General features: G+C 60.5%; 43 protein-coding genes (2 of these 43 cut by a window edge). 23 read left to right on the plus strand and 20 right to left on the minus strand.

The annotated features are described in order from the left end of the window. Positions 1-1,246 carry the 3' portion of a glycoside hydrolase family 2 gene (locus tag QSJ36_RS04660; RefSeq protein ID WP_022397586.1) on the plus strand. 1,493 nt of this gene lie to the left of the window's left edge, so only the last 1,246 of its 2,739 coding nucleotides appear in the window; the start codon falls outside the window, past its left edge; its stop codon occupies positions 1,244-1,246. Between the two features lie 14 nt (positions 1,247-1,260). Further along, the gene (locus QSJ36_RS04665) at positions 1,261-1,731 is read left to right on the plus strand and encodes a MauE/DoxX family redox-associated membrane protein (protein WP_022397585.1); all 471 of its coding nucleotides are present in this window, start codon (positions 1,261-1,263) and stop codon (positions 1,729-1,731) included. A gap of 537 nt (positions 1,732-2,268) precedes the next feature. Here the strand turns inward: QSJ36_RS04665 and QSJ36_RS04670 are convergent. The 6 genes from QSJ36_RS04670 to purC all read right to left on the minus strand — a co-directional run bounded on the left by QSJ36_RS04670 (position 2,269) and on the right by purC (position 8,718). Then, positions 2,269-3,348: a M42 family metallopeptidase gene (locus tag QSJ36_RS04670; RefSeq protein WP_022397584.1), complete on the minus strand. Its 1,080-nt coding sequence runs from the start codon at positions 3,346-3,348 to the stop codon at positions 2,269-2,271. A 137-nt stretch (positions 3,349-3,485) separates the two neighbouring features. Further along, positions 3,486-4,265, minus strand: coding sequence for a hypothetical protein (locus tag QSJ36_RS04675; RefSeq protein WP_022397583.1), 780 nt, complete (start codon positions 4,263-4,265; stop codon positions 3,486-3,488). A gap of 41 nt (positions 4,266-4,306) precedes the next feature. Further along, positions 4,307-5,014 (minus strand): phosphoribosylformylglycinamidine synthase subunit PurQ, encoded by a 708-nt coding sequence (locus QSJ36_RS04680; protein ID WP_022397582.1) that lies wholly within the window; start codon positions 5,012-5,014, stop codon positions 4,307-4,309. Between the two features lie 48 nt (positions 5,015-5,062). Further along, entirely contained in the window at positions 5,063-7,465 is a 2,403-nt protein-coding gene (gene purL / locus QSJ36_RS04685; RefSeq protein ID WP_102722859.1) for a phosphoribosylformylglycinamidine synthase subunit PurL, read from the minus strand. A gap of 21 nt (positions 7,466-7,486) precedes the next feature. After that, complete coding sequence (locus tag QSJ36_RS04690) at positions 7,487-7,933, minus strand: hypothetical protein (RefSeq protein WP_022397580.1); 447 nt, start codon at positions 7,931-7,933, stop codon at positions 7,487-7,489. A gap of 74 nt (positions 7,934-8,007) precedes the next feature. Beyond that, positions 8,008-8,718, minus strand: coding sequence for a phosphoribosylaminoimidazolesuccinocarboxamide synthase (purC, locus tag QSJ36_RS04695; RefSeq protein ID WP_022397579.1), 711 nt, complete (start codon positions 8,716-8,718; stop codon positions 8,008-8,010). Positions 8,719-9,152: 434 nt separating this feature from the next. Between purC and QSJ36_RS04700 the strand changes: the two genes are divergently transcribed. From QSJ36_RS04700 to QSJ36_RS04725, 6 genes are all read left to right on the plus strand, one after another. Continuing rightward, positions 9,153-10,751, plus strand: a complete 1,599-nt coding sequence (locus QSJ36_RS04700; protein ID WP_285467313.1) for a hypothetical protein — start codon at positions 9,153-9,155, stop codon at positions 10,749-10,751. 215 nt (positions 10,752-10,966) lie between these two features. Further along, positions 10,967-11,659 (plus strand): hypothetical protein, encoded by a 693-nt coding sequence (locus QSJ36_RS04705; protein WP_146018260.1) that lies wholly within the window; start codon positions 10,967-10,969, stop codon positions 11,657-11,659. A gap of 110 nt (positions 11,660-11,769) precedes the next feature. Then, the gene (locus QSJ36_RS04710) at positions 11,770-13,605 is read left to right on the plus strand and encodes a GreA/GreB family elongation factor (protein ID WP_180971099.1); all 1,836 of its coding nucleotides are present in this window, start codon (positions 11,770-11,772) and stop codon (positions 13,603-13,605) included. Positions 13,606-13,997: 392 nt separating this feature from the next. After that, complete coding sequence (locus QSJ36_RS04715) at positions 13,998-14,792, plus strand: PEP-CTERM sorting domain-containing protein (RefSeq protein WP_102722677.1); 795 nt, start codon at positions 13,998-14,000, stop codon at positions 14,790-14,792. Positions 14,793-14,871: 79 nt separating this feature from the next. Next, positions 14,872-17,739 carry a sulfatase-like hydrolase/transferase gene (locus tag QSJ36_RS04720; protein ID WP_102722678.1) on the plus strand — a complete coding sequence of 956 codons (2,868 nt, stop codon included), beginning with the start codon at positions 14,872-14,874 and terminating at the stop codon, positions 17,737-17,739. A 25-nt stretch (positions 17,740-17,764) separates the two neighbouring features. Continuing rightward, positions 17,765-19,342: a hypothetical protein gene (locus tag QSJ36_RS04725; protein ID WP_180971098.1), complete on the plus strand. Its 1,578-nt coding sequence runs from the start codon at positions 17,765-17,767 to the stop codon at positions 19,340-19,342. 302 nt (positions 19,343-19,644) lie between these two features. On the opposite strand, the gene tkt is transcribed toward QSJ36_RS04725, so the two are convergent. Together tkt and QSJ36_RS04735 are read right to left on the minus strand one after the other, a co-directional pair. Then, positions 19,645-21,648, minus strand: a complete 2,004-nt coding sequence (gene tkt / locus QSJ36_RS04730) for a transketolase (RefSeq protein ID WP_240454352.1) — start codon at positions 21,646-21,648, stop codon at positions 19,645-19,647. Positions 21,649-21,849: 201 nt separating this feature from the next. Next, a complete protein-coding gene (locus tag QSJ36_RS04735; protein ID WP_215832640.1) occupies positions 21,850-22,593 on the minus strand; it encodes an acyltransferase in 744 nt (247 codons plus the stop codon). A 264-nt stretch (positions 22,594-22,857) separates the two neighbouring features. On the opposite strand from QSJ36_RS04735, the gene QSJ36_RS04740 reads away from it, so the two are divergent. The 4 genes from QSJ36_RS04740 (at position 22,858) to QSJ36_RS04755 (ending at position 27,231) form a co-directional block, all read left to right on the plus strand. Further along, entirely contained in the window at positions 22,858-24,306 is a 1,449-nt protein-coding gene (locus QSJ36_RS04740; RefSeq protein ID WP_285467320.1) for a catalase, read from the plus strand. 168 nt (positions 24,307-24,474) lie between these two features. Beyond that, entirely contained in the window at positions 24,475-25,062 is a 588-nt protein-coding gene (locus tag QSJ36_RS04745; RefSeq protein ID WP_022397568.1) for a DJ-1/PfpI family protein, read from the plus strand. 116 nt (positions 25,063-25,178) lie between these two features. After that, positions 25,179-25,937 (plus strand): glutamate 5-kinase, encoded by a 759-nt coding sequence (proB, locus tag QSJ36_RS04750; RefSeq protein ID WP_022397567.1) that lies wholly within the window; start codon positions 25,179-25,181, stop codon positions 25,935-25,937. Between the two features lie 4 nt (positions 25,938-25,941). Further along, a complete protein-coding gene (locus QSJ36_RS04755; protein WP_215443542.1) occupies positions 25,942-27,231 on the plus strand; it encodes a glutamate-5-semialdehyde dehydrogenase in 1,290 nt (429 codons plus the stop codon). Positions 27,232-27,314: 83 nt separating this feature from the next. Here QSJ36_RS04755 and QSJ36_RS04760 read toward each other — a convergent pair whose 3' ends face one another. The 9 genes from QSJ36_RS04760 to QSJ36_RS04800 all read right to left on the minus strand — a co-directional run bounded on the left by QSJ36_RS04760 (position 27,315) and on the right by QSJ36_RS04800 (position 40,311). Next, on the minus strand, positions 27,315-33,140 hold the full coding sequence (locus QSJ36_RS04760; RefSeq protein WP_285467325.1) for an autotransporter domain-containing protein: 5,826 nt from the start codon (positions 33,138-33,140) through the stop codon (positions 27,315-27,317). Positions 33,141-33,342: 202 nt separating this feature from the next. Beyond that, a complete protein-coding gene (gene cysE / locus QSJ36_RS04765; RefSeq protein ID WP_022397562.1) occupies positions 33,343-34,170 on the minus strand; it encodes a serine O-acetyltransferase in 828 nt (275 codons plus the stop codon). 135 nt (positions 34,171-34,305) lie between these two features. Continuing rightward, the gene (locus QSJ36_RS04770; RefSeq protein WP_022397561.1) at positions 34,306-34,770 is read right to left on the minus strand and encodes a DoxX family protein; all 465 of its coding nucleotides are present in this window, start codon (positions 34,768-34,770) and stop codon (positions 34,306-34,308) included. A gap of 126 nt (positions 34,771-34,896) precedes the next feature. Further along, entirely contained in the window at positions 34,897-36,075 is a 1,179-nt protein-coding gene (locus tag QSJ36_RS04775) for a prenyltransferase/squalene oxidase repeat-containing protein (protein ID WP_102736844.1), read from the minus strand. 6 nt (positions 36,076-36,081) lie between these two features. Then, positions 36,082-36,867 (minus strand): YdjY domain-containing protein, encoded by a 786-nt coding sequence (locus QSJ36_RS04780; protein ID WP_285467330.1) that lies wholly within the window; start codon positions 36,865-36,867, stop codon positions 36,082-36,084. A 112-nt stretch (positions 36,868-36,979) separates the two neighbouring features. Beyond that, on the minus strand, positions 36,980-37,951 hold the full coding sequence (locus tag QSJ36_RS04785) for a KpsF/GutQ family sugar-phosphate isomerase (protein WP_022397558.1): 972 nt from the start codon (positions 37,949-37,951) through the stop codon (positions 36,980-36,982). Positions 37,952-37,987: 36 nt separating this feature from the next. After that, positions 37,988-38,767 carry a HesA/MoeB/ThiF family protein gene (locus tag QSJ36_RS04790; RefSeq protein ID WP_022397557.1) on the minus strand — a complete coding sequence of 260 codons (780 nt, stop codon included), beginning with the start codon at positions 38,765-38,767 and terminating at the stop codon, positions 37,988-37,990. 14 nt (positions 38,768-38,781) lie between these two features. Continuing rightward, entirely contained in the window at positions 38,782-39,330 is a 549-nt protein-coding gene (locus QSJ36_RS04795; RefSeq protein WP_102722689.1) for a DUF308 domain-containing protein, read from the minus strand. A gap of 48 nt (positions 39,331-39,378) precedes the next feature. Beyond that, on the minus strand, positions 39,379-40,311 hold the full coding sequence (locus QSJ36_RS04800; protein WP_022397555.1) for a hypothetical protein: 933 nt from the start codon (positions 40,309-40,311) through the stop codon (positions 39,379-39,381). A gap of 65 nt (positions 40,312-40,376) precedes the next feature. Here QSJ36_RS04800 and QSJ36_RS04805 point away from each other — a divergent pair, with 65 nt between their 5' ends. Continuing rightward, the gene (locus QSJ36_RS04805) at positions 40,377-41,252 is read left to right on the plus strand and encodes an alpha/beta hydrolase (RefSeq protein ID WP_022397554.1); all 876 of its coding nucleotides are present in this window, start codon (positions 40,377-40,379) and stop codon (positions 41,250-41,252) included. A gap of 51 nt (positions 41,253-41,303) precedes the next feature. On the opposite strand, the gene QSJ36_RS04810 is transcribed toward QSJ36_RS04805, so the two are convergent. After that, on the minus strand, positions 41,304-42,224 hold the full coding sequence (locus QSJ36_RS04810; RefSeq protein ID WP_285467335.1) for a hypothetical protein: 921 nt from the start codon (positions 42,222-42,224) through the stop codon (positions 41,304-41,306). A gap of 38 nt (positions 42,225-42,262) precedes the next feature. Continuing rightward, positions 42,263-44,290 carry a Sip1-related alpha-galactosidase gene (locus QSJ36_RS04815; RefSeq protein WP_285467337.1) on the minus strand — a complete coding sequence of 676 codons (2,028 nt, stop codon included), beginning with the start codon at positions 44,288-44,290 and terminating at the stop codon, positions 42,263-42,265. Positions 44,291-44,874: 584 nt separating this feature from the next. Between QSJ36_RS04815 and QSJ36_RS04820 the strand changes: the two genes are divergently transcribed. Then, positions 44,875-45,708 carry a PEP-CTERM sorting domain-containing protein gene (locus tag QSJ36_RS04820; RefSeq protein WP_022397551.1) on the plus strand — a complete coding sequence of 278 codons (834 nt, stop codon included), beginning with the start codon at positions 44,875-44,877 and terminating at the stop codon, positions 45,706-45,708. 183 nt (positions 45,709-45,891) lie between these two features. Here QSJ36_RS04820 and QSJ36_RS04825 read toward each other — a convergent pair whose 3' ends face one another. Further along, the gene (locus tag QSJ36_RS04825; protein ID WP_285467338.1) at positions 45,892-47,142 is read right to left on the minus strand and encodes a DUF5009 domain-containing protein; all 1,251 of its coding nucleotides are present in this window, start codon (positions 47,140-47,142) and stop codon (positions 45,892-45,894) included. On the opposite strand from QSJ36_RS04825, the gene QSJ36_RS04830 reads away from it, so the two are divergent. The 9 genes from QSJ36_RS04830 to atpG all read left to right on the plus strand — a co-directional run. After that, positions 47,141-47,770, plus strand: a complete 630-nt coding sequence (locus QSJ36_RS04830) for a L,D-transpeptidase (RefSeq protein ID WP_022397549.1) — start codon at positions 47,141-47,143, stop codon at positions 47,768-47,770. The two genes, QSJ36_RS04825 and QSJ36_RS04830, sit on opposite strands and share 2 nt — an antisense overlap. Before the next feature lie 32 nt (positions 47,771-47,802). Beyond that, positions 47,803-50,298 carry a penicillin-binding transpeptidase domain-containing protein gene (locus tag QSJ36_RS04835; RefSeq protein WP_285467339.1) on the plus strand — a complete coding sequence of 832 codons (2,496 nt, stop codon included), beginning with the start codon at positions 47,803-47,805 and terminating at the stop codon, positions 50,296-50,298. Positions 50,299-50,516: 218 nt separating this feature from the next. Then, positions 50,517-52,718: a hypothetical protein gene (locus tag QSJ36_RS04840; RefSeq protein ID WP_285467340.1), complete on the plus strand. Its 2,202-nt coding sequence runs from the start codon at positions 50,517-50,519 to the stop codon at positions 52,716-52,718. A gap of 326 nt (positions 52,719-53,044) precedes the next feature. After that, positions 53,045-53,983, plus strand: coding sequence for a F0F1 ATP synthase subunit A (locus QSJ36_RS04845; protein WP_285467341.1), 939 nt, complete (start codon positions 53,045-53,047; stop codon positions 53,981-53,983). Between the two features lie 82 nt (positions 53,984-54,065). Beyond that, on the plus strand, positions 54,066-54,287 hold the full coding sequence (locus QSJ36_RS04850) for a h+transporting two-sector ATPase C subunit (protein WP_022397545.1): 222 nt from the start codon (positions 54,066-54,068) through the stop codon (positions 54,285-54,287). A 102-nt stretch (positions 54,288-54,389) separates the two neighbouring features. Next, positions 54,390-54,917 carry an ATP synthase F0 subunit B gene (locus QSJ36_RS04855; RefSeq protein ID WP_022397544.1) on the plus strand — a complete coding sequence of 176 codons (528 nt, stop codon included), beginning with the start codon at positions 54,390-54,392 and terminating at the stop codon, positions 54,915-54,917. 8 nt (positions 54,918-54,925) lie between these two features. Further along, on the plus strand, positions 54,926-55,333 hold the full coding sequence (locus QSJ36_RS04860; protein ID WP_102728746.1) for a F0F1 ATP synthase subunit delta: 408 nt from the start codon (positions 54,926-54,928) through the stop codon (positions 55,331-55,333). Between the two features lie 18 nt (positions 55,334-55,351). Next, positions 55,352-56,884, plus strand: coding sequence for a F0F1 ATP synthase subunit alpha (gene atpA / locus QSJ36_RS04865; protein WP_215443565.1), 1,533 nt, complete (start codon positions 55,352-55,354; stop codon positions 56,882-56,884). A gap of 21 nt (positions 56,885-56,905) precedes the next feature. After that, positions 56,906-57,671, plus strand: the 5' portion of a protein-coding gene (atpG, locus tag QSJ36_RS04870; RefSeq protein WP_253231954.1) for an ATP synthase F1 subunit gamma. 107 nt of this gene lie beyond the right edge of the window; only the first 766 of its 873 coding nucleotides appear in the window; the start codon lies at positions 56,906-56,908; the stop codon falls past the right edge of the window.

A 57,671-nucleotide genomic window follows, 5' to 3' on the forward strand; every position in this document is an offset into this window, starting at 1 on the left:
GGCCCAGGGCAATCAGCATTATGAGGTGCTGTACGCCCACCCGGCCACGGGGGACAAGCACTGGTCCATCAAGGAACGGAAGGACAACAAGCCGTATTTTACCCGTGAATTCGGGGATAACGTGGATACCTGGTCCGCCCATAACTCCACCTCCCGCGCGGCGCGCCACTGGGGTGAAGTCCCCATGATGGTGCAGGCCCTCCATTACCTCAAGACCTCGTTCCCGTACACTACGTATGATACCCTGAACGCCGCTTCGGCCTACCACTTCGGCGGTTGCCTGTGGCACCCCTTCGACCACCAGCGCGGCTATCATCCGGACCCTTTCTACGGCGGCATTCTGGATGCCTTCCGCCAGCCCAAGACCTCCTATTACGCCTTCATGTCCCAGCGGCCCCAGAAGACGCGCAATGAGCTCGGCTCCGGTCCCGTGGTGTACATAGCCAACGAATGCACGCCTTTTTCTCCGGAAGACGTGACGGTGTTTTCCAACTGTGATTCCGTTCGCCTGAGCGTCAACGGAGGCGCGCCGGTGGAAAAGAAGGTGGCTTCCTACCCCAACGGCCTCAAGCGCGTTCCCGTCGTGTTCCCGAAGGCCTGGGATTTCATGGAAAACAAGAAGCTCGCCCGCGCCGGCAAGGAAGGGGCGGTGAAGCTGGTGGCGGAAGGCCTGATTGGCGGCAAGGTGGTGACCAGGCATGAAGTGCGGCCCTCCCGGAGGGCGGAAAAAATCCGCCTGAGCCTGGACCGTGAGGAAGGCGTGGAGCTGTGCGCCAACGGTTCCGACGTGTTTGCGGTGGTGGCGGAAGTCACGGACAGCCGTGGAACGGTGAAGCGCCTGAATGATGAAGAGCTTGTCTTTTCTGTGGAAGGTCCTGCCGAATTGCTGACGGATTCACCGGACGGCACCCTGACCCAGCCCGTCAAGTGGGGCTCCGCTCCGGCGCTGGTGCGCCTGGGCGCCAAGCCCGGAACAGTGACGGTGAGGGCCTCCGTGAAGCATCCCGGCTCTCAGAAACCCGTTTCCGGCGTCTTGAAGTTTGACACGAAGGCTCCCGGGCTGAACATGCTCTTCACGGAAGATGCCGTAGGCAAGGCGAAGAAGGGGGCGGCTGCGCCGTCTTCCGCAGAGGCGCCTGCTTCCGAACGGGAAAAATCCCTCCAGACGGAGCTGGAAAAGGTGCGCCATGAGCTTAACAAGCTGCGCAACGACAAGGTGAGCGCCCAGCAAAGCCACTTTGAATAACCGGACTCCCCGCCATGCTGAGAGAAAAGATCATCCGTTTCTGCCTGCTCCTGCTCCGGCTGGGGATGGGGGGCTTTTTTCTCTTTGTGGCGGGGCGCAAGCTGTTCCACCTGGACCAGCTCCAGGCGACTATTGACCGGTTCGCCATTTTCCCGGAGGCCTGGGGGCATCCCCTGGCCTGCCTGGGCGTGGCGTGCGAGATCGTGGTGGGTCTGGGACTCCTCTTCCGCCGGACCTGCGCCGGCGCCGCGCTGCTGGGCAGTGCGCTGACGTTCACGTTTGTAGCCCTCTTTGTGCAGGGCTGGATCAGGGGGCTTGCCCTTTCCTGCAATTGCATCGGCGTGGAAAGGGAAGTGACCAGCTATCCCTTTGAAGTGGCGTGGAGGCTGGGCCTGTTCCTGCTGATGCTGGTCATCCTGTGGAATTCCTGCCGCAAGGGGAAGACATACTTCAATGTGACCCGGCTGGATTTCAGCGAAATGTGACCGATGGGAAAGGGCGTGCGGCCGTTTTCAGGCCTGGAACGTTTCTCTGGGAATACATTCCGGGGAGAAGGATTTCCAGGGACCGGAAGACCCTTGCTCCCTGGAGGCAGTTTCGCGTGCACGCCGCCGCATTCATATATGCTTGGAGAACAGGCTCCCTTTCCCGGAATGAAGGTTTGATCCGTTCATTCTTCAGATTTACTCACCCTGCGGGCTTCAAGCTGCGCTTTCCGACCTGCCGGTTTGTCCGGTTTCCCGGCCTTCATAGCCTCGTTTTACCAATGAACGCCGCCTTCCGTCCAATCGGGTTTTCACCGTTTCTTGAGACCGGTGTTCGTCGTGGAGAATTTCCTTGCAGGGGCAGGGAGGCAGGGTATCGTCCGGAGGGATGGAGAAGCCTGAAGCCCGCAGGAAGGAGGAACCCGCAGGCCGGCGCATCACCCTCCGCTTGTTCTCCGGCGCGAACCCTGTGCACATGCCCTGGCTGCCGCCAAAAGAAGGCGCACCTTTCCCGGGCGCCTTTGCCGCCGTACTGTCTTACAGCTTGTGGCCGAAGGTATCTTCCGGCTTCAGGGATTTGATCAGTTCCAGCAGGAGCTTGATCGTGTTTTCCACGTCCGTAAGGGCGGCCGTTTCCACCGGGGAATGCATGTAGCGCAGGGGCAGGGATACCAGAGCGGAGGCCACGCCGTTGCGGGAAACGTAAATGCTGTCCGTGTCCGTTCCGGTGCGGCGTCCGGCGGCTTCGTGCTGGAGCGGGATTTTGTTCTTGTCAGCCACGATTTCTAGGCGCGCCACCAGGTTGGGGTGGTTGGCCGTGCCGTGGATGACCGCGGGACCGCCGCCCAGCTTGATGTCTCCGAATTTGCCCTTGTCCAGTCCGGGGGAGTCCGTGGCATGCGTCACGTCAATGCAGATGGCCGCGTCCGGACGCAGGCGGTGGGTGATCATTCCCGCGCCGATGCAGCCCACTTCTTCCTGGACGGCGTTGACGAGCATCACGTTCCAGGCGAGGGGCTTTTTCAGCTTGCACAGTTTCCTTGCTATTTCCGACAGGACGAAACCGCTCAGGCGGTTGTCCAGGGCGCGGCATACCAGCTTGCTTTCATTCATCAGCATGGGGCCGTCGCAATAGACGCCCACATGGCCCACGCGCAACCCGAGTTCCGCCACCTCCTTGTCGGAGGATGCACCTACGTCAACGTAGATTTCCCAGATTTTAGGTTCCTTTTCCCCGGGTTCCCGCAGGTGGATGGCCGTGTTTCCGGTTACGCCCGTCACTTCCCCCTGGGAGCCCAGGAAGCGCACGCGGCGTCCGCGGGCGATGGCCGTATCCGTGCCGCCCACGCGCTCCACGTAAAGGAAGCCGTCCTTGGTGATATGGCGGATCATGAAGCCGATTTCATCCGCATGGGCTTCAATCATGAGCGTGGGAGCGTTTTCCGCTTCCGCGTGGAAGGTGGCCCAGGTGTTGCCGTAGGTGTCGCACTGGACGTCTTCCGTGTACTTGCGCAGCTCGTCCGCCCAGATTCGCTGGGCGTCTATTTCAAAGCCGGAGGGGCTGGGAGTTTCCAGAAGTTCCGTTAAAAATTCAAGACTGTCGTCGCTGATCTTCATGGCTTTTGTATAGCACCGTTCCCGTATCCGCTCAACAGGAAAGCATGGCTGCCGGCGGGGAGATGTTCCGGGAGGGGGATGAAAAAGCCCCGCCTGCACGGGATGCGGGCGGAGCCGGGAAATGGTTTCAGCCGGGGCTAGGCCTGCTTGACCGGAGAAAGCCCTTCCAGGACGTTCTGCTTGTCCATGATATAGCCGGTGTCCGGATCATGGTACTGCGTGGAGTAAACGGATGTTCTGGCGCTCCCGTACGGGTCCGTTTCCTTCGCGACGGGAAGACGGTTGCTCAGGGAGGGGAAGCACTGCTCCACCAGTTCAAAGGTGGTGACGGGCTCCGGCACCAGGTTGACGGAGAAGATTCCGCATTCCCATGCCTTTTCCACATCCCTGACCAGGCGGTTCATGGGATAGAGCTGGTGGCGTTCCAGCAGGGCCGCTTCCAGTTCTTCCGTTCCTTCCGGGGCGGCGGCCAGCAGATCCGCCACGCTCATGTCCGCTCCCGTTCCGGTGACTTCCGGAAGGTAGACGTTCAGCACGCGTCCGAACCGGAGGTTGATGAAGGCTTTCATTTCCACCAGCGCGGCAAGCCATTCATCTTCCGGTTCGCGGAGCAGGGGGGAATGTTCATTGCCCGTTTCCGGCTGGGTGTCAATGCAGGTAACGTAGGTTACCCGTTCCGCCTTCACCTCATGCAGGAGGTCGATCAGGGTTTTAACCTGCGCCAGAAAAGGGGCCATGTTCTGCCGGATGGCCCTGCGCCCTTCCCGGAGGGAGGGGCAGATGATCACGGCCTGCCCGAATTCCTTGCCGCGCAGCAGGGACAGATTGGTTTCATCAATCAGGTAGTCGAAGTACCGTTTTGAGGACCAGAAGGCGCCGAGGGCGCAGGAGGAACCGATGAGTGCCGTGTCTGTCATGGGGAGGTGCGGAGGTTGGGCGGTTGAGTGGGATGGTGCCGTTATTTCAGGGCGTCAAAGGCGGATTTGAAGAGGAAGTATCCCCAGCCCCAGTCTTCATTGCCGGCCCAGTCCTTGTCATAGTGGTGGCGGGGCAGCAGGAAGCGTTCCGGGTGGGGCATCAGGCCCATGGCGCGGCCGGTGGAATCCTGGAGGCCCGCGATGCTGCATTCACAGCCGTCGCGGTTGTCCACGTACTGGAGAGCCACATTTCCGGCAGCCAGGTATTTTTCCGCATCTCCGGGGCGGGTGACCAGGCGGCCTTCCGCGTGGGCGGAGGGCAGCTCGAATTCATCCGGAAGGCCCTGGAGGAAGGGTGAGTTTTTAGCTACCTTCACCAGCTTGGCCCAGACGCATTCAAAACGTTCCTTCTTGTTGTCAATCAGGCTGGAATCCGGCAGAATCCCCAGCTTGGTGAGTATCTGGAAGCCGTTGCAGATGCCCAGGAGCAGGCCGCCTCCGGCATGGTGCCGGTGCAGGGCGTCTCCCAGGAAGCGTTCCGTTTCCAGCTGGGCCAGGCGGCCGCTGGTGACGTAGTCCCCGTAGCTGAAGCCGCCGCCGAGGACGACGAGCTGGGATTTGGCGACGTGTTCCGGCGTGGCCGTGGCGATGGGCTGGATCTGGGTGGAGAAGCCGGCCGCTCGCAGGGCGCGTTCCGTTTCCGCGTCACAGTTGGTGCCGGGGTATTTCAGTAAAAGTGCGTGAGGCATATTGGTAGAAATGAATCGTTGGTATGGTTAGGTCCCGGTTTTTGGAAATCAATAATAGGGGGTGAGCCCGTCTTTCCAGAGCTTCTTGAGTTTGGCTACGTCGCAGTCCAGCACCTTTTCCCCGCCGCAGCAGGTGGCGGTGAGGCGCTTTTCCTTCGTGACGCTACCGATGCAGGCGCAGGGGAAGCCGGCCATGGCCGCTTCAAAGTCCGCGGCGAATTCCGGGTCCACTTCCACCAGGATGCGGCCCGTGCTTTCACTGAACAGGGGGACTGCCGGGGATTTCCATCCGTTGACGGTCGGCGCCTTCGTGAGGTCCAGCCGTACGCCGCCCTTGCCGGAGAAGGCCATTTCCGCCGCCGTGACGGCCAGGCCGCCTTCGGAGACGTCGTGGGCGGAGAGCACCAGGCCGGAAGTCAGGGCGTTGTAATAGGCCTTGTACAGTTCCATGTTTGCTGCACAGTCCGTTTGGGGGACCTTGCCGTCTTCCACGCCGTGGGTGCGTGCGAAAACGGAGCCGCCCATCTCGTCTTCCGTGTGGCCGATGAGGTACAGCAGGCTGTCGTTCCGCCGCAGGGAGGAGCCGATAACATGGTCCGGACTTTCCACCACGCCGAAGCCGGAGCAGAGGAAGGTGACGGGCACGTTGATGGGGCCGTCTTCCGTTTCAAAGTAGTTGTAGAAGGAGTCCTTGCCGGAGATGAAGGGGGCGTTGTACGCGTCCGCCGCTCTGGCGATGGCCTTCACGCATTCCACCAGGCGGCCGAGTTCCGCCGGGTCTTCCGGGTTGCCCATGCAGAAGTTGTCCAGCAGGCCGATCTTGTCCGGGTTGGAGCCTACCAGGATGAGCTGGCGCACGCATTCGTCCACGGTGCCGGTGCCCATGGCGTAGGGGTCCGTCTTGCCCCATTCCGGAAGAATGGCGCAGGCCATGGCCATGCACTTGTCCGAGCCGTCGATGTCCACCACGGAGCCGTCCTGCGGGGCGTCCGCCTGTGCGCCCGCCAGGGGCTTCAGAATGGTGTTGCCCTGCACTTCATGGTCGTATTCCCGGATGATGGGTTCGCGGGAGACGATGGCGAAGTCTCCCATGACGGTTTCCAGGGATTTGTTCAGGTCCTTGTCCGGGAGGGGCAGGCCCGTGAGGCCCTTGCCGGGGGTGAAGACGGATTCCAGCTTCTTGATGGGGGCGTCATGCAGCTTGGAGTTGTCCAGGCAGCAGACGAGTTCCCCCTTGTGCCAGACTTTCAGGATGCCCGTATCGTCGGAATGGCCCAGGACGGTCAGCTCCGTCTGGAAGGTGTCCGCCAGCTTCTGGAGCTCCGGCAGGTCTTTTTCCTCCACGGCCAGGACCATGCGTTCCTGGGATTCCGACAGGAAGATTTCCCAGGAGATGAGGCCCGGTTCCTTAAGGGGTGCGTTGTCCAGGAAGATTTCCCCGCCCGTGACGGAGAGCATTTCACCGGCGGCGGAAGAGAAGCCGCCCGCGCCGCAGTCCGTGATGAAGACGATGAGGCCGCGTTCGCGCGCTTCCAGAATAAAGTCCAGCGTTTTCTTTTCCTCAATCGGGTTGCCGATCTGCACGGCGGTGAAGTCCTCTTCGTGGGAGGCTTCGTCCAGCGCGGCGGAGGAGAAAGTGGCCCCCTTGAGGCCATCGCGTCCCGTGCGTCCGCCGATGACGATCACCTTGAGGCCGGGGCGCATTTCCTTCAGGATGTCCCCGCGGGGAATCACGCCGGCGGTTCCGCAGAAGACGAGGGGGTTGTAAATGTACGTGGGGTCAAACTGGATGGCGCCGTTCACGGTGGGAATGCCCATGCGGTTGCCGTAGTCGCGCACGCCGCGCACCACGCCGCGCATGATGCCCAGGGGGTGGATGACGTCCGGAGCGGTGATGTCCGCCGGGTCCGTATCCGGAGCGCCGAAGCAGAAGACGTCCAGGGAGGCAATGGGCTTGGCGCCCTTGCCTGCGCCCAGAATGTCGCGGATGACGCCGCCCAGCCCGGTGTTGGCCCCGGCATAGGGTTCAATGGCGGAGGGGTGGTTGTGCGTTTCCGCCTTCAGGCAGACGGCCAGCTTGTCGTCCAGGGCGATGAAGCCGGCGTTGTCGTCAAACGCGCTGAGCACGAAGCCCGGCTTGCGTTCCATGATCTTTTCGGAAGGCTTCTTGATGTAGGTCTTGAAGAGGCTGTCCACGGTTTCCGGCGCGCCTCCGTTGACGCTGTGGCTGATGGAGGCGGAGAAGATGCGGTGCTTGCAGTGTTCCGACCAGGTCTGGGCGATCACTTCCAGCTCCACGTCAGTGGGGTCGCGGTCGATTTCGCGGAAAATCTGCTGGACGACTTCCATGTCCTCGCGGGACAGGGAAAGCTTCTGCTTTTTGCTGAGTTCAAGCAGTTCGTCGCTGCTCAGGTCCCTCACGGGAACGGTGCGGTAGGTTTTGGCGGACATGTGGATGGGGAAGGAGAGGGGTTAGGCGATGGTCCAGTTGTGAATGGCGGGGTTGCAGACGTCCTTGGCAAAGCGCGCCGCCAGGGCTTCCTTGTCCCCCTGGCCGAAGACGTACACGCGCTGGGTGATTTTCAGGCCGTCCAGGGTAAAGCCCATGTTCTGGCGGCCGCGGTAGTTTTGCAGGATGGCTTCCTTTTCCAGGTCCAGGGCGCCGGCCTTCATGCCGTAGTCAATCGTGAACAGGGAGTCTTTCAGGATGGGGGCGGCCTGTTCCGTGCATTCCTGGGAGATGGGGTCCACCAGTACACTCAGGAGATATTCGCGGGCTTTTTGTTCGTCCCCGCTGATTTCTACGGTGTAAACGCGGCTGCGGCGGAAGGTGAGGCCGGCATTCAGGGGAGTGTAGAGCAGGGCGTCCGCGTTGGCGGCGGCCTGGAACCGGCTGATAACTTCAAAGTGGAGGGTCATATCGCTCAAGAATGTTGGTAAAATGAAAAATGGGGGCCGGTCGGACAACCGGCTCCCATGAAAGGGGAAAGGGCTCAGGCCTTGTTCTGGAGCCGGGAGAGGACTTCCTCGTAGGCTTCCATCACGTTGCCCAGGTCCTGGCGGAAGCGGTCCTTGTCCATCTTCTCGCCGGTCTTGATGTCCCACAGGCGGCAGGTGTCCGGGGAAATCTCGTCAGCCAGCACGATCTGGGAGGGATCTTCCGCCAGACGGCCGAATTCAATCTTGAAGTCCACCAGCGTCAGTCCGACCTGCTTGAAGAAGTCGATCAGCACGTCGTTTACGATGCGGGCCTGGTCCTTCAGGAAGGCGCATTCCTCTTCCGTGGCGGCGTTCAGTTCACGGGCGTAGTCGTCATTGATGAAGGGGTCGCCCAGGTCGTCGTCCTTGTAGGAGAACTCCACGATGGGCTTCTTGAAGGGGGTGCCTTCCTTGACGCCCATGCGGCGGCTGAAGGAGCCGGCGGCGATGTTGCGCACGATCACTTCCAGGGGAAGGATGGAAACCTTTTTCACGTCGATGTTGATGTCGTCCACGTCGGCGACCAGGTGGGTCTTCACACCCTTGCTTTCCAGCATGCGGTAAATGACCAGGGTGATGGCCTTGTTCATCCTGCCCTTGTTTTCAAACTGGGCCTTCTTGGCTCCGTTTCCGGCGGTGGCGTCGTCCTTGTATTCCATGCGGAGGACGTTGGGATTGTCAGTCGTATAAAGGCGTTTGGCCTTCCCTTCGTAAATAGGTTCCATGATACGTGTTGCGCAGGGTTGAATGCGTGCGGAGATGTTACGCCAGACGTTCCGCACGGTCAAGCCGCAACTGGACGAAGGAAGGGGGTGCCTCCGCACGCCCTTGCGGCTATCCCATGGGGAAGGAATTGACAAGGGCCATCCAACCGGGCAAACCCGGTTTTCCGGTCTCTGGACTCGGGTCTTTTCCGGAGAGCCACGGAGGTGAATGTCTGAAATCCGGCACAAACCGGCGGCCATTATTCTCCTGAATGAAAAAAGCATAATCAACTTGCCACCTGTTTCCGCGGATGTTAGGAAGATGATTGATGTTCAAACTGGCTGCATGTTTCTGGACGGCTCTCGCTCTCACACTTCCGTCCCGGGCGGAGGACACCTGCCATTCCGATGTTGAAAGTTGGAGTACTCTAAGATGCCCGGTTCAGTATTTTGCCGTGGAATCCCAGAACAGCCGCTATTGGACGACCCTTTTTCCGGACAATCCGCCCTTTGCCTATGCGTGCCTGTACCTTCCTTCGTTTGACCGTGAATTCGGCTTTTATCTGGACGGGAACGAACTGTGCTGGGCCAGAGCCATCGGGCCATGCAGCATGCAGATGCTGTCCCAGTTTCCGGTGGCGGATTTCCGGAGTTCCGGGATGAAACAGGCTGCCGTGCTGCTGACCTGCTTGCACTTTCCCGTTTTAGGGAATCTTTTGGAGGGATGGGACTGTGTTGCCGATACCGTAACGGAAGAAGACCCTTTTGCCGGGCGTAAAAGAAATATGGTTCTGAATTTCCTCCAATTCCGGGAATATCGTGAGCTCTCTGCCGCCTGGGTGGAGGCCGTGGTCAATCCTGTTCTTTACAGTCGCTTATTTGTTAAAAGAGGCCGGACGGCATTAAACCCTGCCGTAGCGGCTGAACTTCGCAAAACGTGGGATGAAGCGGTCACTCGCAGAACTTTCCCCATGGACCTGTACCGCCAGTACGTGACCGGGTGCGACGGGAATTACTGCTACTTCCGCGGGGAGTCCGGCGCTATGGCGGAAGACCTGTGCCGGGGAGAAGGCAGGATGAGGCCGGCCATGAGGTTTCTGGCCTGGGGATTGGCAGACATGGCCATGATGGATGATTTGACCCCGGCAGGGGAGCAATGGGTGATGAAGCAGTGCGCCGCCGTCCGGAAGTATGCCGCAGAAGCGGGTGACGAGCCGCCTCCCATGGTGTCCAGTGAATGGGTGGAGGGATTCAGTAAACGGGTTTGGAAACGAATGGAGCAGGAGGAGGCCGCCCGGGAACGGGAAAAAAGCATGCGCGGGGAGTTTGCAGCTGCGGAAGAGGAGCCGGAAGAAAAAGCGCCCTCCCCGTATTCGGGAGAAAAATATGTCCGTGGGTTCCGGGAGCGTTTTCTGAAGCCTTTGGGAACAAATCCCCTTTGGAAGGATTTGTTCCCGGCGGGGACGGAGGGGAAGCCCGCCGTGTGCTGTTTGCTTCCCGGGCGCGGCATCTGCGGTTTTTATCTGGATGGCCCCCTCATGGGGCGTGCGGAATCCCAGTCACATCATCCCTGGGAGGTTTATGACAGCTGGTTTTTTCACCGGGTACCGGAAAGGGTGCTATTCCCTTATGAGGGCATTCCGGATGCGGAGGGGGATTGTGAAGCCAGGGTGAAGAGGGAGTGGCTCATCGTCGGGAGGGAGATAGGCGGCATGATGGAAGGGCTGCTCACCGGGATTGCCAGGGGGGAGCTGGTGTCCGGAAAAGGGAGAACGGCTCATCACGTGGACGATACCGGCTTTTGCATCGTGCGCGGGGCTGACGGAACGGAGAGGATCATGTCTGCCGCTGATGCTGATTTGGGAACCGTGGTGGAGCTGATGGATTTATTGTATACCATGGACCTGCTGTTTACTTGCGATGAGGATTATTTGAAGGGAATTGTTGAGAAGCGGGCCGTGCTCCAGGGAAGAACGCCGGAGGAAGGGGCGCGGGAATATCGCCGTGAAAGCGGCCTGTGGAGCAGCAGGGGAGGCCGGGCCTGGTGGTTTTAGTCCGGGACCGGGGTGGCTGTTCCCTGCGCCTTCTCCGGAAACGTCCGGGCTATGGCCCCGCCGCGGAAGGCCCGGAGATGAATTGCCTTTATTAACTTGCCCATGGTATTCTACTGGTTTAAAAAATACTGATGTTCAAACTGCTGCTCTGCTTCTGGATGACTTTTTCGCTGGTTCCTTTTCCATCGGCGGCAGATGAGGAGGTAGAAGAAGGAATGACTCTCATTTACCCGGCCCAATATTTCGCATGCGCCTGGGAAGAGGCCTATTGGGGTGACGCCGGCGTTTATTGGGAAATGCTTTTCCCGGAAAATCCCCCCTTTACGTATGCCTGCATTTACCTGGGGTCCTTTGACCAGGAGTTCGGTTTTTATCTGGACGGAACGCTGATGGTCCGGGCTTCTTCCCTGAATTTGAATCCTGCCCAGATGTATTGCAATTGGTTTTTTGAAGGAACCCCTGAAAGGCGCCTTATTCCTTATGAAGGCGAACCATTCTGGATGGATGCCGGGGGCGTGGGCCGGGATTATTCACCCAGGGTGAAACGGGAGTGGATGGATATGGGGAAGGGTTTGTCCCGGCTGATCATCCGGGTCCTGGACCATGCCGCTTCCGGGGAGATTGCCGCCGGGAAGGCGGCGGGGGATTCAGACCCGGATTCCCTGGACATGGTGATCATCCGCGGGACGGACGGAAAAAACAGGATACTGATGCCGCAGGACGAGGGGTTTGAAACCGTGGAGAAGCTGCTGGAGTGTGCGTACAGCGCATACCAGGACGAAAGCGTGAAGGACAGTGCGGGGTATATCATGAAGCATTACGATGTGTTGCGGGGGAAGACTCCGCCGGCGGGAGGGTGCCCCCGCAAAGAGTGCTTTGGAATCAATGGGAGCCGTTTTGACTGGTAGGCGGAAGGGGTTCAGGCAGCCCTTGATGCACTGGCCGTGTGCCTCTACGGGAATTTAGTCTTGATACCGGTAGGGGTGCGCGTATCATGCGCTTTAGTATGCACGCCGACTTGGAGAAATTATTGTCTCTGGGGAAAATCACCCCCTCTCTCGCTGAAAAACTTGATCGCATCGCACCTGGCCGTTACTGCTTCCATACTACCTGGGGCGCCGGCAAAGTCATTTCCTGGAACCTGGCCGCCAAAAAGCTGGTTATTGATTTTGAGGAAAATCCGGAACACGAAGTTGCCTTGGAATTTGCTCCAAAAATTTTGGAGTTCCTCCATGATGACCATTTCCTGGCCAGGCGTTATGAAGATACCGAATCCCTGATCAACCTGTCCGTGGACGATCCGGTGGAACTGGTGCGCGTCACCTTGCAGGGCTACGGCAATTCCCTTACCCCGGAAAAGCTGGAAGCCGCGCTGAAAGGCACCGTGATTGCCGCGGACAAATGGAAGAACTGGTGGGACAAGGTGCGCGCCATGCTCCGTTCCAACGTCCAGTTCATGATGCCTACCCGCAAGGGAGAGCGCATCACGCTCCGCACGAATATTCTTTCCCGCGCCCAGGCCGCCCTGGAGGATTACAACAAGGCCGCGGACCTGAAAGCCAAGGTGCGCGTGCTGGACGGCATCAAGATGGAAACGGTCATGACGGAGCCGGACGCCGTCAACGCCCTGGTTCAGGCGGTGGACGCCGACGTGCGCAACGGCGGAAGCCTGGCTCTTCAGCAGGTGCTGGAGCTGGCCGTGCTCCGGGACGACCTGATCGCCGCCGTGAAGAACACGGAAGCGGCCCAGGCCGCCTACCCCCTCCGCTCCATCGTGGAAGCCAATATCGGCGATGTGGAACGCTTCGCGGAAGTGCTCAATTCCATGCCCGCCGTGCGCCAGAAGCGCGTGTACGTTACGCTGCCCGCCGTCTTTGGAGAAGAGTGGACGCAGAAGGCGCTGGAGCTGTTTGACGCGAGCGGTGCCCGCGCCGTGGGAGAGATTGCCAAGTTCCTGATAGAGGAAGGGCATGACAAGGCCCTGGTCAAGCATTTGAAGCATGAACTGCTGCGCCAGACTCTTCCGGCTGAATCCCTCATCTGGATATGCCGCCAGCGGCATGACGCCTCCAAGCCCCTCTTCGGCCTTCCCGTCGGCATTGCGATGCTTTCCCTGATTGAACAGGACCACATGGACGGCGGCCCCAACCGCATGCTGCGCTTGAAAAACCTGTTTATGGAGGACAAGAACATCATCCAGGAAATGATCAAGGGGCAGGACGTGGCGGAAGTGCGCCAGTTCGCCAAGATGCTGTACAATACCTCCGCCTTCTCCGAACAGGACCGCGGTGCGCTGATGGCCCGCGTGATCAGCGTGTTCCCTGACCTGCACGCCATCGTGCTGGACGCCCTGGTGGATACCTCCGACAAGCCGGAACCGATTTTCGTTTCCTGGGACAGCCTGGAAGCCCGCAAGAAGGAGCTGGAAGAACTGGTGAATGTGAAGATTCCGGAAAACCTGCACAACAAGAAGATTTCCCGTGCGGAGGGAGACCTCCGTGAAAACGGCGGCTACCAGGATGCCAAGGAAGTGGAAAAGGTGCTCAACCGCCGCCGTTCCGAACTGGAGCATGCGCTGGCGCTGGCCCGCGGCACGGACTTTGCCGTGACGGATACCTCCAAGGCCGCCATGGGGATGAAGGTGACTCTCCAGCCCCTGACCGGAGGGGATGCCGTGGTGTACACCATTCTGGGCGCGTGGGATACGAATCCGGAAAAGCACATTGTCTCCTATCTTTCCCAGGTCGGCAAGGAGCTGACGGGCAGGAGCGTGGGAGACCAGGTGAAGATCGTGCCGATGGACGGCGACAAGAAGAAAGTGTTCACCATTACGAAGATTGAAGCCGCTTTTTAATTTTTAAGAGAGTTGCTTTCCCTTTTGACTAAGGCCTTTAAAAAGGCTCCCCATCCTGAAAGGAGGGGAGCCTTTTTGTTGTTCATGGAAAAACTTTCCATTGTTTCACGGATTTAGAATCCGTTATGAATGTTAGAAGAAAATCTGAAAAAATATACTGCGCATCTCATTGAAAATAAGCCGTTTTATTTTTTGTGCCTTGAAAAATGAATCTTTGCCGGAGAGATTGTCCAGCCCATTCAAACAATAGTCTGTTTGATTAAGGTATTCATACTAATGAAATAATAATCCGAACTCTGGTCTTTTTTGTTGACCACGGATTCTAAATTCGTTATTTGTCAAGAAATGGAAGCGGTGTTTCATCATTTCCAATCACATATCCCATTGACACCATGAAGAAAACATTATTCATTCTGGCAACTATGGTTGCGGCGGCGGTGGCGGCCGAAGCCTCCACCGTTCTGATCTCGTTCGGGATCAATTCAGGCAATGGCACCGCCGTTGTGGACGGCACGTATCTGGGAGAACCCGGACAGAAAGTGAACAAGATTTCCACGGGACAGAGTAATTCCTATACTTCCGGAACCTTGGTCACTACGGGGGGAGGAAGCACCGGAATCACCCTGACGACGGGAGGACTCTGCTGCGGAGGTCCCGGCGCCATGACCGATGCCGCTGCCAAAGGGTCCGCCCTGGGCCAGGACAACAAGTTTTACGATGTTTTCGGCCAGGATATGACTATCGGCAATCCGATGGGGGGCGCGATCAATCCGATAGGCTCCGCGAACGGCAATTTCACGATGTCCCTGAACAACCTGTCCGCCGGCACCTACACGCTGACCATGCTGGTGGGACGCGGAAACAACTATGGTGCGGGCAACACTTCTTCCTTCAGCCTTGACGGCGCCGGAATCTCCAACATTTCCGCCAGCCTGGACGATTACTCCACCGGGTCCGGCGCTACGCTGAACGGCGCCACCGTCACGGGCAACACGCATACCGGAGACTGGATGCTGATTACTTACACGTTTGACGTGGCGGCGGATGGCACCCGGCTTGATATCCAGTCCCAGGGAGGTACCGGCAACATCAATGCCCTGGCGCTGACCTCCGTTCCTGAACCGGCCACGGCCAGCCTCGGACTGCTGGGCCTGGGCGTTCTGCTGATGCGCCGCAGGCGCGCGTAACGTTTGTTCTTCATGCAGGCGCCGGCCGTTCGCGAAAGGAACAGTCGGCGCCTTCCTGTTTACGGAAGAGGAAATCACCATGAGAAAGCTGAATTGGTGCGGATGGGTTCCGGCTGTGCTGGCCGCCTGCTCCCTGGCGCATGCGGAAGAAATAGGGATAGGAGTGCTGAACGGAACTGCGGCCACGGAGGCGGCGTTCCGGCAGGCGGAGCCCGGAACCCTGGCGGAGGAAGGAAAAACATGGAATTTCATCAAGCCCGCGGCGAATGCCGCCACGACCGTTTCCACCTTGAAAACTGCGGCGGGAGTGTCCACGGAAGCCTCCTGCGCCATCAATCCGGGTTATTGCGCCAGCAACGGCATTTTTGCGTCGGGCAGGAACCGTGATTATTTGCTCATGGATTCCTGGGCCGGTATCCGGGGAACGGAAAACGTCGTGATTTCCCGGCTTCCCGATTCCATGGCGGAATACTGCCATGTGGAAATTTACGGGGATTGCAATGACTCGGACCGGGACATGCTTTATACGGTTAACGGCCTCACCGGCACCATCCAGGACCGCGGCACGTTTTCCGGCGCGTTTCAGGAAGGAGTCAACAGGCTGACGCTGAAGTATGTGCCGGTCACTGGAGGAACGATTACCATTACGGGCAACGGGGCCTCCCAGACGCGTTCCGCCATCAATGCGGTCCGCCTGACGGCTCCTTCTCCCGGCATCGTGACTTTTACGGCGACTCCTTCAGAGATCATGGAAGATTCAACCTCCGGAGCCGTCCTGAGCTGGAAAACCTGGAAGTGCGGAGCAGTCACGCTGAGCACCAGGGACGGCCGGGATATTCCGGCCACTACGGAAGACGGCACGGGTTCCGTCACGGTAAAGCCTGACGCCACCACGACCTACATTCTCAGCGCCGCCTGTGAGGACGGAACCGTTTCCAAGGAAGAAGTGACGGTGACCGTCAGGAAGCAGGAACCGGAAATCCTTCTCTTTGAATCCGACAAAAAGAGGGTTGCTCCCGGCAGTGATGAGAAGGCCACTCTGACATGGAGCACGGTGAAAGCGGAAAGCCTTGCCCTGACCGCCAATGGCGCGGAGATTCCCATCACCAGCACGGCGGGGGCCGGCAGCGTTCAGGTGTCTCCCGCGGAGACGACCCAGTACACGCTGACGCTGACCGCGGCGGACGGCACGGAGAAGAGCAAGTCCCTGATTATTTCCGTGCTGGCGGAGAACACGCCCAACGTCCTGGTGTTTCTGGTGGACGACATGGGCTGGCAGGATACGTCCGTGCCATTTTATTACAAGGACGGCCAGCCCGTCGTTACGGAGCTGAACGCCTTTTATAAAACGCCCTCCATGGAAAGGCTGGCGGCGCAGGGGATGAAGTTCACGAATGCCTATTCGTGCCCTTTGTGTTCTCCGGGCCGCACGTCCCTGATGACGGGCAAGACCTCCGCCCGTCACCGGGTCACCAACTGGACGGCCGTGAATGCCCCCACGCTGAATGAATACAGCGGCGGTCTTCCCCACATCCGTGCTCCCCAGTGGAACATGGCAGGGATGAGCCAGCAGGAAATTCCTCTCCCCCGCGTGCTGAAGGATGCCGGCTACCGGACCATCACGGTGGGAAAGGCCCACTTCGCCCCGTCCAACCAGCTTTATTCCAATCCAGCCAACCTGGGATTTGACGTCAACATAGCCGGCTGCTCCGCCGGACAGCCCGCCTCCTACCGGGGAGAGGATCAGTTCGGCTCCGGGAACACCCATGTTCCTGACCTGGAGGAATATTACGGAACCACTGCGGCGGAAGACAGGAAGAGGAATTTCCTGACAAATGCCCTGACGCTGGAGATGAAGAAGCAGATCAAGGCCGCCGTGGATGAGAATGCGCCTTTCTTCGCGTACATGACCCATTACGCCGTCCACCAGCGGCACGACCAGCCGGACCCCAACGGGGACTACGATACTTATCCCTCGGGCACGTCCTTTGAACCGGGAGTTTCCATCGGCGGCAATCTCCGCAATTTCGGCACCCTGATCGGCGGCATGGACAAATCCCTGGGGGATCTGATGGATTACCTCAAGGAACTGGGCGTGGCCAACAGGACGCTGGTCATTTTCATGTCCGACAACGGCGGAGACGCTCCCATCCAGCAGAGCTATAGCGGAGATATTCCATGGCTTGAGAAAATCAGCGCCGTAGCTCCTCTGAGAGGGCGCAAAGGCAGCCGTTACGAAGGGGGAACGCGCATCCCGATGATCGTGGGCTGGGCGGAGGTCGATTCCTCCAGCCCCATCCAGCAGGAATATCCCATTCCGCAGAATTCCGTGAACCATGACATCGTGGCGATTTGGGACATTTATCCCACCATTCTGAATATGCTGAAGCTGAAGGTTCCGGTGGGCCATCAGGTGGACGGGGAGGACATCAGTCCCTATTTCCGGGGGGATTCTTCCTTCCACCGCACCCAGAAGATATTCCAGCATTTCCCGCACCACCATTCCTACGCCAATTTCTATTCCACCTGCCGGAAAGGAGACTGGAAGGTCATTTACAATTACATGGACCAGTACGCCCATACGGATTTGTATTCCGGCAACGGCTACAGGACCGCGGGCCGCTTCCCGTGGCAGCTTTTCAATCTGAAAGACGACATCGGAGAGAGCAATGACCTGGCCCAGGACCCGGCGCAGCAGGAACGCCTGATGCGCATGGCGCGCTCCCTGATCCGGGAACTCCGTCAGGCGGATGCGCAATATCCCGTCCTCACCAGGAACGGCCAGGCGGTGGGGACGGCCTACATCCGCATGCCTGATTTCCCGGACGTGGATTCCGACGGCGACGGCGTTCCCGACCTTGTGGAGGACGCCAACGGCAACGGCGTCATCGATCCCGGTGAAACGGACCCGGATGATGCTTCCTCCTTCGTTCCCATCCGGCAATAAACTTTTCACCAACTGGACAAGACTCATGAAGAAAACACGTTGTTTTTCCGTTCTTCCCGGTCGTCTGCGTCTTCTCAGGATTGGCCTTGGGTCCGCCGCCTTCCTCTCCGGGGCCCTTCTGCTGGCGGATGTGCTGGTCAATGCCGGCGGCGGCTCCAGCAATGCGGACAAGACGGGCAACGGCGGCGGCATATTGGATTACGGGCAGGTCACTTTTTCCGGCTCCGCCTCCTATGAAAATAACACGGTGCGCGGCTTCTCCCAGGGCGGAGCGGTTTACGCAGGTTCCGTAGTCCAGCAGGCCGCCGTTTCCTTTACCGGCAACAGGGCGGAGGGCGGCAGCGGCGGCGCGCTCTACAGCCGCGGGAACGTGCAGGTAGCGGCGGGTTCCTCCTTTTCCGGCAACGCGGCGGCCCACAACGGGGGCGCCCTGTGCCTGGATGCCAATGACGGGGAGGAGGAGCGCACCGTGAACGTGGAAGGCGGCTGTTCCTTTACCGGAAACAGCGCCGGAAACCTGGGGGGCGCCGTTTACGTTTCCGGCGGCAGCGCGGAGGCTCCCACCGTGCTCAACCTCCGGTCCACGGATTCCACCCGCCCCGTTTCCTTCAGCGGCAATTTCCGGGGGCGTTCCGCGGGAGCCTCCACGGGCGGCGTGCCCAATTCCATCACGGTCATGGGCCATGTGCGCCTGGTGATGCATGCGGACCCGGATTGCCTGGTCAGCATGGAAGACCCTCTTTATTCCTTCGCCGGGTATTCCTCCACCTCCAGCTTGAGAAAGACGGGGGAAGGAACGCTGGGCTTAGGCGGCATTTCCTTGTGCCATTTTCCGGTGAGCGTGGAAGGCGGAACGGTGCGGCTCGGCACGAACGCCGGCGTGCGCGGAATGACGCGGCTGGACGTGGCCGCAGGGGCATGCCTGTCCTTCTCTCTCCCCCGGAACCCTAGCCAGGAGGCCAAGTGGAGCGCGGAGGGGCCAGTGTCTCTGGATAGCACGGCGGAAATCCGCGTGGCTCTCCCTGTCATGGCCGGGAAGGAACAGGAACAGAGCTGGAAGCTGGTGGAAGGGACCACTCTTTCCATGGCGGCTCTTCCCTCCGTTTCCTATGACGCCGCCAGTGCGGAAGCCTGGAAGAGTGAGGGTTCTTTTTCCCTGAAACAGGAGAATACGGCGGGAAAAAGCGCCCTGGTGCTCGCTTGGACGCGTACGCCTTCCCCGTATGACCAATGGAAGAAGGACCATTTTGCCGACGGAACGCCGGAGGACCAGACTGTCCCGGACGCCTGTCCCGCGGGCGACGGCATCACCAACCTGATGAAGTATGCCGCGGGGCTGGACCCGAACAAGCCCTGCGGAAGCGTCACGAGGCTGGCGGTCAGGGAGGAAAACGGGGAATGCCGCCTGGTGCTGGAATGGCCGGTGAATACGGCGGCCACGGACGTGACGTTCAGCGTGGAAAGCACGGAAGACCTGGTTACCTGGAGGGAGGAAGCGACGGTCGAGCCATCCGGAGACCGTGCCGAATACCTTGATTCCATAGTGATTGACGGCAACGCGCCGACGCGGCGGTTCCTGAGGCTGAAGGTGTCGCGGGAATAAGGTGAAGGCTGTCCATTTTTTATCCTGAACCGCCTGGTGAGTGGATCCAGAGGATGAATGATGCCGGCCTTCCTTTCCGGGATGCCGGAGGCACAATCCCCGCGGCATGTGGAAATAGCCGGGTTTAATGGGTTGGCCAGTTCATATTCATACGGAGAAAGACGGAGCTTGCGGACAGAGGGGGTGTTGGGTGGGGTTTCATCAACCCTTTTCCGGGGGATGTTCTGGCGGGTCATGAAAAAGGGCTGTTCCGCCGGATGCGGGACAGCCCCTGAAAAGGAATGGCGGTTAAACGCCGCAGATTATTTGGAGAGCACCTTTTGGACGGCGGCAACGACGTTGTCCACGTTCATGCCGAGCTCGTCCAGAACTTGCGCTCCGGGTGCGGAGAAGCCGAAGCGGTTGATGCCCACGGCTTCGCCCTGGCAGCCCAGGTATTTCCACCAGAGGTCCGTGACGCCGGCTTCCACGGAAACCCTCTTCGCGCAGGAGGGGGGAAGCACGCTTTCCCGGTATTCGGCAGATTGCTTGTCAAAGCGGAAGAAGCTGGGCATGGAAACCACGCGGATTCCTTCTCCGGTTTTTTCCGCCGCCTTCAGGGCCAGTTCCAGTTCGGAACCGCTGGCAAGGATAATGGCCTTCAAGGTTCCCTGTTCCTTCCGGGCTACGTAGCCGCCTTTCAGCACGCCTTCCCGGCGCGTTTCCACGGGAATATTGTTCAGGGTCGCTACCTTCTGGCGGGTCAGGATGAGGGCGGTGGGGCCGTCGGCGCGCTGCATGGCGGCCATCCAGGCTCCTGCGGTTTCTTCTGGGTCCGCCGGGCGGATGACGTCCAGGTTCGGGATGACGCGGAGGCCGGAGACGGTTTCCACCGGCTGGTGGGTGGGGCCGTCTTCGCCCACGGCCACGGAATCGTGCGTCAGGATGTAGGTGACGGGCAGGCCGCTGAGGGCGGCCACGCGGATGGCGGCGCGCATGTAGTCCACAAAGACGCAGAACGTGGCGGCGCTCACGCGGAACAGGCCGTCATAGGCGATGCCGTTGCAGATGGCGGCCATGGCATGTTCACGGATGCCGAACCAGAAGTTGCGCCCTTCCGGGGTTTCCGCGGAGAAGTCCCCCGCGCCGGAAAGGTAGTTTTTATTGGAGCTGTACAGGTCCGCGCTGGTGGTCAGGAACCAGGGGTCCGCCTTGGCGATGGCGTTGATGGCGACGGCTCCGGCGGAACGCGTGGCGTCGCTGTAGTCCTGCGGGAAGGCGGGGATGGCCTTGTCCGAGTCCGCGGGATTGACGCCCCTGGCGCAGGCGCAGATGCCGGAGTCCAGTTCCGCGGCCAGTTCCGGATAAGCCCGGCGCCATTGTTCGTAGGTGGCGTTCCAGGCGTTGAAAGCTTCTTCCCGTCTGGCCTTGAGGTCCGTGAAGGCGCTGCGGACGTCTTCGGAGACGTAATAGCGTTCCCCGGCAGGAATGCCCCAGTTGGCGTGGGCTTCTTCCTGGAGCTTGGCTCCGCCTTCCCCGTGGCCCTTCGTGGTGCCTTCAATGCCGGGGATGCCTTTGCCGATTATCGTTTTGGCGATGATGAGCTGGGGCTTGCCGTTCCTGGCGTTTTTGGCGGCTTCCACCGCTTCCGCGATGGCCTTGAGGTCGTGCCCGTCGATCTGGCGCACGTCCCAGCCCAGGGCTTCATACACGGCGCGCGGGTCGGCAAGCTGGGTGCGTTCCGCGGGGGCGTCCAGCGTGATGTCGTTGGAATCGTAAATGAGAATGAGGTTGTCCAGCTTCAGGACGGCGGCCAGGGCGAGGGATTCGCGGGCCACGCCTTCCTGGAGGCAGCCGTCCCCCGTGAGGCAGAAGATGTGCTGGGTGAAGATGTCCATGCCGGGCTTGTTGAACCGAGCAGCGGCGCGCCTGGCGGAGAGAGCGAAGCCTACGGCGTTCGCAATGCCCTGTCCTAGCGGCCCCGTGGTGCATTCCACGCCTTCCGTATCCCGGAATTCCGGGTGGCCGGGCGTGATGGAGCCCTTGTGGCGGAAGCCCTTGAGGTCTTCAATGCCGATGTTGAATCCCGACAGGTGCAGCCAGCCGTAAAGGAACATGGAGCCGTGGCCGGCGGAGAGAATGAAGCGGTCACGGTTGAGCCAGCGGGGCTGCGCGGGGCAGATGTTGAGCAGATCGCCGAACAGGACGGCCCCGATTTCGGCGCACCCCAGCGGCAGGCCCAAGTGGCCGGATGCGCAGTCGTGAACGGCATCCATGGCAAGTCCCCGCGCCTGGTTGGCGGCTTTTTGGAGAAGGTCAAGATTCATGCCCGGGCAATATGAGCAGATCAGCCCCATATTGGAAGCCTAAAATGCGTCTCCGGCAACAGGGCGGAGCGGGGGAAAAGCATTGAAGATGGAAGCGCCGGGCATCTCCGGTCCGCATGCCGCGGCGCCCCCTGCGGCACATGGCCCGGCATGCGCAGGCGGTTCAGGCCATGAAGCTGCGGAGGAACGTGTTGGGCGTCCTTAGCCCATTTCTCTTTCACGGCTCCATTTGACCCCGTTTTTGATGACCTTGGCCGGGTTTCCCGCCAGAGCGGTGAATTCCTCCCGGAAGGATTTGGTGACGACCGATTGCAGGCCGACAACCGTATTTGCCGGGATGATGGCATTTTTGGTGAAGGTTGCCCCCTGCCCGATCCAGCAGTGGTCGCCGATGAGGACGCCCTGCGGCTGGTCGTTGAGCAGTTCCCCCGTGTCGGCGTCCATCAGGCGATGGGAGTCGTTTGCCCAGATGGTGATTCCGGAAGACAGCATGCAATCGTTGCCAATGTGGCATTTGCCGCCCACAAGCATGACCGCTAATCCTTCGATGCTCGTCGAATGGCCGATGGACAGGGCGCTTCCGGATGCAGCTGCCAGAATGCTGACATTGTTCCAGTGGCTGTGCCCGGACGACGAGGAGCCGAATTCGATTTTCGCGCCGCGGACATGTTTCCAGATGTGGATGGAGATATTGTTTAAGGAGAGCGGAGCATGGAAGATGAGCGTGTTGTGCTCTCCCTCAATGTTCAGCCGGACGGACCCCGGTATCTGGTACGGCTCGACAAGCTGTTTTTCGCCGGAAGGAAGAATGAGAAAAATGCGGTTTCCTACCGGGTTTACATAACCTTCCCCTCCCGTCTTCAAACCCAGGCGGACGCGGCGCTTCTTTCTCGTTTGCGGAGAAAGAGATAGGTTGCAATAGATTGTTGCAAGAAAACGGTTCATGAGGAAAGCCCCGATTCTTCATCGAGAAAGGCACTCTCCCGGATTCTCCATTCAGGGTCAAGCGGAAAATGGCGCAATGGCCTTGGCCCCGTTGCCTGGAGGCAGCCGCCGGGAGGGCTTGGCTTCATGGGGTACGCCATGCGCCGTTTTCCCGTCCCGCGGAGGAAGGTCGCAAGCAAGTTGTTTGCCTTTCCGGGATTTGAAAGAAACTTTGTTGACACCCTTGAAAAAATTAGTTTATAATAATTCTAACTAAAAGACACCATGAGTGACCAAAAGAATTTAACGACCTCCGTCGGAGCGCCCGTTCCGGATAACGAAAACGTGCTCACGGCCGGCCCCCGCGGCCCCATGCTGCTCCAGGACGTCTGGTTCCTGGAAAAGCTGGCCCATTTCGACCGGGAAGTGATCCCGGAACGGCGCATGCATGCCAAGGGCTCCGGCGCCTTCGGCACGTTTACCGTGACGGGGGACATCACCCGTTACACGAAGGCTGCCATGTTTTTCGGAATTGGCAAGAAGACCGACCTGCTGGTGCGGTTTTCCACCGTGGCCGGGGAACGGGGAGCGGCGGACGCGGAGCGCGACATCCGCGGCTTTGCCATCAAGTTTTACACGGAGGAGGGAAACTGGGACCTGGTGGGCAATAATACCCCGGTTTTCTTCCTGAGGGATCCGCTCAAGTTCCCGGACCTGAACCACGCCATCAAGCGCGACCCGCGCACCAACATGAGAAGCGCGCGGAACAACTGGGATTTCTGGACTTCCCTGCCGGAGGCTTTCCACCAGGTCACCGTCGTGATGAGCGACCGCGGCATTCCTTCCTCCTACCGCCACATGCACGGGTTCGGCAGCCATGCGTTCAGCATGCTGAACGCGGACAATGAGCGGGTATGGGTGAAGTTCCACCTGAAAACCCAGCAGGGCATCAAGAACCTGACGGACGCGGAGGCGGAAGCGATTATCGCGAAGGACCGGGAGAGCCACCAGCGGGATTTGTATGAGAGCATTGAGCGGAAGGATTTCCCGCGCTGGACGATGTACATCCAGGTGATGACCCAGGAGCAGGCCAAGGCATGCCCCTTCAATCCGTTTGACCTGACCAAGGTATGGCCGCACGGGGATTACCCCCTCATGGAGGTGGGCGTGCTGGAACTCAACCGGAACCCGGACAACTATTTCGCCCAGATTGAGCAGGCGGCGTTCAACCCGGCCAACGTCGTTCCCGGCATCGGCTTTTCCCCGGACAAGATGCTCCAGGGGCGCCTGTTCTCCTACGGGGACGCCCAGCGGTACAGGCTGGGGGTGAACCATAACCAGATTCCGGTGAACGCCCCCCGCTGCCCGTTCCACAGTTACCACCGGGACGGCATGATGCGTGTGGACGACAATGCGGGAAGCACGCTGGGCTATGAGCCGAACAGTTACGGGGAGTGGCAGGAACAGCCGGAGTTCCGGGAACCGCCGCTGGAGCTGGACGGCGCGGCCTGGCACTGGGATTTCCGCGAGGATGACGACGATTATTATTCCCAGCCACGCGCCCTGTTCCGGCTGATGAATCCGGAGCAGAGGGAGGCCCTGTACGGCAATACCGCCCGCGCCATGGGCGACGCGCCGGACTTTATCAAGCAGCGCCACATCGACCACTGCATGCAGTGCGACCCCGAATACGGGGAAGGAGTGGCCAAGGCCCTCGGCATGTTCAAGGGATAGTCAAATTTGGGTGTTCCGGGCGGAAGTTTCTCCGGAAGGGGAGGCTTCCGCCCGTTTTTTACCCGTTTGACGCAGCCAGGGGATTGATGGCCGTGAATTCCGGCAGGCAGGACACGGAATCGTGAAATATCAGGTGCGGAGGGAGGACGGATGGAGTAATGTGGCCTGGTGGATGTGAATGTGTTGCTTTTTGATGATTTTGAGACGCTGGATGCATTCGGCCCGGTGGAAGTGCTGGGCAAAGTAGAGGAATACCGGCTGCGTTATTTTTCCGAACATGGCGGAACCGTCGCAAGTGCTCAAAAGACGGTAATTGTCACTGAACCGGCCACGGAGGCGGACGGCGGCGGAATTTTAGTGGTTCCGGGAGGAAGGGGGACCCGCCGCCTGGCGGTTTTTCCGCCTTTCCTGCATTTTCTCCGGGGCATGGCGGACGATGCGGAGTATTGCCTGTCCGTCTGCACAGGGGCCGCGCTGCTGGCCGGCTGCGGCGCGCTGGACGGCAGAAGGGCGACTTCCAACAAGAAGTCTTTTGCATGGGTGAAGTCCGTCCGCGGCGCAGTCGGCTGGGAGGAACGTGCCCGGTGGGTGGCGGACGGGAAGTTTTATACTTCCTCCGGCGTTTCCGCCGGAATGGACATGGCCCTCGGGTTTGTGAGCGACCGGTTTGGCAGGTCACGGGCGGAGGGTATAGCGGAGCAGCTCGAATACGTGTGGAATGATGACTGCACCAGGGACGTGTTCGCGCGGAAATGAGGTTTTTTCATGGCTGGAATCCCTGCGCGGCCAGCGGAACCGCGGCATTGCGGGAAGAACGCGTTTTCTGCTTTCTGTGAGGAAAGAGCCTGTTATATCATGGAGGGCAGAAGTACATGAAAATCGTAGTTAAAGTAGGAACGGGCGTTCTGACCCGTGAGAACGGGACGCTGGATGGTTCTTCCATCGTGCATCTGGTCAGCGCGCTGGCGGACCTGATGCAGCAGGGCCACCAGGTGGTGCTGGTGAGCTCCGGGGCTGTGGGTTCCGGCGTGTCCGTCCTGGGGCTGCCGTCCTATCCGCAGGAGTTGTCCCTGAAGCAGGCATGCGCGGCCGTGGGGCAGACGCGGCTGATGCAGACGTATGAGAATCTTTTCAACCATTTTGACGTGGATGTGGCTCAGCTCCTGCTGACGGCAGAGGATTTGAAGCGCCGCCGCCACAACGTGCAGGCTACGGTGCTGCGCCTGTTTGAGTACGGAGGCATCATCCCGATCGTGAATGAGAACGACACCGTATCCGTGGAAGAGCTGAAGTTCGGGGATAACGACATTCTTTCCGTGCACATGGCGCGCCTGGTGGAGGCTGACGCGCTGTTTATCCTGACGAGCGTGGACGGCCTGTATCCCCCCGGAGGCAGCCGGGAAGCCATCATTCCCCGGGTGGAGGACGTGGATGCCGTGCTGGCGTTCGCAGAGGAGGACCGGGGCCGCTTTTCCATGGGCGGCATGAGCGCCAAGCTCCAGGCCATCCGGGAGGCCGTGAATGCGGGGACGGGCGTTTACATGCTGCACGGCCGCCATCCGGAACGCATCGCGCTGCTGCTGGAGGGGAAGGCGGAAGGAGCCGGAACGTATTTTGTACCGAAGGGATGAAGTTATGAAGATGGAGAATCCTCTTGAACCGGTGGGACGGGCCGCGCTGGCGGCTTCACGGGAGATGCTTGCCCTGGAGCCGCAAGAGAAGGCGCAGGCCCTGCGCCTGATGGCCGCAGGCGTTCGGAGCGCCGCGGAAAAGATTGTCCGGGAGAACGGCCTTGATATGGAAGAGGCCCGGAAGGGCGGCCGCAATGCCGCGTTTCTGGACAGGCTTCTCCTGACGCCGGAGCGCGTGGAGCACATGGCCCGCGGCATGGAGCAGGTGGCGGCCCTCCCTGATCCCGTGGGCGAATGCATCCGGGAGTGGACGCGCCCCAACGGCCTGCATATCCGCCAGGTGCGCGTTCCCCTGGGGGTCATCGGTTTTATTTACGAGAGCCGCGGCACCGTTACCTGCGATGCCGCCGCCCTGTGCCTGAAGTCCGGGAATGCCGTCATTCTGCGCGGCGGGAGCGAGTCCCTGCGGACCAACCGGGTTCTGGCGGAGGTTCTGCGCGCCGCGCTGAAGGAGTCCGCCGTCCCCGCGGACGCCGTGCAGCTTCTTGATTCCGGCAGCCGGGATGAGGTGCGGCAGTTGTGCGAGCTGGATTCTTTCCTGAACGTGGTCATTCCCAGGGGTGGAAAGGGGCTGATCCGCGCCGTGACGGAGTACGCCAGGGTTCCCGTGCTGAAGCATCTGGACGGCGTTTGCCACGTGTATGTGGACGCCGCAGCGGATTTGAAGATGGCCGTGAACGTGCTGGACGACTCCAAGACACAGCGCCCGGGCGTTTGCAATGCGGCGGAAACCCTGCTGGTGGACGCCGCCGCGGCGGAACGGTTCCTGCCGATGGCGGCGGAGCGCATGCGCCGGCGTGCCGTGGAATGCCGCGTGTGCGGGCGGAGCAGGCCGTTTTTCGGTCCGGAGGCCGTTCCTGCGGAGGAAAGGGATTGGTCTACGGAGTATGAAGACCTGATTCTCTCCGTGAAGGTGGTGGACGGCGTCCGGGATGCCGTAGAGCATATCAACCGCTACGGTTCCCATCACAGTGATTCCATCATCACGGAGGATGGAAAGGCCCGCGATTATTTCATGAGCCGGGTGGACAGCGCGTGCGTCTACCATAATTGCTCCACGCGGTTCAGCGACGGGGAGGAATTCGGCTTCGGCGCGGAGATAGGCATCGGGACGGACAAGTTTCATGCCCGCGGGCCAATGGCTCTGCGGGAGCTGACCTCTTACAAGTACGTCATTGAAGGCAGCGGGCAGATGAAGGACCCTTCCCGGATTCCGGGGGAAGACCGCGCCTGAACAGGCACGTCCGCAATCAGAAAGGGAGCACCGCAGCATGGCCGCGATGCTCCCCGCTTGTACACACCCCTGAAGAAGTCCCGTTAGAAAGTCAGCCTGTAGCCGATGCTTCCGTTGAAGCTGGTGGCGCGGCTGCGGAAGTCCGCATTGACATCCGCAAAAATGGAGCTGGTGTAACCCACCGGAATGGTGATGCCCGCGCCTGCCTGCACGCCGGTAGCTCCTTCCCTGGCTCCGTTCACGCGGAATCCTGCGCCGGGCACGCCGGCGGGCGACAGCGCCGCCGTGGTTTTCCGGTCGCCCAGGAGCTGGACAACCTGCACCCGCAGTTCACCCATGGACGCGCGGCCCGTCAGGTTGCTGGAGAGCTCTCCGCGGAGCCTCGCCCCCAGTCCCACGGTGCCGTAGGTGGAATCCATGTCGTCCACGCTCATGCCCAGGCCCCCTGATTCCGTGAAGCCGTCCATCCGGCTCTTGTACACGGAGGCGTTCACCAGGGGCTGGAACGCGGAGGTTTTGTTTTCATCCAGGTACAGGTCATACGTGCCTTCATAAAAGGCGCCGTAGCTGCTGCCGCTGGTGCTGCCGTGCATGGCGTACATGCCGGCTCCGGGGATGCCTGCGGTGCGGTCCAGGGAAGCGTCGTTCCATCCGTAGGTGAGGATGACGTTGTGCGCCCAGCGGCCCGACTGGATGCGGAAGAACAGATTGCCGTAGTAGGAGTCCAGGTCTCCGTTCGCCATGTAGGCGTCCAGGTCGCCATAGCTGGCGGAGAAGGCCGCTCCCCATACGAAGCTGTCGCTGCACGTTACGTCAAATCCGAAGGTGCCGCCCCAGGTGTTGAGCTTGTAGCCTGATTCGTCCATCCGGTCATCCAGTTTGCGGTAGCCGCCTTCCCCTTCAATCCAGGCGTTGAAGCAGGGCAGGTCATCGTTGATGTACTGCGGGGAGGCTCCCATCTGGGAGAGGCGGTTGCGCAGGTGGAGCACCTGGTCCCGGAGGGCTCCCTTCTGGGCGGAGTGCAGGGCGGTGACGCCGCTGCCCGCATAGGAGGAGAGGGCGGATTGAAGGGCGCCCGTGTCCCCCATGGCCTGGGCGGTGCCCACGGCATTGAGGAATTCCATCATGGCCGGGGTGATGCTTCCGGGGGAGGAGGTGACGGCCCACAGGCTGTCCACCGCGGCTCTCTGGTTTTCCGTGGAGGCGAAGTCCTTCAGCGGGCTGTCTCCCAGTTTGGTGAAGTGGACCTGGAACAGCTTGCCGTCGTCGGAGAGTATCTTGCTGATGTCATAGACGAGGTTGGCGAAGCCGGCATAAGTCAGGTTCACCATGTCCGCCGTCCAGGTTTCCCCGTTTGCCGTGGCCAGGCCGTTTTCCGCATAGAAGGCGTTGATGGTGAATTCCGGCAGGATGGCCCAGTCTCCCGCGGTACCCAGGCCGTAAATGTTGACGTTGATGGATGGGTCCGCCCCGTTGATGCGGATGGAGCCGTTTTCCGCCTTCACGGCGGCCCAGGCATTGTCCGCGCTGCGGGCCAGCGTTTCCGTATTGACGGTGAGGTCCAGGGAAGCGCCGGAGTCCAGATCGGCCGCCACTCCGCCGTTGCTGCCGGTCAGCACGAGCTGGACCGCCCGCTGGTTGGGATTGCCGCCCAGGTATAGTTTGCCGTTGGAGGCGATGGAGAGCGTGTTGGCCGTGGTATTGTTCATCAGGGAGAGGTCCGCCGTGGCGTCCAGGTCGGAGGCGTCCCGGGTGTTGCTGCCGATGGAAATGTCCCTGTAGGTCATGGAGCCGTCCGCGGCCAGGTCCTTGTCTCCCAGGACGAGGTGGCCGCCCGCCCGGGTATGGCTGACGTCCACGCCGCCATTCCCGGAGGAAAGGATGATCTGCGTGCCTTCGCCCCGGTGGGTGATGGCTCCCGTGCCGGTGATATCCCCCTTGAAGGAGTAGGTTTTCCCGTCGTTGGAGGCCAGTTCCAGACGTCCGTTTGCCCCCAGGTGGAGCGCGCCGTTTTCCTGCTCCTGGTGGAGCCCTTCCAGCGCGATCGTGGAGCCGTCCTGCAGGCGCAGGCTGCCGCCCCCCAGATGGAGCAGCACGTCTTCGCCCAGATTGCTGTCCGTGCCTAGAATCAGGTTGCAATTGTCCAGTTTCAGGGTGCCGGAGCCGGTGACGCTTGCGTGGAGCGTCAGGTCTGAAAGAGTGTCTCTGGCGATGGTGAGCAGGGCGCCCCCGTTCAGGGTGATGGAGCCGGAGCCCGCCAGATCCCCGGCGGCCAGGGATGCGGAGTTCAGCGTCAGCGCGGCATCCTGTTCCACGTTCAGGGCGCCGGAGATGATGGAACTTTCCTTCGTGTTCTGGAGCACGAGCTCTCCCTGCTGCACGTCCAGAGCGGAGGCGGTCACGCTGCCGTCAACGGTCAGCCTCTGTTCACCGTCCTTGACGAGCTGCGCCGCTCCTTCAATGGAGCCCGCATAAGCGGTGTTGCCTGGTTTGTCCGGATCTGCGGAGGTTTCATTCAGCAGCGTGATGATCACGTCGCTGTCCGTTCCCGTGTTCACGACGGCACCGGCTTCCGTGCCGGCCAGATAGCGGATGGTGGTTGTTTTGTCTTCCGGCGCAGTGGCCGCGGACAGGTCGATGTTCAGCGTTCCGTTGTTGGTGACGCTGGGGGTTGCCCCCAGGGTGCTGGCGGAGGTGACGTTTTTGGAAGCTCCCTTGTCAATGACCATGGCGTCCAGCTGGCCGAAGGAGATGATTACCTGGCCGCCTTCCGTCCGGGTAATGTCCCACGCCATGCCGTTGTATTCGCTCAGCGTGATGTGGTTGGTATCCGCGTGCAGGGCGGCGTTGGTGACGTGGAAGGCGTAGTCCCCCGGAGCGGCGAGCAGCGCCACGGCATCCGCCGTCAGCGTCAGGGTCAGGTTCCCCAGGGTCAGAGTGGAATTAGCCGCGTCATTGAACTGGATGATTCCCGTGCCGTCCGCGCCCATGTTGGCGGCGGAAAGCCTCAATTGCGTGTCGGAGCCGGACAGGTCCGCATGGCCCGTCAGGCCGGAAATGGTTCCTGTGCCGCTGCCCATGTTGATGGAGTTCAGCTTGCTTCCGTCCAGTCCGCCCAGGTTGACGTTCCCGGTGATGCCGGAGACGGAGACACTCCCGGCTCCCAGTCCCGCCGTATTGGCGAGCGCCCCCGCAGAGATGGATATTTTTCCGGAGACGGCCTGCCCGGCCAGGTCCAGCGTTCCTCCTTCCACCCAATAGGTTCCGGTTCCGGTGTCTGCGGATTTGAGGGTCAGGTTGTGCGAGGTGCGAATCGTGCCGTTGTTGGTGATGTCCAGCGTGGCTCCCTGGGCCTGGTTGAACCGGAGGGCGGAGCCTGCATCCACGGTCAGGGAGGCAACCGTATTGCCCAGGGCCTTGTCCAGCGCAAGGTCCGAATTTCCGGTGACCTGCACCTTGTCAAAGTTCTGGAGCGTTCCGAGGAAGCTGGTAGTGTAGTGGTCGAAGACGAGCTTCTTCTCCCCGTTCACTGTTCCTCCCCCCTTGCCGTCGATGGTGCCGGCGTATTTGTCAAATTTGTGTTCGGAACCGTCTCCGGTGGTGGCGGCAATGTCCTTCAGGGTGATGGCGGTGCCTCCGTTGATGGTGCCGCTGGCCTTGTTGCCGCCGCACAGGAGCGTCCATGTCCAGTTGTCCCCGTCAGCCTTGCCCAGAATGGCGTCCGTGCCCGTGACGGTCAGGCTGGTTCCCTGGGAGATGGTGCCGTTCGTCTTGTTCCCGGCGTAGATTTCGTTCATGAACGTTCCGCCGTTGATGTAAAGGGAGGTGGAGCCGGAGATGGTTTTGTTTCCCGTGTAAAGGCCGCCGAAAATGCGATGGGAGAACACGCCGTCATTGAACACCATGGTGATGTCCCCGTCCACGGCGGTGGCGTAGGCTCCCGCCACGGAGGTGCGGTCCGCCTCCCCGTTGGTGAAGGAGGTGTCATAGGTCCCGGTGGAGGAGGAGAATTCCAGGTAAATATCCCCGTGGACGGTGCCCCCGTTAACAGTGCCGAATACCGTGGATTTGCCAATGGCCCCTTCCGCCAGGCGCAGGTGGATGTCCCCGTACAGGTCGCCCGACGTGTGGCCTCCTATCCAGCCGTTATCGCTGCTGACGCCTTCCCCCAGCGTCACCCACAGGTCCTGGCGGCTGTCCGCGCTGCCATAGGCCCCGTTGTTGGCGTAAATGAATTTGGTGCTTCCCGTTCCCGTGATGCTGGCGATGTTGGAGTTGGTGCCGTTGCGGGCATTATACGTGGCATTGGCCCCGGCCGTAGCCACGGCGGTGGCGGCGGCGCCCGTTGTCCATTCGATCATGCCCGGCTTGAGGGCGGAGGAAGCTCCGCCGTTTGCCAGATAAAGGGTTTCCGGTCCGGTGATGCCGCTGGTGGAGGGCGCGTAGGAGAGGGAGCCGTCCAGAGCCAGGTTGGACAGGATGGCGTCCAGCGTGCCGGAATAGCTGAAGGTGAGGCCGGAGGAGCTGCCCCCCGCTGCCGTCTGCGCCTCCCCGATGAGGACGTCCCCCAGCCAGATGTAGTAGCCCGCGTTCAGGCCGTGGGCGTTGTCCCCCGCCACGTAGGCCACGCGGATGGAATCCGCATTGGCGGACATGTCCCTGGAGTACAGGATGGTGCTTCCCCATTGGATGTACGCTTCATTGACGTTCAGCGTTCCGTTGCCCAGATTCAGGGAGAAGTTGTTCGTGGTGTCCCAGCCGCCCGTGGCGCCGTTGCCCAGGCGCAGGGTGAAATCCACCGTGTAGCCCTTGTCCTGCCCCTGGGAGGCTCCCCAGTTGTAAGTGAGGGTGCTGCTGCCGGATTTGTTGAAGTTGATCGTGTTGTTGGAGATGGTGACGTTATTGGCGGTAAAGCCCCTGGCCGTCAGCGTCTGCTGGGTGATGGAGGGCGTCTGGCCGAAGTTGACGCCCAGTTCGTGGGCGGCTTTCCTTTCCTGCCCGGCGGACCGCCCCGCGTACCCCATGCCCTTGGCCAGGTTGCCCGCCATCAGCAGGTCCCCCTGGGCGTTCGGGTGCAGCCCGTCCGCCGTGGGATTGTGGAACATGGAGCGCACCCCGTAGAAAGGGGTGGAGGAGGCCACGTCAATGATGCCCGCATTGATGTCAATGACTTTGACGCCGTTGGCGGCGTTTTCTGCGCCCCATTCTTTCAGGGATTCGTTGTAGGTGGCTACGGCCTGGTGCGTTTCAGCCAGGTTCCCGTTGGAATGCTGCGTCCAGCAGGGGATGGTCATCACCAGAATGCTTGCGTGGCTGTTGGCGGTGCGGATGGAGGAGACGATGGAATCCATGTCGCTCAGCAGAAGGTAGGTGACCCCGTCCAGCCGCAGGTGCAGCGTACTGTTGTTGTTGTCGGAAAGGAGGTCGTTGGTGCCGGCGAGCAGGAAAAACGTGTCCGGCGTGTCGGCCCCGGTAAAGGTCTGGCCCGTGTAGGTTCCCCCCTGGGTTTTTTCCGTGCTCAGGCCCAGCCAGTTCTTGATGTTGGAGCCGTCAAACCGCCCGTAGCTGCTGCTGTTCGCCCTGCCGGCGATTTCATAGGTCCGCGCGCTGGCCGCGGAGGAATGGAGATTCTGGAAAATCCTGCCGCCGTAGGAGGTTCCCGCGGCCACTCCGCCGCTGTAGTTGCCGGTCATGATACCTTTTTCGGTATAGCTGATGCCGTTGTCTGCAAAAATTTTGTGCATGGCCCAGCGCCAGGAGCCGCTGTTGACGCCATGGGTGATGGAGTCCCCTACGTACATGACGTTGCCAAGGTTTCCGTCTGAAACAGAGGCGGAGGCCACGGTAGAGAACAGGGCGCTGCACGCAAGCAGGACGGACCTTAGAGAGAAGGGTAATCTTAAACGCATATCCTAGCAGTATGCGAATTAGGAATCCGGCCTCAACTCAAAATGTTGAAGTTTAGTGTATTATAAATTTCAATACATTGAGATTGAAATCATTGTGACACGTCTGGTCTTTTTGGAGCTTGCTTTTTCCCCTGATTTTTGCAGGGCTTGGGATTTGCCGTGTTTTTAGCAGTAACTGACGGATTCCTAATCCGTTGCAGGATTAGTCACAAAGGCACTGGTTCATGTCCAGCGCAGGGTTGTCCGGAATGGAGTCATTGACGATGACGGCGGGAACGCCCGCCACCGTGGTATGGGGAGGGACGTTTTCCAGGACGACGGAGCAGGCGGCGATTTTGGCGCAGGCGCCGATGGTGACCCTGCCCAGGATTTTGGCCCCCGCGCCGATCAGGACGCCGGATTCCACAATGGGGTGCCGGTCTCCTTCCTCCTTGCCCGTGCCGCCCAGCGTTACTTCATGCAGGATGGAGACGTTGTCGCGGATGATGGCGGTTTCCCCCACTACAAAGCTGGTGGCGTGGTCCAGCAGGATGCCGCAGCCGATGGTGGCCGCCGGGTGGATGTCCACCGCAAAGACTTCGCTGGCCAGGCTCTGGAACTGAAGGGCCATGATGGTGCGGCCGTGCTGCCACAGCCAGTGGGAGATGCGGTACGTGGTGATGGCGTGGAACCCCTTGTAGAAGAGCAGGGGTTCCAGCGGCGTGCGGCAGGCGGGGTCCCGGTCCACGATGGCGATCAGGTCGTTGGCGATCTGGCTGAGGATGTTCTGGTTTTCCGCCAGCGCCTCCCGGATGAGGGGTTCGATCAGTTCCCGCGGCATGTCCCGGCGGGAGAGCTTGCGCGCCAGCCGGGCAGAGATGGAGGTGGCCAGGGAATTGCGGGACAGGCAGACGTCGTCCAGAATGCCGCGCATGGCGGGTTCTTCCTCAGCCGCCTCGCGGGCGCATTCCACCACCCAGTCCCATACTCCGTTGATGATGCATTCGCAGTTGGTGCACTGCCGGAGTTTTGAGCGTTTCAGGCTGGTCATGGCGGAAGAAGGTGGAAAGGCAAAAGGAGCCGCCTTTCCCGAAGGGGAAGGCTGCACCCCCACAAGTACCAGAGTACGGCGGATTTGAGAACCGGAAAGTACGTCCTATGCCCAGCCGGGCATGACCTGCCTCCGTCAGCCGAAGATGACGTGCACGATGTCCATGCACCAGGCGTCCACGGACCACGGGCCGGGACCGGTCAGAAGCAGCGCCAGGGCGGAGCCGGCATAGAGCAGGTGGAATTCCACGCCTTCCCCGGCTTTTTTCCCGGACCAGTTGGCAAAGTAGCCGTTTTTAACGTGCTTGGTCATGGCGACGGCCATCATGATGATGACCGCGAGCGCAGCTATCCTGGTGAAGACGCCCAGCACCAGGCAGATGGGGGCGAAGAATTCCGTCAGCATGGCCACCTTGGCCAGGAAGGGGGGAATGCCCATTTTTTCCGTGAAGGCCTGGTACGTGCCGTCCCAGCCCGCTCCCCCGAACCAGCCCAGCACTTTCTGGGCTCCGTGCGGCCACAGGATCAGGGCCAGCGTCAGCCGAAGGACCAGCAACCCCCACGCCGCCGCAATAATGGTAATGGAATCAATGGTGTCCATGAATTTGAAATGGTTGAAGAAAAGACCCTTTTATTCCATGGGACGTTCATTTCCGGGCATGGAAAAGGTCGGAAAAGGAGGTCATTTCCTCCCTCTCCGGCCCTTGAAGTCAGGATGGCGCGTCCGTTACCGGGGAATGGAATGGTAAAGCTGTTCCAGCGCCAGCACGCAGTAGGAGGTCACCAGGACGGGGTCCGCCTCCCACCAGCGGTTGTTGGTGTTTACCCAGGAGCCGTCGCTCTTCTGGATGGAGATGAGCTTGTTGGCCAGTTCGTCACGCCAGTCCACCTTGCGGCCGTCTTCCAGCGTCAGGGTGTCTATTCCCATGGCGCTGAGAGCCTTGGACATGGCCTGGTAGTAGTAGTACAGGCCCTGAATGCCCATGCCGGGGTTTTCATCCAGGTTGTAGCTGTTTTCCAGCCATTTGAGGGCCAGCTTGACGCGGGGGTCGTTCTTGTCCACATTGGCGTAAATGAGGGATTGCATGCCCGCGTACGTCATGCTGCCGTAGGCCCTGGGCGGTTCCGCCTTGTCAAACGCGGCGCTTTTGCTGTCCCTGGCGCTGGCGACGCCCGGGCGGTACACGAAGCCGCCGAGCTGGGATTTGTCACTGGAGACCCAGGGTTCCTTGTTGACGGCTGGGTTCTGCTGGCAGCGGTTGATGAATTCCGTGGCGGCGTTCCAGTCCAGGTCCGGCTGTTCCCCGTATTTGCCGTCCTTGGCGAGCTTCTGGGAGTAGTAAATGGCTTCCAGGGCCAGGGAGGTGTTGGAAAGGTCTGCAATGGGAGGGGCCTTTTTATCCCCGTAGCCGATGCCGCCGTTGTAGGGGTTGTCCGGAGCGAAGTGGTTCTGCTGCTTGATGAGGTAGGCGCGGCCCTTGAGGATGGCGGGGGCGTATTCCTCCTTGTTGGCGGCCAGCAGGGCCATCATGCACACCGCGGTGTTGTAGGAGGACATGCCGCGGTTGAAGATGGAGCCGTCCTCCTTCTGGGATTTCAGGACGAAGTCATACCCCTTCCGGATGTATTCCGGGATGGGCTTGCCCTGGTTGGCGGGGTCGCGCATGTAGGCGGTGACCGCCAGGGCCGTCAGGGCCGGATAGGACGGCTGCGCCCAGTAGCCTTCCGGGTTCTGCTTGCTTTTCAGGTATTCGTTCCCTTTTTCAATGGCGCGCAGGATTTCCTGGCTGATGGAGGCGTATTTGGAGGCGGCCGCTTCTCCGGGAACGGCCGTCACGGTGGTCTGGCCGAAGGCGGCTGTGCCCAGCGCGGCGGCCAGCGTTAATGAAAGTGCGGATTTGAACATAATGTGCTATTGCTTGGGTTGAACCGGTTTCTGGGAGATGGTGACGGTGACGTTCGTGCCGGGGGGCAGGTTTTTCTTCGGGTTGACGATCCAGCCCGTGTCGTTGACGCCGTCATGAAAGTCGCCGATGTAGTTGATGGGGGAGGTGCGGCTCGCGAAGATGGAGATTACTTCTCCGCTCAGGCTGGCCTGGTAGGCCCCTTCGTAAAAGAAGGAGTTGGTGTAAAGCCAGTCATTGGGGTCCAGCCCCTTGCCGGTCTGGGAGTTCACGACCATGTCTGAAAAGTCGCTCTTCTGCTCCTTGCCGTTTTCCGTGTAGGTCATGGCGACCTGCACGTAGGAGTCCGCATAGTCCGCGGGCTTGGGCTCCGTGAAGGGGAGCCATTCAAAGTTTTCATCCCGCACCGGGAAGAATTTTTCAAAGCGGTGGAATTTGAGCAGCGTCATGCCCAGGCTGATGTGCAGGGGGTCCGCCTCCGTCACCAGCAGGGATTCATGCAGCTTGCCGTTGGGCATGCAGCAGATATATTCCAGAATGCCCTCCTGCATGTTGACCTGAGCCTGGAAGCTGACGGTGCGTTCCTTGTGGTTCACGATCACGTTGCCTATCTTGATGCGGTGCTCGTCCAGGGGTTCGAATTTGGGTACCGTCTTGCCGTCCGGCAGGGGGACTTCCCGGGGGGCTTCCTCCGGTGCGGGCGCATCCGGATCTCCCGCCGGGGCGGAAACGTCCTGCGCATGGGCAAAGCCCCAGGAGCAGGCAAGCAGGGTGATCGTAAATTTCAGGAACATGTTTATGGAAATTAGATTGTGAAAATGAAAGCTTCCGTTCAATGAAAAAGGCATCCGTGATTGATTTGTTACTTTTGAATCACGGATGCCTGGAAGGAATGATGGAGGGAGCCTAAACCAGTTTCAGCCTGGCAAGGTCCTGAAGGTCGACGATGCCCACGGGAGTCATTTCCGCGTTGAGCACCACCAGGTCGTCAATGTGGCGGTTGCTGACGGCCTTCACCGCCTCGGCGGCCAGGTCGTCTTCCATCACATAGATGGGGTTGCGGGTCATGAGGCCGCTGACGGGCTGCTCCCCAATGAGGGGATTGGCTCCGTACGCCCGGACGAAGTCTCCGTGGGTGAAGATGCCGGCCAGCTTGTTGTCCGCCGTCAGCAGGATGCAGGCGCCGGTGTGGGCGGTGGTCATCGCCTTCAGGCAGTCGTTCACGGAGGCGGTTTCCGGAAGGATGGCCATTTCCTCCCCCCGGCGCATGATGTCGCTCACCTTGGTGAGCAGCGCGCGGCCCAGGGAGCCGCCGGGGTGGCGTTTGGCGAAGTCCCGCGCGGTGAAGTGGCGCGCTTCCACCAGGGCCATGGCAAGGGCGTCCCCCATGACGAGCATGGCCGTGGTGCTGGAGGTGGGGGCCAGGTTCAGCGGGCAGGCTTCCCGGGAAACGCCCGTGTCCAGCACGATGTCCGAGTATTTGGCCAGGGAGGAGGCCGTATTGCCCGTCATGGAAATGATGGGCAATTCAAAGCGTTTGATGAAAGGGAGCAGGGCCAGCAGTTCCGAGGTTTCACCGGAGAAGGACATCGCGATGCAGACATCGCCGTCCTGGACGATGCCCAGGTCCCCGTGCAGGGCGTTCAGGGAATCCAGCAGGACGGTGGGCGTTCCGGTGGAGTTCAGGGTGGCGACGATTTTGGCTCCGATGTTGCCGGATTTGCCTACGCCTACGATGACGATCTTGTTGCCGCGGTCCAGGGCCTGGGACATGAGTTCCACAGCCTGGTTGAAATTGTCATCCAGCCGGGACAGGACGCCGCGCAGCTCTTCAATCTCCATTTCAAAAACGGATTTGGCGCGTGTTAAATGATTCATATCTGGCGGGAATGATGCCAGATGCCCCCATGGCCGTCAATTTTTCATTGCGGCTCCGCGGTCCCCGTTTTTCCGGCACCTGCACGCGGGATTGGCTGCCAGCGGAATGGTGGTGAAGCGCATGCGCCGCGTGTCTGCGGAGAGCATGGCTCCCACCAGCGGAGAGGGGATGCCGGCCAGGTATTTCAGGGCTTCCATGGCCTGGATGCAGCCGATGATGCCCGCATGCGCGCCCAGGATGCCGGCGGCGGAGGCGGTGTCTTTCTCCTGCATGGGCGTGTCTGCCGGGAAGAGGCAGCGGTAGCACGCGGTGCCCTGGTGGGGGGCGAAGACGGCCACTTGGCCGATGAAGCCTTTCACGGCTCCGTGCACCAGCGGCAGGCGCAGGGCGCAAGCGGCGTCCGCCATGGCGAAGCGCGCCGCGTAGTTGTCCGAGGCGTCCAGGACCAGGTCGCACCCTTCCAGCAGGGAAACGGCGTTGTCCGGAGTGAGCCGCCTGTGGACCGTGTTGATGTGGACGGAAGGGTTCAGGGCGTACAGGCGCCTGGCGGCGCTGGCGGTCTTGGCCGTTCCCGCCGCATCCGTGGCATGCAGGATCTGCCGCTGGAGGTTGGAAAGGCAGACCTCGTCCGGGTCGATCAGGGTCAGCCGCCCCACGCCCGCGGCGGCAAGATAAAGGGCCGCGGGGGAGCCAAGCCCCCCGAGGCCCGTCAGGGCGACGTGCGCCCGTTTGAGTTTTTGCTGGCCCTGTTCGCCCAGTTCCGGAAGGGAAAGATGCCTTGCGTACCGTTCGGTTTCTTCCTGGGTGAGGGTCATTGCTGTCGTCGGGATTAACGGCGGGCGGAGTTGCCGCTGAAGGCGTACAGGAGCAGCGTCCATCCGGAGAAGATCAGTTCCACTGCGATCAGGGTGCCGATGAACCAGGCCGTGGATTCAGGCCAGCCGAAGATGACCATGAGGCCCAGGATCAGCGTGATGATCACGTTGAAGAGCCGCCAGCCGCTGGCGGGCAGGGAACGGGTCTGGAGCCAGATGGCCCCCTGGAAGACGGCGGCGATGACCAGGCCCCACCCGATGATGAGCGTGGTGATGGCCAGGGAAATATTGGGGTCCCGGAACAGGAACCAGCCGGCGATGCCGTACAGGATGGCCGTCACCAGGTTCCACCAGCGGGAGGACGGGACGGTGAAGACCTGGACCAGCCGGACGACGGCCAGGATCATCAGCATGATGCCGATCACCCAGATGAAGCTGGCCCCGACAATCCAGGGAGAGGCCAGGGCGATGAAGCCAAGAAATAGCTCGATGACGCCAAGGATACCCATCCACCATGAGTTGCCGGATACCGCGGAGCTGCTGACTTGAGGTTGAGTTGTCATATGGCGGTATGACCGGACCCGCGGCGGAAACGTTGAAGAATGACGATTTTATTTGCCGGCGGATGCCTGCGGCGGAGTGTTCTTCGGGTCCATGGTCTTCAGCAGCTCCGGAGTGACGTTGATCAGAACGGGGCCGCTTTTGGGGTGCGCCTGGGGGGGGACGAAGTAGGAAAAGGCCCTGGCGGGCAGTTGTCCCGGGATTTCCGGCATGATGTAAACCTCCACGAGAACGGCGCCCTTTTTGCCGTTAGGGCTGTCGGAAAAGTTCAGCGTGAGGGAGTTGGTTCCGTCCCTCAGCCCGCCGGAAATGATTTCCGCCAGGCGCGTGTTGTCGAATTCATGCGGGGAAATGTTGTTTACGTTCGCCTTGACGGTGCGGCCGGGGCAGTCCACCAGAATTTTTGCGATGTATTTGGGCGGCGGGCAGACAGGCGGCACGGCGGGAATTTTTCCAAGGGGCTGGAAGCCGTCCTGCTCCATCAGGACGGTGGCGTCGCCGCGCTTGAGGCGTTCCTTGACGGCGGGCAGGCGGGTGAGGTTGAAGAAGCGCGCCTGGTCGTATTTCCATTTGCCGTTTTCGTGGGTGAACAGCAGGACCAGGGCGTTGGAGTCCGTCGGTTCCTGGCCCAGCCCCAGGTCCACCTTGCCGTAGTAGGTGGCCGCGGCCGTGGGACCGTCCACCACGGAGCCCACGTACATCAGCGGGGCGAGCGCGGGCGGAGCCATGGGCTGCCGGAACAGGGAGGCGGGAAAGGGGCGTTTTTCAGAGACGGCCAGGTTGCGCACTTTCACCTGGCGGTAGGCGGAGGTGGTGGCTCTCCAGCCGTCATAGTTGCCGCGCAGCAGGTGCAGGCGCCATGTGTTGTAGGCTACGTCCAGATCGTCCCTCAGTTTGGCGTCTCCGGGCCGGGGGGCGGCGGAGGCGGGGGCGAGAAGAGCTGCGGCGCAGCAGGCCATGGTGAGAATGGAGCGGAAAGTCATTACACGATTATTTAGACATCAAACTTGCGCGGAGTGCAACACAATTGCATCATGAAGCCGTTCTTATGGAATTGTTCACGGAAGCCGATCATCTGGCGGAAGCCCGGTACAGGAAACTGTTGCGGGAACAGCCCGGCTTTGTGTGGAGGCGGTTTTCAGACGGTGAGGAGCTGATGGCCTACGTCTTTTTTCCTCCTGGCCATCGAGAGGGCGCTTCCGCGCCCTCCGTGCTGTTTTTTCACGGCGGCATGTGGGTGGGAAAGAGCCTGGGGGATTTTGTGCCATGGGCGCTTCACCTTGCCCAGCAGGGAATTGTGGGGATTATTCCCATGTTCCGTACGCGCGGCGCTTATGAGGTGGAGCCGATGGATATTCTGGAAGAGGGCCGGGAAGCCTGGGCCTGGGTGTATGAAAACGCCGCCCTGCTGGGTCTGGACCCGGCCCGCATTACCGTAGCGGGGAGCGATGCGGGAGGACTGATGGCCCTGCATGTGGCCCTCCCCGACCATCCCGCGCGCTGGTCCCTGTTCCGCAGGAAGGCTCCCCTTCCGCCCGGTCCTGCCGCCGTGGCCCTGTTCCGCGGCGTGTGCGATCTGGCGGCGCAGTCCGCCTTTAAACTGGGAGGCATGATGCCCCCTGACCAGCGGGATGCCGTCAATCCCCTGCGGCGCGTGCAGAAAGGGCTGCCTCCCCTGTTCGCGAGCCATGGCGGAAGAGACAGGCTGCTGCCGTGGCGCAATAGCGAGCGGCTGGCGGAGCTGTGGCGGAAAAAGAAAAACCGCTCCAGATTTGAGCTTCTGGACGTGGCGGACCACACGTTTTACCATTTCAATGTAAATGCCGCCTATTTTGAGCAATTGCTCAACAGTTGGAGTTCCTTCATGGTGGAGCAGGGCATTTGGGAATATAACGAGGGAATGGACGCCGGATTGCTGGGCTGACCGGAGAATACCGCCCGTGAAATACACGGCGGCAAGGGTGGAGCTTTCCTGTCAGCGGCCGCCCAGCATGTTTTCCCGGATTTCCTGCATGTCCCGGCGGAAGGCGGGCTGCGTCTGCGGGGTAGGCGGCTGGATATCCCATTCCTTCATCTTTTTGCGGACCTTGAGGAATGCCTCCTGCTCGCTGGCGCCGTATTTCTTGCAGACGGTGGAGAGGGTCAGTTCCGGTCCCGTGAAGCGGCCCTTGAGGAAGAAAGGCAGGTCGTGCTGCCAGGCGCGCCGGAAGTCCTCCGGGCATCCGTCCGTCCTGATGGGGGCGAACAGTTCCCTGACCTGGCTTTCCCGGATGCCCGCGGTGTTCATGCAGATGGCGGTTTCCATGTAGGCCAGCGTGAATTCCAGCATGACCCGTTCAATGGATTGCCTGGCCCGGGCCAGTTGGTCCGGGGTAAGGCCCATGACCTGGGCGCGCAGGGCGGCCAGGGCTTCCAGGATGGCCTTGGGGTCGCCGCAGGTGCGCGGATCCATGCGGGGGATTTGTTCATCCTCGTCGTAAAGGGGAATGGGCGGATGCACCCGGGAATTGATCTTGAACAGTTTGCCCTGGAGCCGTTCCCGGAGGTCCTTCAGGCTGACGCCGTACTTGCGCAGGACGGGTGCCGCGTAATTGCGCCCCGGCTTGTTCGTCTGCCGCAGCCATGCTTCCTGAAAATCAGAGGGGCATTGCTGAAGGCCCGCCGCCAGCATGGCGTTCCGGAAGTCCTCCGCCTTGGGCGTTTTATTGGCATAGGCGTGGGTCCATTCCATTTCCAGCATCCAGATGGCGGTGAGGCCCAGGAATTGTTCAATCGCCTGTTTGGCCTCCGCGGGTTCCGGTGCGGGAAGTCCCGCCGGAGCGGCGGCGGAGGACGGGATGTGCCAGCAGAACGGGAACAGCAGGGCGAAAGCCAGGAACGGGCGCAGCAGATGCATGGGGGGAAGGAAAGAGGGTTGGGAAGGGACGGCAGCGCTCATTCGGCTGTCACGGTAACGTCCAGCGGGCGGTCGGAAACGGGGAATTGCAATTCATAAAAACCGTTGCCCAGGTTCTTGACGGGAACGTTCCCTGCCTTCACGGGGCTTTTCCCGCGCCAGACGACGACCGGGCCGGATTCCTTCACGCGGAAGCGGAGGCTGTCCGCCCCGTATTCCGGAGCGGCGGCCAGGGCGCAGGGAGAGAGGAATTTGTCCCCCCTGCCGATGACGGCCCAGCCCCGGACGATGGGCGCCATGATGAACAGGCGGTCCTTGAAGCCCGTTAGCTTCACGTCCAGGTCCGGCTGTGCCGGGGTCAGCGCGCAGCCTCCCTCTGCGGAATAGGCGGCGATTCCCTCCGCCGGAATGGAGGCATAGGCTTCCGCCGCGTTGCCGTTCAGCAGGGCCGCCGCGTTTTTATAATCCCCCAGGGAAATTTTCCCCTGCACCGGTTCCGCCGGGGAGGGGTGTTTGAGGTTGTACAGCACCACGGCGGCGCTTTGGCCGGGCAGCGGGGCGATCACCCGGTACAGGCGGTTCTCGTTCAGCGCATCCAGAAAGACGGAATCCGGCAGGGGGACGGCAGGGGCCAGCGGCCGCAGCAGAAGGCCGTCGGACCAGACCAGGGGCATGATGTTTTCCGGATTGAGCTTGTCAGCCGGGTCTGAAAGGTAGACGGGGCCCCCGGATACGGCCTTGGAAACGGCCATGAGGCGCGCGCTGGTGGGGTCCGTGGAATGGAACATGTCATGGTCCGGCCACGCGGTCTGCCCCAGCCAGAGCGTATTGGCGTAGGACTGGAGGATGTGGGACTTGCCCATGGCTTCATCCCCCAGCTTGTAGTCAATGCTGCACCGGGTGATAGCGCTGTAGCGGGTATTCTGGATGTTGACGGTGCCCTGCGCCATACAATTCATCAGGCTGAGGCCCGTCTTCCGGCATGCCTGTTCCAAGGCTTCCGAACACTTGGTGTTGTGGTGGACCGGGTTGTCCAGGCCGTCCGCATGCTTCAGGTATTCCGCCTGCACGTCGATCTTCACGAAGTCGAACCCGGCGTCCTTGACGGATTGGAGAAAAGGGTTGTAAAACGCCCCGGCTCCTCCGGGGCCGTCACCGGGGAGGATTTTCCCCTTGGTAGTGCTGACCAGCCCGCGGGCCGTCTGGGCGTCCAGCCGGTGCTTGGGGTGGATGCCGTTCCAGAGGCCGTAATAGCAGTTCCACAGGCCCATCCATTTCAACTTGGAGCTTTTGTGCTTCATCAGGGGCTGCCAGCCCTGCGGGAATTTGTCCTGGCGGGTCTGGAAGCTGATCAACTTAAGCCCTTCCTGGATCTGGAACCCGTCGTCCACCAGCATCCACCGGACGGGGATGGGGGAGGCCTCCAGTTGGCTGGCCGTTTCTTCAAGCAGCTTGGAGGAGATGTTCTTTTTATACTGCTCCCAACTGCACCATCCGAGGTACTTGAAGGGTTCCGGATAAATCTTCTTTTCCCGGGGAAAGGTTCTGCCCTTGATGAAGGGGAGGGAAAGGGCCTTGTTCCAGGCGGCGGAGCAGGCGCGGTAAATATCCTTGTCCACGGCGGTGACGGCCAGGACGGGCTGCGGTTTGGCGGTGGAAGTTCCCAGCGTGCCGGATTCCACAAGGAATTTGCCGTCTCCGTCAAGCTTCAGCCACGTGAGGGAATCAGGGGTGGCGACGGGCAGCACGGCCATGAAATTGCCGTCCTTGAGGTGGAACAGCGCAAACATGGCGTGGTCCCCCGGTTTGGCGGTGCTGGGGTTCGGCTTGCTGTCCAGCAGGTTGCCGGGAGCCGTCCGGCCGAACCAGGGCAGCACCCGGTTGCCGTCTCCGGGCCAGCGGCCGCGGTCCGCCGCGAACCAGCAGAAGGACTGGTAGGGAGGTACCTGAAGGGAACGCGCGTTTTTTCCCGGCAGCGGGGGAATGGTGGATATCCGGGTTTGGGCGGCGGCAGTCCAGATGCTCAGGGCCGCCAGGACAAGAGCCGGGAACGTGAATGCTTTCATGGGAATCATCATTAGGTTAAGGAAGGTGGCAGATGGACTGGCAGAAGGGCAGGAAGGTGCGCTTCCCTGCTTTTCGGAAAAAAGCCGTTGCGCCATGATGGCAAAGCATTTTCCGGAGACGAGCAAAAAATGATGTTTCCGCCTTATTTTGCTTCTTTTTCCATGTGGAAAACGGATTGCTAATCCGGCGTCAAGCTCTGATTTTAAGGGAAAGGTGCTTATGTTGCCCGGTCGTTTTATAATGGGAGTCTGTTTCTCCGGAGAAAAGGCTTCCTCCGTTGCGTTGCCGGTACGTGGAGAGCCGCGAGCCTTTGCGGGTGTGGAAATACATATATTCCGTCAGAATATGCTGAATTTCAGGAAAGAGAAATCATTGCTGCACAGGTTGGCGTCCGGATGCCGAGGGGCTTGCGGCGCACCATGCGGCATTGGAACTATTCCGTAACGGATTAGCAATCCGATATTAGAAAAAGCAGGGTTCCAAGCCTTGGCTTCTGACCGCAGAACGCTCCCGGGAGCGGATTTGTGCAGCAGTCCGGCGATAGGTGCGGATCCATTCATATCCATATTTAACTTTTGATTTTATGAAGAAAACCTTATTCACTGCTTCCTGCGTCCTGGTTGCCTTGTCCGGCCTAGGCGCAGCGGCCACCTATCAGTGGACGGGAAACGGGGACGGATCCTCCTGGACGGACGCGGACAACTGGACGGAGGCCGGCGTGCCTCCTACTACTCTCGGCGCGGGAAACAGCATCATCATCAACAGTGACGCCTCCATCTCCACCGCCGGCGCGGGGAGCCTGAATTACAGGAATGTCGACCAGTTTGTTCTGAAAGGCACAGGTACTCTCAGCAACAATACGGGAGGGGCCTTGGTTTTAGGGAACGTGGACATGGACAAATCTTTTTCCCTGAACTCAGGCAATACGCAGCTCTGGGGCAACTTGACTATTGATTCCAGCATCAATTCAGGAGCGCTGGGAGGCGGGCTGTCCACGGGGTATGTTTGGGATTTCGGATTAAACGGACGTCTTGCGACGACCAGCCTCTGGATCAATGCGAGCGGGGGAACCATCCAGGCCGCCATTGATCCGTACACGACCACCGGAACCGTCGGGACTGCGGTGCGAGAACTTTTAGGTCAGAACGCTTCCTCCTCCTCGGGCGGCAACGGCTTTGATACGGTTGACTATGTGGTCAGGGACGCTGACGGGAATATCCTGACCCGTGCGGACGGTCCGCTGGAAGCTACGGAAGAAAATGTGGGCAAGTATTGGATCACCACCAATGGGGGGGCCTGGGCCAACGTGAAGATTCATTACATCACCGGAGCGGCTCCCGTTCCGGAACCTGCTGCGGCAGGCCTTTCCGCCGCCGGTCTTCTGCTGGCCCTGCTGCGCCGCCGCCGGATGCGTTGAGCCGGGCGTTGCTGTCCGGACTGGTTTTCGGAAGCGCCTCTCCTGCACGGGAGGGGCGTTTTTGTTTATCCGGTCATGGCCACCGTTTTTAGCGGCTGTCCGGTTCTCTCCGGATGGGAATATTCATGACGGGGTGTCTTCCGGAGAGAGCCGGCCTCATGGCCAGGATTTTCATCCACGCCGTCACTTGGCCGGGCTTTTGGCGAAGGATACGCGGCGCCTGTAAAAAAAGAGCAGAACCAGCCATTGCAGCAGGAGAAGGGAAACGGCGAGCAATACGGGCTGGAAAGGCGGGAAGAAGTCCGCCGCGCCGCTGAAGATGCGCTGGTTGAGTTCATGCACGTTGAGCAGGGCGTGGATGAGGTAGGCGGCCAGGGCGTTGACGCCGATGACGCGGAGGGGAAAGGCCCATTTGGCCCATTTTCCGCCGTTCCATGCGTCGACGGCCAGATGGAACAGGGACAGGAGCATCAGGGAGATTCCGGCAGCGGCCAGAACGAAGGTGCCGGTCCACATGCTTTTAATGATGGGATAGGCGCCGTCCAGCATTCGGGCGGTGGAAAAGAGGAGGATTCCCGCTCCCATCATCGCCATGCAGAGGCGAACGGAAGGCAGGCGGCTTTCCTTCAAAAATTTTCCCGCCAGCCATCCGCCCATGCACAGGGCGGAAGCGGAGGCGATGCAGAGGGGGCCTTCCGGATCAAAGACGCCTCCGTGCAGACGGCCGGGAAGCCAGTGCATGTCCACCCAGGAGTTGACGGAGCCGTCCGGCGTGAAGCTGCCGCAGGTGAATTGAAGCAGGGCGATGAGGCCCAGAAGGCCTCCCGCCGCAGCGGCAATCGCTCCCGTGCGGCGGCACAGCAGGATGCACGTGCCTGCGATGGCGCAGGAAAAGCCGATCAGGCCCAGAACGGAGGCGTAACGCATATCCTCCGTCCAGGTAAGCGTTCCGTTGACCAGGAGGCCCAGGAAGGCCAGAACGAAGGCCCGTTTCCAAAGGTGGAGAAGCCCGGGGGCCGCAGAGGAGTTTCCGCCGGTGTATTTCGCCAGGGAGAAGGACATGGAAACGCCAGAGATGAACACGAAGACGGGGAACACCAGGTCATACAGGTGCAATCCTGCCCAATGGGCATGCGACATCTGGCGCGCGGCTTCCCGGAGGAAGGCGTTTTCCGGATTTCTGGAGGCCAGGAGCAGGACCAGGGCGTCCAGCCCCAGGATGATGAGCATGTCCAGCCCGCGCAGGGCATCCAGGGAGTGCAGCCGGGGGGAACGGGCGGGAACGGAAGAGGAGGCGGTCATGGCGGCGGGGAGGAAGAACGGGAACAGGTACGGACGGAAAAGGGCGTCTTTATCAGGATTCCTCCAAACATGCCGGAACAGAGGGGAATCGTGCTTGATTTCCACGGGGGAAGAGGGTAAAGCAGGCCGCATGCCGCGCTCCCCTCTCGCCTTTCTCCTTTTCCTGTGTGTCTCCCTGCTGCTGGCTGCCTGTTCCTCCACGCCCAAGACTCCGCATGGCAAGCCGTTGATGAAGGACGGCAGGTACTCTTCTTCCTATGACGCTTTTGTAGCGGACCCCCAGTACCGCTTCACGCGCGACATCTGGTACCATGACGAGCGCATCCGGCAGGCGCAGACGCGGAACAGCAAAATCGTGATTCATTTGAAGGACCAGCGCGGCGTGCTGTGGGTCAACGGCCAACCGGCCATGAACTTTCCCGTGTGCACCGGCAGATCCACCCATGAGACGCCCCGCGGCAAATTCTCCATCATTCAGAAGGATGCGGACTACCGCTCCCGGTCCTATGGCAGCGTGTTTGATGCAAGCGGCCTGTGCGTGAATTCGGACGCCACCTCTTCTTCCCGCGTGCCGTCCGGCGGCAAATTCATCGGCGCCAAGATGCCGCTGTGGATGCGCATTCACGGCGGGATAGGGCTGCATGTGGGCACGGTGTTCCGGGACGCCAATTCCCACGGGTGCATCCGGGTGCCTGTGGAGGCATGCCGCATTTTGTTTGACAAATGCGGCATGGGAACAACCGTAGTAGTTCAGGAATAAGCGCGAGCGTGAATAATCGTTGATTCCTTACGGTGCATCTGTCACACTCCTGCAAGCTGATGAAAATGAAGGTTCTGATACGTTCCCTGGTATTGCTGGCCGGGTTGGCCGCCTGGACGGCGGATACGGCCTGGGGCCAGTCCTCGTCACGCCATTCGTCTTCCCGCGGGGGAACGCCCGTGCGCCAGGCTGCGGCGCAGCAGCGCGGAGAGGATGACGCCGTGGAAACGGTTGACCTGGGGGATAAGAAGAGGGAATCCGGCACGGCGTCCGGTGAACGGGAAGGCGTGGCTGACGCCCCGGAAATGCCCAAGGAAACGGAGAAGGAGCAGAACGGCCTGGATTCCCTGTCCCTGATTCCCTCCCTCAAGGGGGGAAGGATGGATGCGGCGCGGGAAGCGCACACCAGCACGCGGCCTTCCGCCAGAACCATGGCCCTGCTGATTCCGGCTCCGCGCGGCCCCATTCTGGACCGCAACGGAGAGCCTCTGGCCGTGACCTCCGTGGCCTACCAACTGGCCCTGCGTTTTGAAATTTTTGAAAATCCCGATCGTTCCCGCGTGGTGGACTTCGGGCGCAACTGCCTGGAACAGGCCAAGAAAATTGCCGGAAAGGCGTGGTCCTTTTCCGATGACCAGCTCTGGAAGCACTATGAGCACCGCCGCTGGCTGCCTCTTCCCCTCACCAACGTCATCCGCGCGGAGGAAGCGGAAAAACTGAGGGACAAGGTGAAGGGGGTGCGCGGCCTCCAGTTGCTGCCCATCTACATCCGTTCCTATCCGGAAAAGGAAATCGCCGGACATATCATCGGCTATGTGGGTTCCAAGGGAAAACTGCCTACCGGCCCCATCAACCATATGGACCCGCTGTGGGAACAGGTGGAAGGCCGCGCGGGACTGGAAAAGGAATTCAACAAGGACCTGACCGGGACGCCCGGCGTATGGCGCCTGATGTTTGACGAGGACGGCAACAAGATTCTGGATGAACTTCAGATACGCCCCAAGCCCGGCGGCGCCATCGTCACCACCCTGAACCTGAAATGGCAGCGGGATGCGGAGCGCATCCTTTCCCGCGGCAAGAGGCGCGGCGCCATGGTGGTGCTGGACTGCGTAACGGGTGAAGTGCTGGTAATGGCCTCCACGCCGTCCTATGACCCGAACATGTTCATTCCGAACATATCCCAGAAGGATTACGATGCCCTGCGCAACGACCCCGCCGGACCGCTGGGCGCGCGCGCCTTTCAGGGGCGCTACCCCCCCGCCTCCACCTTCAAGGTGCTGACGGTGGCCAGCGCCCTGAAAAACAACAAGATCACGGAAAATACGCAGATCTACTGCCCGGCATCCATCACGATCGGCAACCACGTTTTCAACAACTGGAGCAAGACGCCCCTGGGGGACATCAACTGCATCCGCGCCCTGGCGATGTCCAACAACCCGTTCATGTACCAGATGGGGCTCAAGCTGGGAGCGGAAGCCCTGATGGATACGGCCCGCGCCTTCGGACTTGGCGAGCGCACCGGGCTGCCCATTCCGGACGATCCCGGCCTGGTGCCCACCAGCGACTACATGATCCGCAACTACAAGCGGGATTTCATGTCCGGAGACGCCGCCAACCTTTCCATCGGCCAGGGAACGCTGCTGGTCACGCCCCTCCAGGTGGCGCACATGATGTCCGGCGTGGCGAACGGCTACCTGCCCAGGCTCCAGCTCATCAAGCAGATTCAGGACGGCAACGCCAATGTCATTTACGCTCCCAAGCCCCAGGAGGTCCAGCGCCCCCTGCCTGCCTATGAACGTGCCCTGGCCAGCGTGCGCAAGGGCATGAGGGAGGTGATTGAAGGCGGCACGGGCGGCCGCGCCCGCCTGTCCTATTCCAGCATCGCCGGCAAATCCGGCACGGCCCAGTGGGGACCGGAACGGGAAGACAAGCGCCTGGCGTGGTTCGCCGGCTTCATGCCCTGTGACAATCCCCGCTTCGCCTATGTGGTGCTGTATGAAGGCCGCGCCCACGAACGGCTGGGCGGGGGCGCCGCCGCTGCCCCCATCGTGAAGGAATTCTTTGAGACGGAGAAGAAGGACATCAAGGCCATCATTGACCCGCCCAAGGACGACATCCCGGTAGCGGAACCGGTGGAGGAAACCCCGGAAACGGCTGCCGCCGCCCTTCGCGAACGCGGGGGATCGCCTGCCGTAGTGCCGGACAATCTGCCGCCCGGCCTGTATGATCCGGAAGGAATGGAGCCCATCAAGGTTCATGAAATCCCTGCCGATCTGGACGACTCTTCCGATGCGGAAATCAAGGCGACCCCGGTGGGCGGTTCCTCCGGGCATGCCAGGCCGTCCGCGCCTTCCTTGTCGGAGGAGCCTTCCGCCGCACCCCTCACGCCCCGACGCGGAGATTCCGACTACATTCCCGGCCTTCCCCATCAGATTCCCCGCCATCTCAACCATTCCTCTCCCGTAAGAGCTCCCGCGCCGCAGGCCCCCCTTCCGGAGGATGACATTCCCATGGCGGAACCTCTTTAGACCGGCTTTTAAGGAAGGCGGAATCGTCCGGCAATGCTTTTCAGGGCGTTCGCCGTAACAAGGTCATGCATGGCCTTTGGCCCGTTAATGCTTTTCATTGTGCTTGCGTCATTGCGTGGAAGCGCCTATATAATGCGGATGGTGCGCGTCGATGAGACTGTTGCCGTAAGGAGCGGCGCTTTTGTTGGATGGCATCATGACCCCCACGTTTAAAGATAATGAAAACGCATTATTTCTACTCCATACCCTGTTTTGCGCTGACCTGCGCTCTTGCCGCCTGCTCTGACGACAATAAATCATCTTCCGCCAAGGCCGGACAGGATGCCGCCGGCTTAACCCCGGCTTCTTCGCTTGATCCCTCCGCCCCCGTTGCTTCCGATCTGGTGGCGAAGCGTGCGGAACGGCTCGGAATCGCCGCCCTCTTTCCCATGGACATGGGTATTGTAGCCGGTGTTTACGACGTCCCCGGCATGATCAGGAGCGTTCAGAATCTGAACATGGTCAAAACCTGGGGTTCCTGCTCCGCTGGGGAAGACGCTGATGAATCCATAGCCATTCCGGGAGAGGATGCACCCAAGCCCGTCCGGAAAAAGTGCTCCGTCAACACCCCCGTCATTGACGCGATGATTGGCTTCGGCCCCGAATGGGCTCCGTGGATGGATAGCGCGCAGCCCGCTTTTACCGGCATGGGATTGCACCAAATGAAGGGAATTCTGTCCGGTTATAAGCTTTACCAGGATTTAATCAATGGTAACAAGAAAGCTAGTGACGCAGAAGTGGAAGTAATGGGCAACAGATATACTGAAATGCTCATTAAGTGGATTGATTTGGTGGATATGCGCCCCTCTCAGGCCGCGACGGCTCCCGTAATGGTAGCCGCCAAATTGACGCCGGAAGCCCTTGCCCAGGCCAAGGCTACCCTGAAGGACGCCAATCTCCCGGAAGACATGGAACTGCACGGCATTGTTTCCCTGTATGACAAGACCTACAACGGCCTGGCTTGCAAGGTAGCGGAAGTGGACTGCAAGAAACTGCGGGCGAAGCTGGAAGAAAGGCTGGAAGAGGCTAAAGCCCAGATAACCGTCTCCCAGGAAAATCTGGACCGTCTCAAGGCGGCTCTCAAGCGTCTGGACGAATCCAAGCTGTATGTGGCCGTCGCTTTCGTGGATGATACCCTGGTGGGCTTTATAACCACCAATCCTGAAAAGCAGGTCCGCCTGGCGGCTTCTCCCCAGGATTCTGTTCTGGCGCGTCCGGATTTCTCCATGGCTGACGCCCAGCTCCAGTATCCCGCCTATGGCCTGATATTTGCGGACAAGGCTTGCGCCAAGGGCCTTATTAACCTGGACATCGCCTACTACAAGGGCATGTTCTCCGGGTTGAAGGACCTGATGCAGACGGTAGGCGCCGACTGGAAGATTGCCGATCTGGCTCCTTCCATGGCCGCGCTTGATTCCATGAAGGGCAGCCTACTTGGGCTGTATGAAAAGGTGGCGCAGAATGCCACGCCCGTTTCCTACTACGCGTGGCAGGACCAGGGGGTGCATGTGGAAGCCTGCACGTATCCGCTTGAATTCTACCTCCTGGACGCTCCCTCCTCCATGAACTCCGTCCGTCCCGGGGCGGATACGGTGCTGTATTCTTCCTTCCGCATCAATCCGCAGATTGTTGACATGGGCTGCTCCCTGTATGAGAATGTTGCCCAGATCGTATGGGATTACGGCAATGCGTATATTTCCAACCCGAAGCATGACGTAAGCGACCAGATCCGCATGGTTGCCCCCATGCTCCAGATGGCCCGGCCCACCATTGAAGAACTTTGGAAGGCGTACAAGACCGCACTTTCCGGCCTTACGGATTCCGGCGTGTTCATCATGGACATGCAGGGCGCTCCCAGTCCCACGCTCAAGAATGTTCCGGCCCCGCGCTTCTCCGCGGCTTATGAAGTGAAGAACCGTGCCGCCTTGGGCGAAGCGTGGCAGAAAGTGTCTGACGCCGCCAAGACCATCGTTACCCTGGCCAGCCAGGGCAAGATGACGGAATTGCCCTCCCCCAAATCCTCCGTGGAAGGGGATGTCACCACCTACGATTACGAGTGCCCGCTGGGCGCCGACCTGAATCCGGTGGTGAGCGTTTCCGACACCCGCTGGGCCATCAGCATGCCGAAGGCCTTCGGCATGGAAATCATCAAGGAATCCATGAAGGCCCCGGGGCAGGTGGCTCCGCTGGAATTCCAGCTTAACCTCGTCCCGGTCCGTGACGCCCTGAAGAGCGCGGCGGAAGGCAACAAGGATATCCGGAAGGCCGTGGAAACCCTGGACGTGATCACCTCCGACGTCACGGGCGTGCATGCTACGGGGCGCAAGGCCGCGGACGGCAGGGACGTGTACCACATCCACGTTATTTCCGCTGCCAAATAACAGGGGTTTCCCATTGGATTTACAGGCTTCCGGGAAGAAATTTCCGGAAGCTTTTTTGTTGATGGCGGAAGCTTCTTGTTCCTGCCGTTCTGGAAGTTATCTCCGGAAAAATTTTTTAATGCCCGGAAGAAAAAACGGAGTTTTGCAACGGCAAGCCTGCCGCTGCCTTAAGATTATATACAAATGTATATAATTTGTGTGCGTGCCAAGTTTTGGGCTTGCCAAGGGGGAGGGGAGAGTACACAATCAAAACCGTCAAATAAAGGGAATGGCTTCCCTTTTCCCGTATTTACAGGAGTTGGCGCGATAATGGTGAAAGATAGACGATGAGCAGATTTTTCCAGTTCCTGTGGTTGGCGGCGTTGGCGGTGCCCGGCATGATGGGCGGCAGCGCGTGTGCGGCGGAGGAAGGAGCGGAGCACGGACTGGAGCAGGCCGCCCCCCACTTGTTCTCCATTCCGCTTCCAGGCGGCATTGAACTGCCGGTGTCCAACTCCATGCTGATGCTCTTTCTGGCGGTTCTGCTGATAGGGGTGGTCGTATGGTTCGCCACCCGCGCCATGCGCATTCTGCCGTCCCGGTTCCAGAATGCGGTGGAATACTTCTTTGAGACTCTGTACAACTTTGTGGAATCCCTGCTGGGGCCGCGACTGACGCGCAAGTACTTCTGGTACTTCGGAACCATCTTCACCATCATCCTGGTCAGCAACTACATGGGGCTTCTCCCCGGAGTAGGGACCATCACCTATAACGGAGTGCCGCTGTTCCGCGGCGCGAATGCGGACATGAACGTGACGATGTTCCTGGGCATCTTTTATGCGCTGATGTGGCTTTACTGGTCCATCCGGGAACAGGGCCTGAAAGGCTTCTTCATCCACTTGTTCGGGCCCAAGGGAAGACTGCCCGGCTTCATGGGATTCGTGCTGGTGCTCATCTTTATCTTCGTGGGGCTGGTGGACGTCCTGAGCATTACGATCCGTCCTATTGCGCTGGCGGCCCGTCTTTACGGCAACATTTACGCCGGGGAAACGATCATTGACACCATGGCTCACATGTTCGGACCCGTCCTCAGCGCCCTGTGCGTACTCCCGTTTCTGGCGATTGAGCTGCTGGTGGGCTTCATCCAGGCTCTGGTCTTCCTCCTCCTGACGGCGATTTTCCTCAAACTGCAAGTGGGGGGCGGGGATGCCCACGGCCATGCCGCCAAGGATGAGGGAAAAGAACCATCCGTGCCGGACAGCCTGCCGTCCGGAAAGGCCTCATAAGCCGCACCGCCAACTTTCCGTTCCGGACCATGGGCAACCTGTGGGGGAACGTTCAACAAAAAACATAAACCATACCAATAACATGATTGATCCTACCGCAATGACCTCCCTGGCCGAACTGTCCGGCAACGTGGGCTTCGGCCTCGTCACCATCGGCGCCGGCCTCGGCATCGGCCTCATCGGCGCGAAAGCCGCGGAAGCCACCGGGCGCAACCCGGGAGCCTCCTCCCCCATCATGGTGATTGCCATTACGCTGGCCGCCCTGATTGAAGGCGTGGCCCTCATCTCCATCTTTGTGAAATAACCCGGAGGCCCCGTTCCCGGAGGGAGCTTCTTCCGCTCCGGGGCGGCGCAGCCGTTCCTGCCGGTCCGGAAAACTTCCGGCATGTTTCAACCCGTTCATTTTATGCTGAATCTCATAGCCGACCAGTCCTGGAATCCCTTTGCGCCCTTCGGGGTGACAAGCTGGGAACCCTTTGTTGCCAACCTGATCGCCTTCATCCTGATGGTGGTGATCCTGCGCTACCTGGCGTTCAAGCCCATCCAGAACGTTCTGGAAAAAAGGCGCCAGCGCATTGAGGAGGGAGAGGAAATGCGTGAGGAAAGCGAGCGCCAGCTGGCTTCCGTGAAGGAACAGACGCATGAAATGCTGGTGGAAGCGGGCGAAAAGGGACAGGAAAAGATAGACGCCGCCAAGGCCGCCGCCTCCCGCCTGCTGGAGGAACAGGAAACCGTGGCCTCCCAAAAGGCGGAGGAAATAGTCAGAAAGGCCCGGCAGCTTGCGGAACTGGAACAGCAGAAGGAACGCGAAGCGCTGAAAGAACAATTCGGCCAGCTGGTGGCCCTGGCTGCCGCGCAGGTCACCGGAAAAATGCTGACGGAAGAAGACCAGCGGAGAATCAACCGGGAAGCGATCGACAGCCTGGATTCCTGATACGCTTTATGAAGATCGGAAAGGACACGCTCAATGCCGCCCGCAGGCTGTTCCGGCTCTGCATGGACGGGAATACCGTGGCGGAGGACCGCGTGCGCCTGATCGCCCGGAAAATTGCGGAACGCAAACCCCGTAACTATGTCGCTCTGCTGACGGCCTTTTCCCGCATGGTGGAATACGCCGTGAAAAGCCGTACGGCCACCATTCAAAGCGCCGTACCGCTGACAGAGGAGGAACGCTCCCAAATTCAAGCCAAGCTGACGGCCAAATATGGCGACGGCCTCTACTACCACTGGGAGGTGGCGCCGGACCTGCTGGGGGGCATCCGCATCCAGGTGGGGGACGACGTGAAAGACGGTTCCGTACGCTCCAGAATCGACCGTCTGGCCGAGATGGCCCGCAATCTTTCTAATTAACCAACGAAACTTTTTTCCATGAGCAACATACTTCAAGAACTCGAAGCAGAAATTAAAAAAGCCACGGCTTCCGTCAGCCAGGAAAACGTGGGCATTATTCGTTCCGTGGGGGACGGCGTCGCCAAAATCGAAGGGCTGAGCGGCGTGATGCTCAATGAAATGATTGAGTTCCCCGGGGGCGTGATGGGCCTGGCGATGAACCTGGAAGAACATGAGGTGGGCGCCGTGATTCTGGGGGATGATTCCAATTTGAAGGAAGGGGACCTGGTCAAATGCTCCGGACGCCTTCTTTCCGTGCCCGTGGGGCGGTCCCTGCTGGGCCGCGTGGTGAACACGCTGGGAGAGCCGATTGACGGCAAGGGGCCGATTGAGGCGGAAGCGTATTATCCTGTGGAAAAAATCGCCTCCGGCATTATCTCCCGCCAGTCCGTCACTGTTCCCGTGCAGACGGGCATTCTGCCCATTGACGCCATGATTCCCATCGGCCGCGGCCAGCGCGAGCTTATCATTGGGGACCGCGCCACCGGGAAAACCGCCATTGCCATGGATACCATGATCGCCCAGGCGGACCAGAACCGCCTGGCGGAGGAAGGCAAGCTGCCGGACCACCAGCCCCTTTACAACATCTACGTGGCTATCGGCCAGAAGCGCGCCAACATCAGCCGCCTCGTGGCAAAGCTGGAAGAAACGGGCGCCATGAAATACTCCATCGTGGTGGCGGCCTCCGCCTCCGACCCTGCCGCCATGCTGTACCTGGCCCCGTATGCCGGCTGCGCGATGGGCGAATACTTCATGGACAAGGGGGAGGACGCTCTCATCGTCTACGACGACCTCTCCAAGCATGCCGTGGCCTACCGCCAGATTTCCCTGATTCTGCGCCGCCCCTCCGGTCGCGAGGCGTATCCGGGGGACGTATTCTACCTGCACAGCCGCCTGCTGGAACGCGCCGCGCGCATCAACAAGGAACACGGCGGCGGTTCCCTGACGGCCCTCCCCATCATTGAAACGCAGGCCGGGGACGTTTCCGCCTACATCCCCACAAACGTCATTTCCATCACGGACGGCCAGATATTCCTGGAAACGGACCTGTTCTACCAGGGGGTGCGCCCCGCCATCAACGTGGGCATTTCCGTCTCCCGGGTGGGTTCCTCCGCCCAGACGAAAATCATCAAAAAGCTGGCCGGCTCCATCAAGCTGGACTTGGCCCAATTCACGGAATTGCAGGCCTTCGCCCAATTCGGTTCCGACCTGGACCCCAGCACGAAGGCCAAGCTGGCCCGCGGCCAGCGCATCGTGGAACTCTTCAAGCAGAACCAGTATGAGCCCAAATCCCTGGGGCTGGAGGCCGCGGATCTGTACGCCATGCAGAAGGGATACTTTGACGATGTTCCGGTGGACAGGATCAAGGAATGCCAGAACGCGTGGGAAGCCACCATGAAGGACCAGCATCCGGACCTGCTGGAAAGCATCCTGAGGGAAAAGGATCTGACGCCGGAAATAGACGCAGGGCTTAAAGCCGCCATTGAATCCTTCAAGCTCAGTTGGAACTAACGATTACGGGAGCACTGAAACATGGGCAACCTGAGAGACATCAGACGCCGGATCAAATCCGTCAAAAACACGTCCCAGATCACCAGGGCGATGCAGATGGTGGCCTCCGCCAAGATGCGCCGCGCCCAGGACCAGGCCGTGAAGGGGCGCCCCTATGTCCGCGCCTTGGCGGAAGTGCTCTACCATCTTCAGGATGAAATAGACACCAGCAACAGCCCCCTGATGCAGACCCACGGCGGCGCGGACCTGGTGCTGCTGGTGAACACGGACCGCGGCCTCTGCGGCGGCCTGAATGCCAACCTCATCAAAATGACCCGGGAGCACGCTCCGGAAAACGCCCACTACATCACCATCGGCCGCAAGCTGAACGCCGCGCTGGCCAAATGGAATGAACGGCTGGAAGCCACCTGGAGCCTGACGGACCCGCTCTCCCTGCTGGAACTGAAGCCGGTGTTCGACTTCATTGTGCAGAAATTCAAGGCGGAGGAATACGGGCGCGTCTTCGTAGCCTTCTCCGGCTTTGTGAACACAATGGTCCAGAAGCCTATCTTCCGCCAGCTTCTCCCCATTGAACCGGAACCGTTGATGAAGATGGCGAAGGCCGGGGGCGCAGCCCTGGACGGAGAAGACGCCCATAAGCAATTCCTGCTGGAACCGAGCCCCGCCGCATTGCTGGATACCATCCTGCCTCTTTACGTCTTCCACGGGCTGGTCCAGATCGTGCTGGAAGCCCGTGCATCCGAGCACTCCGCCCGCATGGTCGCCATGAAGGGGGCCACGGAAAACG

The organism is Akkermansia sp. NBRC 115031, assembly GCF_030268505.1.
GTDB lineage: Bacteria > Verrucomicrobiota > Verrucomicrobiia > Verrucomicrobiales > Akkermansiaceae > Akkermansia > Akkermansia massiliensis.

What these genes read in the sequence shown, in the direction of transcription:
- QSJ36_RS04665 (WP_022397585.1), top strand. Translation starts at nt 1,261, where the DNA reads ATGCTGAGAGAAAAGATCATCCGTTTCTGCCTGCTCCTGCTCCGGCTG.
- QSJ36_RS04670 (WP_022397584.1), bottom strand. Translation starts at nt 3,348, where the DNA reads ATGAAGATCAGCGACGACAGTCTTGAATTTTTAACGGAACTTCTGGAA.
- QSJ36_RS04675 (WP_022397583.1), bottom strand. Translation starts at nt 4,265, where the DNA reads ATGACAGACACGGCACTCATCGGTTCCTCCTGCGCCCTCGGCGCCTTC.
- QSJ36_RS04680 (WP_022397582.1), bottom strand. Translation starts at nt 5,014, where the DNA reads ATGCCTCACGCACTTTTACTGAAATACCCCGGCACCAACTGTGACGCG.
- purL (WP_102722859.1), bottom strand. Translation starts at nt 7,465, where the DNA reads ATGTCCGCCAAAACCTACCGCACCGTTCCCGTGAGGGACCTGAGCAGC.
- QSJ36_RS04690 (WP_022397580.1), bottom strand. Translation starts at nt 7,933, where the DNA reads ATGACCCTCCACTTTGAAGTTATCAGCCGGTTCCAGGCCGCCGCCAAC.
- purC (WP_022397579.1), bottom strand. Translation starts at nt 8,718, where the DNA reads ATGGAACCTATTTACGAAGGGAAGGCCAAACGCCTTTATACGACTGAC.
- QSJ36_RS04705 (WP_146018260.1), top strand. Translation starts at nt 10,967, where the DNA reads ATGACTCTCATTTACCCGGCCCAATATTTCGCATGCGCCTGGGAAGAG.
- QSJ36_RS04715 (WP_102722677.1), top strand. Translation starts at nt 13,998, where the DNA reads ATGAAGAAAACATTATTCATTCTGGCAACTATGGTTGCGGCGGCGGTG.
- QSJ36_RS04720 (WP_102722678.1), top strand. Translation starts at nt 14,872, where the DNA reads ATGAGAAAGCTGAATTGGTGCGGATGGGTTCCGGCTGTGCTGGCCGCC.
- QSJ36_RS04725 (WP_180971098.1), top strand. Translation starts at nt 17,765, where the DNA reads ATGAAGAAAACACGTTGTTTTTCCGTTCTTCCCGGTCGTCTGCGTCTT.
- tkt (WP_240454352.1), bottom strand. Translation starts at nt 21,648, where the DNA reads ATGAATCTTGACCTTCTCCAAAAAGCCGCCAACCAGGCGCGGGGACTT.
- QSJ36_RS04735 (WP_215832640.1), bottom strand. Translation starts at nt 22,593, where the DNA reads ATGAACCGTTTTCTTGCAACAATCTATTGCAACCTATCTCTTTCTCCG.
- QSJ36_RS04740 (WP_285467320.1), top strand. Translation starts at nt 22,858, where the DNA reads ATGAGTGACCAAAAGAATTTAACGACCTCCGTCGGAGCGCCCGTTCCG.
- proB (WP_022397567.1), top strand. Translation starts at nt 25,179, where the DNA reads ATGAAAATCGTAGTTAAAGTAGGAACGGGCGTTCTGACCCGTGAGAAC.
- QSJ36_RS04755 (WP_215443542.1), top strand. Translation starts at nt 25,942, where the DNA reads ATGAAGATGGAGAATCCTCTTGAACCGGTGGGACGGGCCGCGCTGGCG.
- QSJ36_RS04760 (WP_285467325.1), bottom strand. Translation starts at nt 33,140, where the DNA reads ATGCGTTTAAGATTACCCTTCTCTCTAAGGTCCGTCCTGCTTGCGTGC.
- cysE (WP_022397562.1), bottom strand. Translation starts at nt 34,170, where the DNA reads ATGACCAGCCTGAAACGCTCAAAACTCCGGCAGTGCACCAACTGCGAA.
- QSJ36_RS04770 (WP_022397561.1), bottom strand. Translation starts at nt 34,770, where the DNA reads ATGGACACCATTGATTCCATTACCATTATTGCGGCGGCGTGGGGGTTG.
- QSJ36_RS04775 (WP_102736844.1), bottom strand. Translation starts at nt 36,075, where the DNA reads ATGTTCAAATCCGCACTTTCATTAACGCTGGCCGCCGCGCTGGGCACA.
- QSJ36_RS04780 (WP_285467330.1), bottom strand. Translation starts at nt 36,867, where the DNA reads ATGTTCCTGAAATTTACGATCACCCTGCTTGCCTGCTCCTGGGGCTTT.
- QSJ36_RS04785 (WP_022397558.1), bottom strand. Translation starts at nt 37,951, where the DNA reads ATGAATCATTTAACACGCGCCAAATCCGTTTTTGAAATGGAGATTGAA.
- QSJ36_RS04790 (WP_022397557.1), bottom strand. Translation starts at nt 38,767, where the DNA reads ATGACCCTCACCCAGGAAGAAACCGAACGGTACGCAAGGCATCTTTCC.
- QSJ36_RS04795 (WP_102722689.1), bottom strand. Translation starts at nt 39,330, where the DNA reads ATGACAACTCAACCTCAAGTCAGCAGCTCCGCGGTATCCGGCAACTCA.
- QSJ36_RS04800 (WP_022397555.1), bottom strand. Translation starts at nt 40,311, where the DNA reads ATGACTTTCCGCTCCATTCTCACCATGGCCTGCTGCGCCGCAGCTCTT.
- QSJ36_RS04805 (WP_022397554.1), top strand. Translation starts at nt 40,377, where the DNA reads ATGGAATTGTTCACGGAAGCCGATCATCTGGCGGAAGCCCGGTACAGG.
- QSJ36_RS04810 (WP_285467335.1), bottom strand. Translation starts at nt 42,224, where the DNA reads ATGCATCTGCTGCGCCCGTTCCTGGCTTTCGCCCTGCTGTTCCCGTTC.
- QSJ36_RS04815 (WP_285467337.1), bottom strand. Translation starts at nt 44,290, where the DNA reads ATGAAAGCATTCACGTTCCCGGCTCTTGTCCTGGCGGCCCTGAGCATC.
- QSJ36_RS04820 (WP_022397551.1), top strand. Translation starts at nt 44,875, where the DNA reads ATGAAGAAAACCTTATTCACTGCTTCCTGCGTCCTGGTTGCCTTGTCC.
- QSJ36_RS04830 (WP_022397549.1), top strand. Translation starts at nt 47,141, where the DNA reads ATGCCGCGCTCCCCTCTCGCCTTTCTCCTTTTCCTGTGTGTCTCCCTG.
- QSJ36_RS04825 (WP_285467338.1), bottom strand. Translation starts at nt 47,142, where the DNA reads ATGCGGCCTGCTTTACCCTCTTCCCCCGTGGAAATCAAGCACGATTCC.
- QSJ36_RS04840 (WP_285467340.1), top strand. Translation starts at nt 50,517, where the DNA reads ATGAAAACGCATTATTTCTACTCCATACCCTGTTTTGCGCTGACCTGC.
- QSJ36_RS04845 (WP_285467341.1), top strand. Translation starts at nt 53,045, where the DNA reads ATGAGCAGATTTTTCCAGTTCCTGTGGTTGGCGGCGTTGGCGGTGCCC.
- QSJ36_RS04850 (WP_022397545.1), top strand. Translation starts at nt 54,066, where the DNA reads ATGATTGATCCTACCGCAATGACCTCCCTGGCCGAACTGTCCGGCAAC.
- QSJ36_RS04855 (WP_022397544.1), top strand. Translation starts at nt 54,390, where the DNA reads ATGCTGAATCTCATAGCCGACCAGTCCTGGAATCCCTTTGCGCCCTTC.
- QSJ36_RS04860 (WP_102728746.1), top strand. Translation starts at nt 54,926, where the DNA reads ATGAAGATCGGAAAGGACACGCTCAATGCCGCCCGCAGGCTGTTCCGG.
- atpA (WP_215443565.1), top strand. Translation starts at nt 55,352, where the DNA reads ATGAGCAACATACTTCAAGAACTCGAAGCAGAAATTAAAAAAGCCACG.